This window comes from Bradyrhizobium sp., from assembly GCF_022844465.1.
Taxonomy (GTDB): Bacteria; Pseudomonadota; Alphaproteobacteria; order Rhizobiales; family Xanthobacteraceae; genus Bradyrhizobium.
Window position 1 is genome coordinate 55,235 of record NZ_JALHLP010000010.1, and the last position, 57,671, is coordinate 112,905.

The window sequence follows — 57,671 nt, forward strand, 5'->3', positions numbered from 1 at the left end:
CAAAATGCTCAAACAGCCGTCCGAACGCCTCGCGGTCACCATGTGCTGCGACGCGTCCGATCAAATTCGCCCACTCCACCGCTATCCTGACCGTTACCTTGGGCCTTTCGTTACCGTATCTGCGCAATCGGAACGATCGGAAGCCCGCCATCGATGGACGCGATTTTGGCAGCATCCGGATCGCTTGGAAACCATGGGTCATTGCGCCGCTCAAGGATATTTCCCAATAAACGACAAGGTTTGGCGTTCGGATCACCTTTTTCATCTGTGGATCGGCCTTGCCCGAGGGCGCGGACGTGGTGGACCCAAATGTCCGGCGTGATCGAAGCCATTGCATTCATGGCGTCGGCAGGTGAAGCACGGAAGGCGCGATCCACCTGATCTGGGGACGCCGGAGCGAGGTAGTTGGCAATGAAGGTCTGGCAGGTCGCACGGGAGTGGTCGATCGATGGCATGGAACTGGTAGAGCGGCCGGAACCCGTACCGGGTCCGGGCCAGGTCGCGGTCCGGATCCGTGCTGCGTCATTGAACTACCGGGACCTCCTGACCGTGCTGGGAAAGGGAGGGGCCTACAAGCTGCCGCTCACGCCGTTTTCCGATGCGGCCGGAGAGGTCGTGGCGGTTGGCGCGAACGTCACCCGCGTCGCGGTTGGCGATCACGTCTGTCCCATGTTCTTTCAATCCTGGTTTGACGGCAAACCGTCCGCGGCCGGCCGGCGCCTCGCGCTGGGCGGCACGAGTCCTGGCGTACTGCAGGAGGTATTGGTCCTCGATGCGGAGGGCGTGAGCAGGGTTCCGCGCCACCTCACATCGCTGGAAGCCGCCACCTTGCCATGCGCCGCGCTCACTGCCTGGCGCGCGCTGTTCGTCGAAGCAAACCTGCGGCCCGGCGAGACCGTGCTGGTGCAGGGCACCGGCGGCGTGTCCATTTTTGCGCTGCAGTTCGCCAAGCTTGCGGGCGCGGCCGTCATCGTGACCTCGTCAAGCGACGAAAAACTCGAGCGGGCCAAGGCCCTCGGCGCCGATCATACGATCAACTATCGCGCCGTTCGCGAGTGGGGCAGGGCTGCAGCCGGCTGGGCGGGCGGAGGCGTCGATCACATCGTCGAGGTCGGCGGCAAGGACACATTCCCGCAATCGCTTGAAGCCGCGCGGGTGGGCGGCACCATCCTTGTCATCGGGGTGCTGTCCGGCTTTGCCCAGGAGATCGCCATCCCGACCCTGTTCGGAAAGAATCTGCACGTGATCGGCCTGTCGGTCGGAAGCCGGCGAATGTTCGAGGAAATGGCCGCGGCCATCGGGCGCAATGGCATGAAGCCTGTGATCGACCGGACCGTGGCGTTCGGTGCGGTACCCGAGGCGCTGCGGCTCATGCAGCAAGGCGGCCATTTCGGCAAGATCGCGATTCAATTTCCCGGCGCCTGAGCGGCGGGCAGCTATCAGGAACAGATCCAGATGATTGCCGCCGCAATTGGCAGGCCCATGCTGAACGCCCCCAGAATCGCCGACAAAAATTCGGAAACCACGCCAGCTTCGGGTCGTGCCCGCGGTAGCGACATGATGCGGCTCCTTGGATATCTGCGAGCCCTTGCGCCCGCCCCAGGATGATCTCTCAATGGCGTCTTCGGGCCCAAGGCCTGCGACCTGTCCCCCGTGCCGAGCATGCTGATGGAGCGTGGTTAACAATCAGTTAACGAAGCGTTCGCCGCTTCAGACTTCCCAATCCTGAAATCCGTATTCGCGATAGACGACGGCGCGATCGGCGTGCGGATTGAGCCGGCACTTTGCCTGCGCCAGATGCAGGTTGAGGGTTCCGGGCTGGCAGTTGGCGGCCAACAGCTTCTTGATCTCGTCCATCTGCTGGCGCGATTGCTGGGTCGGTTCAAGCTGCTCGAGCGCGACCAGCGCGGTCGCCAGCGCTTCGGTGACGACCCAATCGTCGTGGCCGGTGATTCCCTTCTTTGGCATGACGACCGCATCCTTCTTCAGGGCGACGGAAGCAAATTAACACGAGCAATTTAGGCCCGCATGCCAGTCGAGTCGATAATGACGTCGAAATTACGAACGCGGCCTTGGAGGGCGATCATCACTTGACCTGGCGCTGCCGCCGGTCCCGCCGCGGCTTGCCTCCGGTGTAGTACGGGTTGACGACGCACTGGGCGGCGCGGCCCGCCGCCGACATGTTGCACTGTGCCAGCGAGGTGTAGCCGCATTCGAAGTAATAGTCGTTCCAGCGCTGGTAGATCTGCAGGCAGACGGGATAGCGTGGATCATAGGTCTGCGCCTGCGCAGGCGGCGCGGTCAAAGTCGCTGCAATCGTCAAGAGCGCAAAGGCGGCGATGCGCATGAGAAATCTTTCTGGGAGTTTGTTGCCAGATCGGATGCAGGGAACATTTCGCAGCGGTCCCGAACGAAATTGGCGGTCCCAGCAGGATTCGAACCTGCAACCCACGGAGTAGAAATCCGTTACTCTATCCAGTTGAGCTATGGGACCGTCTTGGGCGGTGTCTGGCCCGGTAGCCAGCCTGGCCCTTTCTAGCACTGCCAATATGAAAAATCCGCTTTCCAGCCAAGCCGGTCGAACCGATTTCTGGGGGGCGGCGACTAAATCAGACGGCGGATCTCTACCCCGTTTCCGCCCCTGATACGGAACCAGCCGCTGCCGCGGGGGGATCGTTTGGACTGCCCGAGCCATGCGTGCGAACCTTTCGCAAGACCGATTCCACCGCCATCAGCCCGTCACCTTTTCACGCATTTTCCTGAGGTTGCGCGGATGATGTCCGCGACAAGGAGCCCATCATGATTGGTTTGGTTCGCGCCACAGTGATTTGCGCCACCCTGGCGCTCGGCCTGACGGCGACGCTGGCCGCGGATAAGGCCTTCAAGCGCGATGACCTCGCCGATTCCGCGTTGAAGCTGGAGGCCCAGATCAAGAGCGAAGCGGGGCCGGTCGCCAAATCCACCGCCACGCTGCGCAGCGACGCCGATGCCGCGTTCCGGCGGTCTGATTTTCGCACCGGCTTGCTGATTCTCGGGCAGATCGCGGCCAACGCGCCGGAGGACAGCGGCAACTGGCTGAAGCTTGCCAGGACCATCTTCCAGATCCGCGCCACCGGCTCCAGCGAACAGACTTTCCTGCTCGAGCGCGCTTCGACCGCGGCCTACATCGCCTATCAGCGCGCCGGCAACGCCAATGAAGAGGCGGATGCGCTGGCGGTGCTGGGCCGGGCGATGTCCGATCGCAAGCTGTGGCGGCCGGCGCTGGACGCGTTGCGGCTGTCGCTCGAGATGCGCGAAGTCGCCGAGGTTCGCGGCCAGTATGAGAAGATGCGCGACCAGCACGGCTTCCGGCTGCTGGACTATTCCGTGGATTCCGATGGCGCCACGCCGCGGGCCTGTTTCCAGTTCTCGGAGGACCTCGCCAAGCGGGTCGATTTCGCGCCCTACGTGGCGCAGGCCGGCACCGACAAGCCGGCGCTGACCGCCGAGGGCAAGCAGCTCTGCGTCGACGGGCTGAAGCATGGCGAGCGCTATAACATCAACCTGCGCGCCGGCCTGCCGTCCACGGTGAAGGAAAGCCTGCCCAAATCAGCTGAGTTCAACATCTACGTCCGCGACCGCAAGCCGTTCGTGCGCTTCACCGGGCGTGCCTATGTGCTGCCGCGCACCGGCCAGCGCGGCATTCCGCTGGTCTCCGTCAATACGCCGTCCGTGAACGTCAACGTGTTCCGGATCGGCGACCGCAACCTGATCAACACGGTGGTCGACAGTGACTTCCAGAAGACGCTGTCCGGCTACCAGCTCTCGGAGCTGGGCGACGCGCGCGGTGTCCAGGTCTGGTCCGGCGAACTCGCCACCGCCAGCACGCTGAACCAGGACGTCGTGACGGCGTTCCCGGTCGACCAGGCGCTCGGCGATCTGCAGCCGGGCGTCTATGTCATGACCGCCGCGGCCAAGGGCGCCGGCAGCGGCGACGAAGATGGTTCGCTGGCGACGCAATGGTTCATCGTCTCCGACATGGGGCTGACCGCGTTTTCCGGCAATGACGGCATTCATGTCTTCGTCAATTCGCTGGCCTCGACGGCGGCCGTCGCCAAGGCCGAGGTGCGGCTGGTTGCGCGCAACAATGAAATCCTGGCGACCCGCAAGACCGACGATACCGGCCACGTGCTGTTCGAGGCCGGGCTGGCGCGCGGCGAGGGCGGGCTGTCTCCAGCCTTGCTGACGGTCACGAGCGAGAAGGCCGACTATGCCTTCCTCAGCCTGAAGACCAACGCCTTCGACCTGACCGACCGTGGCGTGTCGGGGCGGGCGGTGCCGGCGGGCGCCGACGCCTTTGTCTATGCCGAGCGGGGCGTCTATCGCTCCAGCGAGACGGTCTACCTGACCGCGCTGCTGCGCGACGGGCAGGGCAACGCCATGGTCGGTGCGCCGCTGACGCTGGTGGTCGAGCGGCCGGACGGCGTCGAATTCCGCCGCGCCTTGCTGGCGGATCAGGGCGCGGGCGGCCGATCCATCGCGGTGGCGCTCAATTCGGCGGTGCCGACCGGCACCTGGCGGGTGCGGGTCTTCACCGATCCCAAGGGCTCTGCGGTCGGCGAGACCACCTTCATGGTCGAGGACTACATCCCCGAGCGGATCGAATTCGATCTCTCGACCAAGGAGCAGGTGATCAAGGCCGAGGCTCCGGTTGAACTCAAGGTCGCCGGCAGGTTCCTCTACGGCGCGCCGGCCTCCGGCCTGCAGCTTGAGGGAGAAATGCTGGTGGTGCCCGCAGCCTCGGGGGGGCCGGGCTATCCCGGCTATCAGTTCGGCGTGGCGGACGAGGAGAGCGCCAGCAACGAGCGGACCCCGATCGAGAACCTGCCGGAGGCCGACGCCAACGGGATCGCGACCTTCCCGGTGTCGCTCGCCAAGCCGCCTTCGTCGACCCGCCCGCAGGAAGCGCAGATCTTCATCCGGATGGTGGAAACCGGCGGCCGGGCGGTCGAGCGCAAGCTGGTGCTGCCGGTGGCGCCGCAAGCGGCCCTGATCGGGATCAAGCCGCTGTTCGGCGACAAGAGCGTCGCCGAGGGCGACAAGGCGGAGTTCGACGTGGTGTTCGTCGGGACCGACGGCAAGCAAGTGGCGCGAAACGGCCTGCGCTTCGAGCTGCTGAAGATGGAATCCCGCTACCAATGGTATCGCCAGAATTCGTCCTGGGAATATGAGCCGGTCAAGACGACCAAACGCGTGGCCGATGGCGAGCTGACGCTTGTTGCGGACAAACCGGCGCGAGTGTCGCTCGCGCCGCAGCCCGGCCGCTATCGCCTCGAGGTCAAATCGACCGAGGCGGACGGTCCGGTCACGTCGGTGCAGTTCGATGTCGGCTGGTACTCCGACGGCAGCGCCGATACGCCTGATCTGCTGGAGACCTCGATCGACAAACCGGAATACGCCTCCGGCGATACGATGGTGGTATCGGTCAACGCCCGCTCGGCCGGCAAGCTGACGGTCCACGTGCTTGGCGATCGCCTGCTGACGACGCAGACCGTCGATGTCAAGGAAGGCACCCAGCAGGTCAGGCTTGCCGTCGGCAGGGACTGGGGCACCGGCGCCTATGTGCTGGCGACGCTGCGCCGACCGCTCGACACCGCGGCGCTGCGGATGCCGGGGCGGGCGATCGGGCTGAAGTGGTTCGGTATCGACAAGAAGACGCGCACGCTCGCGGTCAACCTGTCGCCGCCGCCGCTGGTTCGGCCCGGCACCAACCTGAAGATTCCGGTCAAGCTTGGCGGTCTCAACGCCGGCGAAGACGCCAAGATCGTCATCGCCGCGGTCGACGTCGGCATTCTCAATCTGACCAATTACAAGCCGCCCGCGCCCGATGAGTACTACCTCGGCCAGCGCCGCCTCACCTCCGAGATCCGCGACCTCTATGGGCAATTGATCGACGGCATGCAGGGTACGCGCGGCCAGATCAGGACCGGCGGCGATTCCGCCGGCGCCGAGCTGCAGGGCTCGCCGCCCACTCAAAAGCCGCTGGCGCTCTATTCGGGGATCGTCACCGTCGGCGCCAACGGCACCGCCGAGATCAGCTTCGACATTCCGGAATTCGCAGGCACCGCGCGGGTGATGGCGATCGCGTGGACCTCGACCAAGCTCGGCCGGGCGACGATTGACGTGACGGTGCGCGATCCCGTGGTGCTGACAGCGACGCTACCGCGCTTCCTGCTCAGCGGCGACAGGGGCACCATGAGTTTCGATCTCGACAATGTCGAGGGCACGCCGGGCGACTACAGCGTCAGCGTCAAGACCTCGGGCCCGATCAAGGTGACAGGCAATCCCGCAACCACGCTGAAGCTCGCGGCCAGGCAGCGGACGTCGATGGCGCTGGCGATTGATGCCGCCGGCGCCGGCACTGCCAAGATCGACGTCGACATCAAGGGTCCCAACGGGCTGACGCTGGCGCGGCACTATGCGCTCGCGGTCAAGGCGCCGACCCAGATTCTGGCGCGGCGCTCGATCCGGACGCTCGCCAAGGGCGAGAGCCTGACGCTGACGTCGGACATGTTCACCGACCTCGTGCAGGGCACCGGCAGCGCGTCGCTGTCGGTCAGCCTTTCGACTGCGCTCGATGCGGCGACCATCCTCAAGGCGCTGGATCGCTATCCGCACGGCTGCTCCGAACAGATCGCCAGCCGGGCGATGCCGCTGCTCTATGTCAACGATCTCGCGGCCGGCGCGCATCTGGCGATGGATACCGCGGTCGACCAGCGCATCCGCGACGCCATCGAACGGCTGCTTGCAAGGCAAGGTTCGAACGGTTCGTTCGGCCTGTGGTCGGCCGGCGGCGAGGACGCCTGGCTGGACGCCTATGTGGTCGATTTCCTGACCCGTGCCCGCGAAAAGGGCTTTGCGGTGCCGGACGTGCTGTTCAAGAGCGCGCTCGACCGGATCAGGAATTCGGTGGTCAACGCCAACGAGCCGGAAAAGGACGGCGGTCGCGATCTCGCCTACGGCCTCTACGTTCTGGCCCGTAATGGCGCGGCCCCGATCGGCGACCTGCGCTATCTCGCCGACACCAAGCTCGGCAACCTCGCCACCCCGATCGCCAAATCGCAGCTCGCGGCGGCGTTGGCTCTGGTCGGCGATAAAGCGAGGGCGGAGCGGGTCTACGGCGCGGCGCTCGATGCGCTGTCGCCCAAGCCTGCGATCGAGTTCGGTCGCGTCGATTACGGTTCGGCGCTGCGCGATGCGGCGGCGCTGGTCTCGCTCGCCAGCGAAGGCAATGCGCCGCGGGCGACGCTGACGCAAGCGGTGCAGCGGGTCGAGGCCGCGCGCGGCCTTTCACCCTACACCTCGACGCAGGAGAATGCGTGGCTGGTGCTGGCCGCACGGGCGCTGGCGAAGGAAACGCTGGCGCTCGATATCGACGGATCGCCGGTCAAGGCGGCGGTGTACCGGAGCTATGCGGCGGATGCGCTGACCGGCAAGCCGATCAAGATCACCAATACCGGCGATGCGCCGGTGCAGGCGGTGGTCTCGGTTTCGGGTTCGCCGATCACGCCGGAGCCCGCGGCCTCCAACGGCTTCAAGATCGAGCGCAATTACTTCACGCTCGACGGCAAGCCCGCCGACGTCAGCAAGGCCAGGCAGAACGATCGTTTCGCGGTGGTGTTGAAGATCACCGAGGCCAAGCCGGAATATGGGCACATCATGGTCGCCGATTATCTCCCGGCGGGGTTCGAGATCGACAATCCGAACCTGGTGTCGTCGGGTGACTCCGGCACGCTGGACTGGATCGAGGACGGCGAGGAGCCCGAGCATACCGAGTTCCGCGACGACCGCTTCACGGCGGCGATCGATCGCGCCGCCGACGACAAGTCGGTATTCACGGTGGCCTATGTCGTGCGCGCGGTCTCGCCCGGCAAATACGTGCTGCCGCAGGCCTATGTCGAGGACATGTACAACCCCTCGCGCTACGGCCGCACCAGCACGGGTTCGGTCGAGGTGCGTCCGGCGAAATGAGCGAGCACGGGTCCCATACTTCATCGTCATGGCCGGGCTTGTCACGGCCCTCCACGTCTCCTCCGTTCGCAGCAAAGGGCGTGGATGCCCGGGCCTTCGCCTCGCCGAAGGGGCTTCGGCCCCGCAGGCGGGACAAGCCCGGGCATGACGGTACGGGTGGGCGCAGGTGGCGTTTCAAGCGTGTGGCGGCATCCGTGGTTGTCGCATTGCTGGCGGCCGCCGCTTTCGTCGCCTGGGTCGTCTCGCTCGGACCGTTGCCGCTCGAACAGGCACGAAACGTCTCGGCGACGGTCGTCGACCGCAACGGCAAGCTGCTGCGCGCCTATGCGATGGCCGACGGCCGCTGGCGGCTGCCGGTCGATGCGAAGACGGCCGTCGATCCCGGCTACATCAAGCTGCTGCTCGCCTATGAAGATCGCCGATTCCGCAGCCATGTCGGCGTCGACCCCCTGGCGTTGGGGCGAGCGGCGCTGCAACTCGTCACGCGCGGGCATATCGTCTCCGGCGGCTCGACCATCACCATGCAGCTGGCGCGGCTGATCGAACCGCGCCGCGAGCGCTCGGTCTACGCCAAGCTGCGCCAGATCGTGCGCGCGGTGCAGATCGAGCGGCAGTTCGGCAAGGACGAGATTCTCGACCTCTATCTGACGCTGGCGCCGTTCGGCGGCAATCTCGAGGGCGTCCGCGCCGCTTCCATCGCCTATTTCGGCAAGGAGCCGAGAAGGCTTTCGCTCGGCGAATCCGCGCTGCTGGTCGCGCTGCCGCAGTCGCCGGAGCGCCGGCGGCTCGATCGTCACCCGCAGGCCGCCCAAGCCGCACGCGACCGGGTGCTCGGCCGGATGGTCGAGGACGGGGTTGTATCGCCGGAGGACGCGATTCAGGCGAGGGCGGTCGCCGTGCCGCGGCTGCGCAAGCCGATGCCGATTCTCGCGCCACATTCCTCGGACGCTGCGATGGCGACGATGAAGGATGTGCGGGTTGTCAGGCTGACGCTGGAGTCGAGCCTGCAAAAGACCCTGGAGACGCTGGCGCGCGATCGCGCGATGGCGCAGGGGCCGAACCTCTCGGTCGCCATCATGGCGGTCGACAATGAAAGCGGCGACGTGCTGGCCCGCGTCGGCTCATCGGACTATTTCGACGAGCGCTGCGCCGGGCAGGTCGACATGACCCGCGCGGTGCGCTCGCCCGGATCGACGCTGAAGCCATTCATCTACGGGCTCGCGTTCGAGGACGGTTTTGTCCATCCCGAGAGCCTGATAGACGACCGGCCGATCCGCTTCGGCTCGTATGCGCCGGAAAATTTCGACATGACGTTTCAGGGCACGGTGCCGGTGCGCAAGGCGCTGCAACTCTCCCTGAACGTGCCGGCGATTGCGCTGCTGGATCGCGTCGGCTCCAGCCGGCTGTCGTCGCGCTTGAGGCAGGCCGGCGGCCATCTGGTGTTGCCGAAGGATGAGGCGCCGGGGCTGGCGATGGGGCTGGGCGGCGTTGGCGTTACCTTGCAGGACCTGACGCAGCTCTATAGCGGACTGGCGCGGCTTGGCACCGCAAAGCCGCTGCGCGAGATCGTGCTGGCCAGCGACGACCGCGAGCCGTTGCGCCTGATGGATCAGGCGGCCGCCTGGCAGGTCGGCAATTTGCTGCTCGGGACGCCGCCGCCGGAAAACGGCGTGCATAACAAAATCGCCTTCAAGACCGGCACCAGCTACGGCTATCGCGACGCCTGGTCGATCGGCTTCGATGGCCGCATCACCATCGGCGTGTGGGTCGGGCGTCCCGACGGCGCGCCGGTGCCGGGACTGGTTGGCCGAACCGCCGCGGCCCCGATCCTGTTCGACGCCTTCGCCCGCACCGGCAAGGTCCCGGCGGCGCTGCCGAAGCCGCCGAAGGGAACGCTGCTTGCCAGCAACGCCAAGCTGCCGTTGCCGCTGCGTCGGTTCCGTCCCATCGGCGAACTGCTCAGGGTCGGCAACGATCAGTCGCCGCGCATCCAGTTTCCGCTGAACGGTGCGCGAATCGACGTCGATCGTTCGGGCGACAGAAAGGCCGCACTGATGCCGGTCAAGGTGGCCGGCGGCGTGCTGCCGCTGACCATGCTGGTCAACGGTGTTTCAGTCGGCGAGATCGACAGCCGGCGCCAGCGGCTGGTCGATCCGCCGGGGCCGGGTTTTGCCCGGTTGACGGTGATCGATGCGACCGGCGCGGCCGACACCGTCGTGATCCGGGTGCAGTGACAAAAAAGGACCGGGGGACAGCCGGATAGGCGGAATTTGTGGTGTTGTTTGCAGTGCGGTTTCATCGTATGCGAACAAGATGGTTGAAACCGTCCAACCCCCGCGCTTTGGAGCAGGCCAACAGTCTGTGAAGCCTGCGAATTCGAGCCGCAGGCTGGTCGCCGCGTTCGACCTTGCGACAGCGAACCATCTGCGCGCCATCCTGTTCCTGACGTTGTGCGCGCTGGTGCTTTTCCTGCCCGGCTTCTTCAACATCCCGGCCATCGACCGCGACGAGGCGCGGTTCGCGCAGGCGACCAAGCAGATGGTCGAAAGCGACGATTTCGTCGACATCCGCTTTCAGGACGACGTCCGCTACAAGAAGCCGGTCGGCATCTATTGGATGCAGGCCGCCGTGGTCGAGGGCGCGTCCGCGCTCGGCCTGCCGCGCGCCCAGCTTCGGATCTGGCTCTACCGCATACCCTCCCTGGTCGGCGCCATCGGCGCGGTGCTGCTGACCTATTGGGCCGCGCTCGCCTTCGTGACGCGTCGCGGGGCGGCGCTGGCCGCGCTGATGATGGCCAGTTCCGTGCTGCTCGGCGCCGAAGCGCGGCTGGCCAAGACCGACGCGATGCTGCTGTTGACCGTGGTCGCGGCAATGGGCGCGATGGCCCGGGTCTATCTGTCGTGGCAGCGCGGCGAGGATCCGGCGCGGCCACCCTGGGGTGCGCCGGCGGTGTTCTGGACGGCGCTGGCCGGCGGTATCCTGCTCAAGGGGCCGCTGATCCTGCTGTTCGTCGGATTGACCATTCTGGCGCTCGCGATCCTCGACCGTTCGGTGGCGTGGCTTTCGCGGATGCGCCCGGTCTGGGGACTGATGTGGACGCTGGTGCTGGTGCTGCCGTGGTTCGTCGCGATCTTCTGGCGCGCCGGCGATACGTTCTTTTCCAACTCGCTCGGCGGCGACATGTTGAGCAAGCTCGGCGCGCAGGAATCCCATGGCGCGCCGCCCGGCCTCTATCTGCTGCTTTTCTGGGTGACGTTCTGGCCGGGGGCGGCGCTGGCGGGAATGGCGGCGCCGGCGGTGTGGCGCGCGCGGCGGGAGCCCGGCGCGCAGTATCTGCTGGCGTGGCTGGCCCCGTCTTGGATCGTGTTCGAACTCGTCCTGACCAAGCTTCCGCACTATGTGTTGCCGCTCTATCCGGCGATTGCAATCCTCACTGCCGGGGCGCTGGAACGCCGGGTCCTGTCGCGATCATGGTTGCGGCGCGGCGCGGCTTGGTGGTTCGCCATTCCGGTGCTGGCGTCGGTAATCGCCGTGGTTGGGGCGATCAAGCTGACCCATCAGCCGGCGTTTCCGGCCTGGCCGTTTCTGGCGGGTGCGATGGTCTTCGGCCTGATCGCCTGGTGGATGTTCGAGGACAGCCGCGCCGAGCGTTCGCTCTTGAACGCCGTGGTCGCCGCGATGTTCCTGTCGGTCGGGATCTACGGCGTGGTCATGCCGTCACTGAAGACGCTGTTCCCGAGCGCCGAGGTCGCGCGCGCGCTTCGCAACGTCGTCTGCGTCGGGCCCAAGGCCGCCGCCGCGGGCTTTCACGAGCCGAGCCTGGTTTTCATGGTCGGGACCGGCACCTTGCTGACGGACGGATCGGGCGCCGCCGATTTCCTTGGGCAGGGCAGTTGCCGTTTCGCGCTGGTGGAATCGCGCTCGGAGCGCGTCTTCGTCCAGCGCGCGGAGGCCATCGGGCTGCGCTACAACGCGGCGAAGCGCATCGAAGGTTACAATATCTCGCAGGGCAGGGCGATCTCGATCGCCATTTTCCGCTCGGAAGGCACGGAGTAAGATGTCCGCGAACTCCGCCGGCGGCGAAGCCGGGAATTATGCTTCGCGGTTCGTGAAGCTGGCGTGGTTGTCGCTGGCTCAGCTGGTGCGCCGGCCGTCGCATTCGCGGCGGGCGGAGGCCGCGCGCCGCGCGGCGCGACATGTCTTGTGGCTGGCGGCCGGTCTTGGCGTCGCGATCATCGTGCTGATGTTCATGCTCGATGCGTGGGGAATCGGCCTGATGCCGACACGAGGCTCTCCTTCGCTGTGGTGGGTCCGGATTCTCACCGATCTCGCCAAGGAGAAGTACGTGCTGTGGACGCTGGCCGGATTGCTGCTCGCAATCGCCTTCGTCGCACCGGCCTTGCGAGGATCGTCGCGATCGCTGCTGCTCGGTCTGGGGACGCGGCTGCAGTTCCTCTTTCTCGCGGTAGGGATTTCCAATCTCGTGACCGACGTTCTGAAATGGGGCGTCGGTCGCGGCCGGCCGTTTGTCGGCGGTGAGGCCAACGCCTTCAACTTCTCTCACTTTGCCTGGGATAGGGCCTATTACAGTTTCCCTTCCGGGCACGCCACGACCGCCTTTGCGCTTGCTTTCGCCGTGTCCGCCCTGTGGCCGAAGGCGCGCATGGTCATGGCCGTTTATGCCTTGATCATTGCCGCGACCCGCCTGGTGCTGCTTTCCCATCATCCGAGCGACGTCGTGGCCGGCGCGCTGGTCGGGATCATCTGCGCGATGTTCGTGCGATACTGGTTTGCGGCCCGTCGCCTCGGATTTGCGATCCAGCGCGACGGCAGCATTGTGTCGCTTGCAGGGCCTTCCGCGGCGCGCTTCAAAAGGGTTGCCCGCGGCGCTTCAGCCCCATAAAAGCGGACGCCGCCAGGCGGCCGGATGCCCCGGCGCCAGGCCCGTCCAAACCAGCCAGACGAGTTCCGATTTGACTACTGCCGACAATGATGCGGTCGCCGTTTCCATCGTTGTGCCGGTGCGCAACGAAGCGGACAATGTTGCGCCGCTGATCGCGGAAATCGTCCGCGCGCTCGAGGGCCGATGGGTCTACGAGATCATCTTTGTCGATGACGGCTCAACCGATGCGACCTGCGAGCGGCTGATGGCGCTGATGAAGCAGCATCGCCAGCTTCGGCAACTGAAACACGCCAGATCCTCCGGGCAGTCGGCGGCGGTACGCAGCGGCGTGCGCGCCGCGCGTGGCGCCATTGTGGCTACGCTCGACGGCGATGGGCAGAACGATCCGGCGTTCCTGCCGGACCTGATCTCGGCGGTTGAGGGTGGAAACGGCCGGGTGGGTCTTGCGGCGGGCCAGCGGGTCAGACGCCAGGACACCGGCTTCAAGAAGTTGCAGTCGAAGATCGCCAACGGCGTGCGCAAGGCGATCTTGAGCGACGGTACCCGGGACACCGGCTGCGGACTGAAAGCGTTCCGACGCGAGGTGTTCCTCTCGATGCCTTACTTCGACGGGCTGCATCGCTTTCTGCCGGCGCTGGTGCGGCGGGAAGGCTTCGATATTGCCTATGTCGACGTGATCGACCGTCCTCGCCATTCCGGCGCCTCGAATTATGGCTTCTTCGACCGGCTCTGGATCGGCATCCTGGATCTCGCCGGCGTGTGGTGGCTGATCCGTCGCAAGAAGCCCACCCCCGCCGTCACCGAGGTTTGCTGATGTTCATCCAGTTCGGGCAGGCGTTCGGCGATTATCTCTACGACGTCTTCGTGGCCAAGTTCGATTTCTGGCTGGCGTTCGGGCTGGTCGCGCAACTGCTGTTCACGGCGCGCTTCCTGGTGCAATGGATATCGAGCGAACGCGCCGGACGCAGCGTGGTGCCGATGGCGTTCTGGTTCTTCTCGATGGCGGGCGGGGTGATGACGCTGGTCTACGGCATCGCCAAGCGCGAACCCGTGATCATCATCGGCCAGTCGCTGGCCACGATCATCTACATCAGAAACATCATGCTGATCGTCAAGAACCGCGGCACCGCCTCGAAAACGCTGGACCGCTGATTGGTAAACGGAGCTTAACCAAAGTCGTTACATTGCGAGGTGTTGCGATAGGCCAATTCCAACAATTCTTCGCTAAAGCTGATGCACCATCGGGTGAATCATATCGACCAGGGCCAGGGATCAACATGTTAGCGAATCGCCGCAGAAGCGAACGTCGTATGTGCAGCAACTTTGCCAAGATACAATTCGGCACCGGCGGCTTGCCGCGCGATTGCATGATCTCGGACATGTCGGATGGCGGGGTCAAGATCATCGCTGAGTATCCGGAGATCCCGACGGAATTTACGGTGATTTTCTCTGAAGGTCGGCCCCGGCAGTGCAAGCTGGCCTGGCGAATCGGTTGCGAACTGGGCGCGCAGTTCGTCGACTAGGCGGATCCGGCGAACGCGGTTTCGCCGGGATCGGCGCCAAATCGCGGGCTATGTGCCCACAAAGCCCGCTGATGCGGTCGCTGACCGCCGTCAAGGTCCGACGGCTTAACCTGAATTTAGGGTTAATCTGTGAGGGTCGCGGACAGTTGCCTCTGCGAGTACCCGCCGATGTTTCCCAAGCCGCCTCCGCCGTTCCGTCGCGCGCGACTTCTGGCGTGCACCGCTACCCTAATCGCAGCCTTCGGGCTCGGCGGCTGCCAGACTGCGGGGCTGGACATCACGGGCTCGCTCGGCGAGAGCGCCGAACCGGGGCGCGCCGCCGATCCGCGGCGTGAGGTCGAACTCTATCAGGAGCGCTACCGCGCCAACCCAAAGGACGCCGAGGCAGCGCTGAAATACGGTAAGGCTCTTCGCGTGGCGGGACAACGGGCGCAGGCGGTCGCGGTGCTCGAGCAGGCCACCATCGCCCATCCCAGCAACAAGGCGCTGCTCGCCGGCTATGGCCGGGCCCTGGCGGATGCAGGCAATTTCCAGCAGGCCTTCGACGTGCTTGGACGCGCCCACAGCCCCGACGATCCTGACTGGCGGTTGCTCTCGGCCCAGGGTGCGACGCTGGATCAGCTCGGACGATATGAGGAGGCGCGGCAGTACTATACGAGCGCCCTGAAGATCGCGCCGGAGGAGCCGTCGGTGCTGTCCAATCTCGGGCTCTCCTATGTGCTCTCCAAGGAACTGCCCCGTGCGGAGGAGACGCTGCGCCGCGCCCATGATCGGGCGGGGACGGATCCGCGGGTGAGAGCCAACCTGGCGCTGGCCGTCGGCCTGCAGGGGCGTTTCGCCGAAGCCGAAAAAATCGTGAGGGCAGACCTGCCGGCCGAGGAAGCCGCCGTGAAGGTCACGCAGTTGAAACGCATGCTGTCGCGCAAGGAAAATGAGAACGCGCGCGCCGAGGTCCAGAAGATGCCCATTGCGCCTACGGGTCGCGCCAACTGACGTCCGCCGACGCTTCGTGCCGGTCAGTGCACATCCTACGCCTTGCGGGCTGTTGCTCCCTGCAAACTCCGGATGAGCGGCTTCAGAAACTCAGTTCGCGACCGTTTCGTCACGGCGTGACCGGTCAGCCGCTGCGCCATTTGCAGGAACATCGTGGTCGTGCGGTGATTGGCGGCGACCTGCGCGATCATCTGACCGTTGTTGGCGGCGGTACCGAACATTTTCGAATCGAAGGGAATCGTCGCGATCGGCTGGCTCTCGATCGCCTTGGCAAACTCGCGCGTCGTGATTTCCGGGCGCTTGTGCATGCCGACCTGGTTGAGGCAGTAAAGCGGCGGCCGGTCGTTGGGCCGCGCGGCTTTGAGAACCGTCAACATGTTCTTGGCGTTGCGCATGTTCGCAAGATCCGGCTCGGCGACGATCAGGATGTCGTCGGCGCCAACCAGCGCCCGCTTGGTCCACGCCGACCATTGATGGGGAACGTCGAGCACGATGCATGGTGTCGTCATGCGCAGCGTATCGAAGATCGCGTCGAACGCATCGGCGCCGAAGTCGTACACCTGGTCGAGGGTTGCCGGCGCCGCCAGCAGGCTGAGCCGGTCGGTACATTTCGACAGCAGGCGCTCCATGAAGGCGGTGTCCGGTCGTTCCGGCTGCATGACCGCGTTGGCGATCCCCTGCACCGGATCCTGGTTGTAGTCGAGGCCAGCGGTGCCGAAGGCGAGGTCGAGATCGATCACGACGGAATCCAGCGCAAGATCACGCGCGATCGCCCAGGCTACGTTGTGCGCGACGGTCGATGAGCCGACCCCGCCCTTGGCGCCGACGACGGCGATGATGCGGCCGACGGCCACGGCCTCGGAGGCCGAGTAGAGGCCGCAAATCGCGCGCACGACGTCGATCGGCTGGACCGGGCCGATGACATAGTCACTGACGCCGCGCCGCACCAGTTCGCGATACGGCGCGACATCGCTGGCGCCGCCGATGACGACAACGCGGGTCCCGGCATCGCAGACAGTCGCGAGCTCATCCAGTCCTTCCAGGATGTCGCTGCCGACTTCGGTCTCCAGCAAGATGACGTTCGGCGTCGGCGCGGTATGGTAGGCCTCGATCGCCGCAGCGGTGCCGCCCATGTGGACCGAGAGATGAGCCTTGCCGAGGCGACGGTCTTCGCTCGCGGCGCGTACCGCCGTTGCGACCGCGACGCTCGCGCAGAAGGCCTGAACCGATACGCGCGGCGCCGGCGAGATATGGGTCTCGACCCGATCGGGCATATCGTCCGGGTGATGTTCGTCGGAATCTTGGAAGACGCGGCTGATCATTTTCCTGTATCGCTCAGTTTGGCCTTGTCGGCTTCGGGATACGCGGTCGCGGTCGACGTGCCCTTGCGGTATTTGTCAAAGGCAATGCTGCGCCGCGCCGTATAGGCCGGCGCTTCGGGGCGCGGCTGCTCGAGGTCTGCCGGATTGTCGATCATGGCGGCGAGGTTGCGTTGGGTGGCGCAACCAAAATTGTGGTAGGGCCGATTTTCATTGTAGCCCGAATTGTCGATGTTGGGACCGAGGTCCTCGGGCCACAGGCCGCAGGGACCGGCCACTGCCGAAATCTTCGGATAGCTCAGTTTGATCGTCGGCAAGGTTCGAGGGTCGTCGGGACGATAGTGTCGCACCGTGATGGCGCGGGAGGGGACACCACCGGCCATCAGCACCGACTGAATTTCCCGGAACGAGGCCGCAGCAGCCCGCGCGTTTGCAGTATCGACCGGCACGTCGGCGACGATTGCCCCGGTACCTTCGCGAACCCAGACCTGCGCCAAGCCCATGATGTCGGTGCGCTGCGGCGCGGAGAGGCCGCCGCGGGCATGACCGACGAACACGACGATGGAGCGGTTGGCTTCGGTAATGGCGATCGGATGGCGCTGGCGATAGTCGTCGGGCACACTCGCGGTGACCACTTCCGCGGTCTGCGTGCAGGCGACAAGCGCCGCCGAAAGGCCAAGCATCACGCCGAGCAACCGCAGGGCCCCAATGCAATGTTCCGGTTTCTTGCTGGTCATTTTTCTGTACCTGTCCCGGCTCGCTGGATCGCTTTCGTCTCAGTCAATGATGAAGCCATAGTTGCCCTGCGGGGTGCCGACGGCTTCGACGCGGGCGACGAGGCCATAGATCCGGTTGATGCGCGCGAGCAGCGTGGACTGCGAATCCGACGCCGGCGCGAAGCCGTCATCGGGACGGGATAGTTCCTTCTGCGCGACGGCGCGCACCACATAGGGGGTGACCAGGACCATGAGCTCGGTCTGGTTGTTGACGAAGTCCTGGCTGCGGAACAACGCGCCCAGAACCGGCAATTGGTCGAGCCCGGGCAGCCCGTTGATCGCCTGCTTGGTCTGCTCCTGGATCAGCCCGGCCATCGCCATCGAGCCGCCGGAGGGAATCTCCAGCGTGGTCTCGGCGCGGCGGGTCTTGATCGAGGGAACCGTCAGCGAACTGCCGCCCTGGTTGAGCGTGATGGAATTCTCGGTGGAGAGTTCGGAGACCTCGGTCATCACCCGCAGGCTGATGCGGCCCTCGGAGAGGACCACCGGGGTGAAGTTGAGCGAGATGCCGAACTTCTTGTACTGGATCTGGGTCGTGCAGACGCGCGTGACGGGGTCGCAGGAGTAGCCGGCGGGGATCGGAAATTCACCACCGGCGATGAAGGTCGCGGACTCCCCCGATATCGCGGTCAGGTTTGGCTCCGCCAGCGTTCGCACCACGCCCGCGCTTTCCATAGCGCGCATGGTCGCGGTGACGGTGGGCAGGCCCTTGAGGACGCTGGATGCACTTATGCCGTTGTCAGCCAGCGGCCGGCCGTAGGCGGTAAACGGGTTGCTGTTGTTGAAGTTCACGATCGCCGTGCCGTAATTCATGCTGGCGCTGAGATCGACGCCCATCTGCTTGACGATGTCGCGACGGACCTCCGAGACGTTGACCTTCAGCATCACCTGGTCGCGACCGCGAACGGCGATCGAGTTGACGACCTTCTCGGCCCCTCCGACCAGCCGGGCGGCAATGTCGCCGGCCTGCTGGGCTTCGATCGGGCTGGAGACCGAACCCGTGAGCAGCACGCCTTCGCCGACGCCTTCAATCTGAATCCCAGGCATGGTCTGCCGGAACGCGGCGCGTACTCCGTTGAGGTCGCGTTTGACGGCGATGTCGTAGGATGCGACCTGCTGGCCATCGCCGTCGAAGAACACGACATTGGTCTGGCCGACCGCGCCGCCGATAATGTAGGCGCGTTGTGCGGAGCGGACCACGGCATTGGCGATCTTGGGGTCGGCGACCAGCACATCCTTGACCTCGCGCGGCAGGTCGATGATCACCGACTTGCCGACGCCTAGCGCAAGAAAGCGCGTCTTTGCCGAGAGGGCGGGAGCACTGGTCGCGGCTTGAATATCCGATTCCGCGGCGATTGCCGGCAACCGGGCGCCGAGCATCAACGCGGCGGTTGCCGAAAACAACAGGACGCCGGCCGACACGGTTGATATCGCGGGATGTTTCTTCCCAAACTTCATCTCGGACGTCCTTTCGGTCACTTCTGTGCCGTCGTTGGGTTAGCGACACCGTAGCGAACCACGTTGACGCCTTCGCTTCGCTTCTGAGCGTGATCGTCGGACCGGTTTTCGACCTTGTTGGCATCGGTGATGCTGCGCAGCGCCAGCGACAGCGTGCCGCTCTGCCTTGAACGCGCCAGGGTCTCGGCCTGCTCGGGCTTCAGCTCGAGCGTAGCGGTCTTACCGACGAGGGTGTTCAGTCCCTCTTTTTCCTTCGGCGCCTGGTCGATCGCCAGAACGCGGATGTTGGTGAGAATGATTTCCGAACTGACGACATCGGGTCCGGCGCGATCCGGATTTTTCTCCCGCTTCGACAGGATCACATCGACCCGATCGTTGGGCAGGATGAAACCGCCGGCGCCGGTTTCCGGCGTAATCTCGGTGGAGATAGCCCGCATCCCGCTCGGCAGGATTGCGGCCATGAACCCGGAGCCGTTGGCCTTGACCAGCTTCTGCTCGCGGATCGGTTCGCCGGCGATGAACGGCGCACGCGCGATTGAGCCGGCGATTTCATTGATGGCATCGGCCTTGCTGGCGCGGCTGATCAGGTTTGCGCCGGCGGTTGTCGTTGGCCAGGCTTGCCATTGCAGATCCTCGGGCTTGACCGCCTGGCCGAGCCCGATATCGGATTTCGCGACCAGTATCTCCGATGTCGCGATTTGCGCGACCGGTTCGGCTGGGCGTGTTTTCTCTTCCGTCCCCCGGGCGAGATAGGCGGCGACGCCCCCGGCGCTCAGGGCGATGGTCAGGACGATCACACGTGCGATGTTCATACGCTTTACGATCTACTCTTGCGCCGGGACGCCCCAACGACACGGCAATGAGGGCCTTCCCCCCGCGGGATGACTAGGCACCAGCAAAGGTATAAGGGGTCTTGAGGGGCTATTTGTTTTGGTTGTTTGGACGGCGGGATTAGCCGTCATGGTGAACGGCTGGTTATCATTGGCGGGAAAGTGCACCATCATGCCCCCGCAGGCGGTTGCGCCTGCAGGGTCGGTCAGATCGGACGTTAAGAGCCTGTGAAAATTTCCCGCGACTAGCCCAGCGGCGGACTTGTCCTGGGTGGGACGGGTGGTCGCCTAGCAGGCGGCTTTTAGCGCGGCAAATCCACGATCAAGATCGGCCTTGAGGTCATCGACGTTCTCCAGACCGATGTGGAGCCGCAGCGTCGGCCCGCCGGGCGACCATTTCGTCGCCGTGCGATAGGCATTGCAGTCGAACGGGATGACGAGGCTTTCGAAGCCGCCCCACGAATAGCCCATGCCAAACAGCGTGACGGCGTCGAGCAGCGCGTCGACCGCCGCCTGCGGAACCGGCTTCAGGACAATGCTGAAAAGTCCGGACGCGCCGGTAAAGTCGCGCTTCCAGATATCGTGGCCTGGATGGGTTTCGAGTGCGGGATGCAGCACCCGCAAGACCTCGGGGCGGGCGGCCAGCCAACGTGCCATTTCCAGCGCCGAGCGGTGGTGCTGGGCGAGCCGAACCGCCAGCGTGCGTGTGCCGCGCAGCGCCAGGAACACGTCATCGGGGCCGGCGCAAACCCCGAGCAGGCGGATGCCCTCGGTAAGCAGCGGCCAGGCTTTCGCGTTTGCCGAAATCGTGCCGAACATGATGTCGGAGTGGCCGCCGATATACTTGGTGGCGGCCTGCATGCTGATATCGACGCCCTGATCGAGCGAGCGGTGAAACAGCGGTGTTGCCCAGGTGTTGTCGTCGATGACGAGCGCGCCCTTCGCATGCGCGACCGCGGCGATGGCGGGGATGTCGCTCATTTCGAACGACTGCGAGCCTGGCGCTTCGACCAGCACGGCTCTGGTGTTGGGCTTGAACAGCCTTTCGATGCCGGCGCCGATCAGCGGATCGAAATAGGTAATCTCGACGCCATAGCGAACGAGCATGCCATTGCAGAAGTTGCGCGATGGCCGATAGACGTTGTCGGTCACCAGCAAGTGATCGCCGGCCTTGAGCACCGAGAGCAGCGTGGTCGTGATCGCGGCGAGCCCCGATGGCGCCAGGCCGACGCCCGCGCATTGCGGGCCCTCCAGCGACATCAGCACGTCCTGCAGCGCCCGCGTGGTCGGAGAGCCATGACGCCCGTAGGAGAACTCGGCGCGATGGGCGTGCAGGTCCTCGGCGGTGGGGTAGAGCACGGTTGAACCGTGGAATACCGGCGGATTGACGAAGCCTCTCTGGCCCTTGGTATCGCGGCCCGCGGTGACCAGCCGGGTTTCGGGTTTCTTCGGGTTCGACGGTCCGTCGTTTGAAGAACTCATGCGCTTGCCGTTACCAAGAGGTTGTGCCACAGCCGCAACTTGATCGCAGAAGCACCGCCGGGCGGCGGGTCGGGACCGGGTGGAGCTAGTAACAGGACACATAACGCGGCAGTCAACCCCTTGACCGCGCCCGCCAGTCGTTCTGTGATACGCTTCAGCTACCAGTCGCCGCGAGTTGAGGGGCCCGCCGCGACATCAGATTCATGGACTGACCGGGGTCGCACGTTGAACCGCAAGGTCGAAGCGATGCTTTTCAGCGAAGGATCAGAGGGTTGGGCCCGAGACGTCAGGCGCTGCTCAACAATTGATCTCCGCACGACCCCTTGAAAGGCCTTGCCCATGAAGCGCGTATCTCTGGTTGTTACCCTCGCCCTCGCTGCCGGTTTCTCGGTCCAGGCCGCCTCGGCGCAAACCCTGAAGACGGTGAGGGATCGCGGCATGTTGTCCTGCGGCGTAAGCCAGGGACTTCCCGGCTTCTCGTCTCCGGACGACAAGGGCAACTGGACGGGTCTTGATGTTGACATCTGCCGGGCGATCTCGGCCGCGATCTTCAACGACCCGAGCAAGATCAAATTCGTGCCGCTGTCGGCCAAGGACCGCTTCACGGCGCTGCAGTCGGGCGAGATCGACGTATTATCGCGCAACACCACCTGGACGCTGTCGCGCGACACGACCCTCGGCGCAAGCTTTACCGGCGTGACCTACTATGACGGCCAGGGCTTCATGGTGAAGAAGGCGCTGAAGGTTAATTCGGCGCTGGAATTGAACAGCGCGTCGGTCTGCGTCCAGCAGGGCACCACCACCGAGCAGAATCTGGCCGACTACTTCAAGGGCAACAACATGAAGTACGAGGTGATCGCTTTCGGCACCAACGACGAAACGGTCAAGGCCTATGAGTCCGGGCGCTGTGACGTCTTCACCACCGACGTGTCCGGACTTTATGCCGACCGCCTGAAGCTTGCCAACGCGGCCGATCACGTTGTGCTTCCGGAGGTGATCTCAAAGGAGCCGCTGGGGCCGATGGTGCGTCATGGCGACGACCAGTGGTTCGATGTCGTGAAATGGACGCTCTACGCCATGATCACGGCGGAAGAGCTCGGCATCACCCAGAAGAACCTCGATGAGATGGCGAAATCGGACAAGCCCGAGATGAAGCGGGTCTTCGGGACCGATGGCAATCTTGGCGAGCAGCTCGGCCTCACCAAGGATTGGGTGTCGCGGATCGTGAGGGCGGTGGGCAATTACGGCGAGTCGTTCGATCGCAACGTCGGCGCCGGCTCCAAGCTCGGGATCGCCCGCGGCCTCAACAATCTCTGGAGCAAGGGCGGGATCCAGTACGCGCCGCCGATGCGCTGATCGCCGGCGCGCGAGGTCGCTGCGATGGCCATCGAACCCCGAAAACCGCCGTCGCAGCTTCTCTCCAATCTGCAACGGGCGCTTGGCGGCCGGGCGGGCTGGAGCGGCTTCGTACTCCAGCTCCTGTTCGTCGCCGCGCTTGCCTGGGTTGCTTACGAGATCGTCGCCAATGCCCGCGCCAACCTGCAGGCGCAGCAGATCACCGCGGGTTTCGGATTTCTGGCCAATACCGCCGGGTTCGACGTCAGCCAGAGCCTGGTCCCGTATTCCGGGTCCGACAGCTACACCCGCGTGTTTCTGGTCGGCCTGCTCAACACGTTGCTGGTGTCGGTGATCGGCATCTTCTTTGCCACCCTGATCGGATTTCTGGTGGCGCTCGGCCGGCTGTCGCCGAACTGGCTGCTGTCGCGAATTTGCGGCGGTTATGTCGAGCTGATCCGCAACCTGCCGCTGCTGTTCCAGATCCTGTTCTGGTATCTCGCGGTGTTGGCCGCATTGCCCAGTCCGCGGCAAAGCATCTCTGTCTTCGACAGTCTGTTTCTCAGTAACCGCGGCCTGGTTATTCCGAAGCCGATCGGCACCGCCGGTTTCGAACCCTTTGCCGTTGCGCTTCTGGTCGCGATCGTGGCTGCGATTGCGCTCTCGCGCTACGCCCGCCACCAGTTGTTCGAGAGCGGAAGGGTCATTAAGGTCTGGCCCTATGCGCTGGGCATGGTGATCGGCCTGCCGCTGCTCATTGCGCTGATCTTTGGCGCACCGCTGACGTTTGAAACCCCCGTGCTGCGGGGCTTCAACTTCGCCGGCGGCTCGCGCGTCATACCGGAGTTTGTCGCGCTGACGCTGGCGCTGTCGACCTACACCGCCGCCTTTATCGCCGAGATCGTGCGATCTGGTATTCTCGCCGTCCACAAGGGGCAGATGGAGGCGGGCTCCTCGCTCGGGCTGCAACGGGGTTCGGTGCTGCGGCTGATCGTGATCCCGCAGGCCCTGCGCGTGATCCTGCCGCCGCTGACCAACCAGTATCTGAACCTGACCAAGAACTCATCGCTGGCGGTGGCGATCGGCTATCCCGATCTGGTCTCGGTGTTTGCGGGCACGACGCTGAGCCAGACCGGGCAGGCGATCGAAATCATCGGCATCACCATGGGCGTTTACCTGCTGATCTCGCTGGTCACGAGTGCCTTGATGAGCCTCTATGGCTGGCGGATCGGGCGGAGCATGGGCTGATGAGCGACACCCCTTCATCGATTTTCGTTCGCCAGGAGCTGGTGCCCGAACGTTCCGCGCCGGTGAAAACCACCGGCTTTATCGGCTTCCTGCGCACGCGCCTGTTCAACTCGCCGACCAACATCCTGATCACCATCGTTTGCGCGTTGCTGTTGTGGTTCATCCTCGTGCCGGCGATAAAATTCACGCTGATCGACGCGGTCTGGACCGGCAAGGACCGCACCGCCTGCCTCCCCAAAAGCCCGAACGAGGTGGTCGGCGCCTGCTGGCCGTTCATCCAGGCGAAGTTTTCGCAATTCGTCTATGGCTTCTATCCGGAAGCGGAACGCTGGCGGGTCAACCTGACCTTCCTTCTTGCCGCGATCCTGCTGCTGCCGCTGTTGATTCCGCGTTTGCCGGGTAAGGCTCCCAACGCCATCCTGTTCTTCCTGGCGTTTCCGGTCGTCGCCTTTTTCCTGCTGCATGGCGGCGGACTGGGTGGTTTCGGCGTGAGCTGGACGGCCGCGCTGCTGTCGGGGTTCAACGACAGCATCGCCGACGGCGGCAGGAAACTGGGCGCCGCCGGCGGTACGACAGCCGTGATCGGGCCGCTGCTGTGGCTAGTGGGCCAGCTGCTCGTGCTTGTCAGCACGCTGGTCGGCTGGGTGCTGCTGCCATTGACCTGGCTGCGCGAGCAGATCCAGGCCTTTGACCGGCCGGTGTGGGCCGACCTGGCGGCGACCGCCGTGATCGTGTCCGGCCTGATGCTGTGGCTCGGCGGCGGACTGCGTTCGCTCGCCACCACCCTTGGGGTGTTTGTCGCCATCGGCGTCGTGATCGCCATCATGGGGCTCGATCGCGGCGGATTTCCCGTTGTCGGCACCAGGCTCTGGGGCGGCCTGCTGGTCACGCTGGTGGTGGCGGTCACCGGGATCGTCGCCTCGATGCCGGTCGGCATCGCGCTGGCCCTCGGGCGGCAGTCGACCATTCCCCTGATCCGGATTTTCTCGATCGCCTTCATCGAGTTCTGGCGCGGCGTTCCGCTGATCACGGTGCTGTTCTTCGCAACCTATATGCTGCCGCTGTTCGTCCCGACCGGCTTCACCATCGACGGGCTGGTGCGCGCCCTGATCGGGATCGCGCTGTTTACCGGGGCCTATCAGGCCGAGAACATCCGCGGCGGCCTGCAGGCTATCCCGCGCGGGCAGGGCGAGGCGGCGAGCGCGCTCGGCCTGTCCTGGGGGAAGACCACGGCGTTGATCGTGATGCCGCAGGCGCTGCGCCACGTCATCCCGAGCCTCGTCAACAGCTTCATCGGCCTGTTCAAGGACACCTCGCTGGTATCGATCGTCGCGCTGTTCGATCTGCTGGGTCAGTTGCGCGCGGCATTTGCCGATCCGAACTGGTCGACGCCGTCGACGCTGTTCACCGGCTTTGCCTTCACCGGGCTGATCTATTTCGCCTTCTGCTTTGGCATGTCGCGTTACTCGCTGTTCGTCGAGAACCGGCTGAATGCGCATCGGCGCAACTGAGGACCAACCATGGCCGGAAACTCGATCGTCGGCATCAACGGGCTCAACAAATGGTACGGCGATTTCCACGTCCTGCGCGATATCAACCTCGATGTCGCCAAGGGCGAGCGCATCGTGATCTGCGGGCCGTCGGGCTCCGGCAAGTCGACGCTGATCCGCTGCATCAACGCGCTGGAGGAATTCCAGGAAGGCAAGATCGTCGTCGACGGCATCGAGCTTGGTCCGAACCTGCGGCGCGTCGACGAGGTCCGGCGCGAAGTCGGCATGGTGTTCCAGAGCTTCAACCTGTTTCCGCACCTGACCGTGCTGGAAAACTGCACGCTGGCGCCGATCTGGGTGCGCAACATCCCGAAGAAGGACGCCGAGGCCGCCGCCATGAAATTCCTGGAGCGGGTCAAGATTCCGCATCAGGCCGCCAAGTATCCCGGCCAGATGTCGGGCGGCCAGCAGCAGCGCGTCGCGATCGCCCGCGCGCTGACCATGAACCCGAAGGTCATGCTGTTCGACGAGCCGACCTCGGCGCTGGATCCCGAAATGGTCAAGGAGGTGCTCGACACCATGGTCGATCTGGCCGGGGAGGGCATGACCATGCTGGTGGTCACCCATGAAATGGGTTTCGCCCGCGAGGTCGCCAACCGCGTCGTCTTCATGGACGCCGGCCAGGTGATCGAATCCAACACGCCGGAAAACTTCTTCGCCAATCCGCAGCACGCGCGGACCAAGCTGTTCCTGAGCCAGATCCTGCGGCATTGAGATCTGTCGTTCCGGGGCGTGTGAAATGCGAACCCGGAGCCTCGAGATTCTCGGGTGCGCAATTGCGCACCAAAGTTCGATGCTGCGCATCGCTCCGGAATGACGATGCTACCCTCACACCTTCACGAACGGCAGCTCGACCTGGCTGCGCTTTTCCAGCCATGCCGGCACCGGCAGGTTCTTCGCGCGCATGAATTCCGGGTTGAACAGCTTTGACTGATAGCGGTGTCCGGAATCGCACAGGATGGTCACGATGGTCTTGCCGGGACCGAGTTGCTTGGCCAGCCGGATGGCGCCGGCGACGTTGATGCCGCTGGAGCCGCCGAGGCACAGGCCCTCGTGCTGGAGCAGGTCGTAGATCACGGTGACGGCTTCCTCATCCGGGATCAGGAAGGCGTCGTCGACCGTGGCGGTCTCGATCACGGGCGTGACGCGGCCAAGCCCGATGCCTTCGGTGATGGAATCGCCGGGCGTCGATTTCGCCTTACCGTTCTTGAACAGTTCGTACATCGCGAACCCGCACGGATCGGCGCAGGCGTTGACGATGCCAGGGTGTTTCTCCTTCAGATAGCGGCTGGTGCCGGCCAGCGTGCCACCGGTACCGACCGCGCAGATGAAGCCGTCGATCCTGCCGCCGGTCTGCTGCCAGATCTCCGGTCCGGTGGATTCATAATGCGCCTTGGCGTTGTCGAGATTGTTCCACTGGTCGGCGAACAGCACGCCGTGCGGCTCGGTCTTGCGAAGCTGCTCGGCGAGGCGCCTGCCGACGTGCTGGTAGTTGTTCGGATTGGCGTATGGCAGCGCCGGCACTTCGATCAGTTCGGCGCCGCAGAGCCGCAGCGTGTCCTTTTTTTCCTGGCTCTGGGTTGTCGGGATCAGGATCAAGGTCCGGTAACCGCGGGCATTGGCGACGACGGCAAGACCGATTCCGGTATTGCCCGCGGTCGCCTCCACCACCAGGCCGCCGGGCTTGAGGTCGCCGCGCTTCTCGGCCTCCAGGATCATCCACTTGCCCGCGCGATCCTTGACCGACTGGCCGGGATTCATGAATTCGGCCTTGCCGAGAATGGTGCAGCCCGTGGATTCGGATGCGCGCTTCAGCTTGATCAGAGGCGTGTTGCCGATCGCCTCGATAACGTCGTTGTTGAAGGCCATGTCGTTGAAATCGCCGTCTTTGCTGTTGCCGGGTTACCCGCCCACTTCCTGGGCGAGCCTAGAGGACCGCCGCAGGGCAGACAAGCCAGCGACGGCGCACCCGCGAGGTCAGCCTGATTTGGCGAACACCACCTGGCGCACGTCGATATTGCCGGACAGGAATCCGGCCTCGCAGTAGGCGAGATAGTACTCCCACAGCCGCCGGAAGCGGTCGTCGAAACCCGATGGCACCAGGTTCGGCCAGGCGGCGCGGAAATTGCTTCGCCAGATCGCAAGCGTCTTGGCATAGTCTTGCCCGAAAATACGCTCGCGGATGACGGGAACGCCGAACCGCTCGCCGAGCGCCTTCAGGATCTGCGGCGAGGGCAGCATGCCGCCGGGGAAGACGTAGCGCTGGATGAAATCGACTTCGCGGCGATAGCTCTTGAACAGGCTGTCCTGGATGGTGATGGCCTGGATGCCGGCCAGCCCGCCCGGCAGCAGCCGGTCGCGCAGTTGTGAAAAGTAGTTCGGCCAGAATTGCTCGCCGACCGCCTCGATCATCTCGATCGAGGCGATCCGGTCGTAGCGGTCTCGCTCGTCGCGATAGTCCTGCAGCCGGATCTCGACCTTGTCGCTGAGCCCGGCGTTGAAGATCCGCGCCTGGGCGAAGTCGCGCTGTTCCCTGCTGATGGTGAGCCCGACCACCCTGGTGCCGAATGTCTTGGCGGCATACTCGGCAAATCCGCCCCAGCCGCAGCCGATCTCCAGCAGCTTCTGGCCCGGCCGCAGGTCGATGGCCTCCGCGAGCCGCCGGTACTTGTTGTGCTGGGCGGCGGTCAGGTCGGGCGTGTGTTCCTCGAACAGCGCGGAGGAATAGGTCATGCTGGGATCGAGCCAGGCGGAATAGAAGGCGTTGCCGATGTCGTAATGCGCGTAGATGTTGCGGCGCGCCTGCCGCTTCGTATTGCGGTTGAGCCAGTGCCGCATGCTCTGGAAGGCGCGCGTGAAGGGGCTACCGGTCAGCATCGTCTGCATCCAGTCCTGGTTGACGCAGAACAGATAGAGGAACTGCGTCAGGTCAGGCGTGTCCCATTCGCCGCGCAGATAAGCTTCTGCGATACCGATATCGCCGCCGCGCAAGAGGCGGGAGGCGAAGCCGTAATCGTAGATCGTCATGGCGGCGGCCGGGCCGGGTCCGTTGCCGCCCAACCGGACCAGGCGGCCGTCGGCCAGGGTGACGTCGAGCGTGCCATGCTGCAGCTTCGAACCGAATCCCAGCGCCATCCGGACCAGCCGCGGCAGTTCCGGAAACGTCGCGTCTACGGTTTCTGAGGTGACCGAAATAGGCTCGGACATGGGCGATCCATCGAACGGCGCTCCACCCCGGCTGTGAACGGCCAATGGACCCTGCTTCACTTCTTGCCGTGGGTGGACAACGCCGGCGAAGTATAGTCGCTGCCTTTCCCGGCCGCCAAGCCGGTTTTCAGCGATGCCCCCTGCCGCGGCACCAGCCGCGCGCCCTTGAGCCAGAGCCGCAGCGCTTCCCAGTGGATGGCCGCCATGATCTTCATGGTGACCAGCGGGAAAGCGACGAAGGCGCGGAGCAACTCTCTGGTGGTGAGAGCCCGGCGGCGGCCATGGAAGGTTGCGGCAAGCAGCGGCCCGTCGGGATCGGTCTCCAGGATCCGCAGCTTGACCCGCTGGTCCGGGGGCGACACGCGAAAATGGTAGCGCATCGCCATCTCGATGAAGGGCGAGACGTGGAACAGCTTGTCCTGCTGCTGGCGCACCCCGGCGTCGCTGATCTGGCCGGGCTTCACGGGCAGTACGTAGGGGTGAATCTCGCCAAAGGTGTTGCGCACCTCGTAGATCAGCAGCGCCAGTTCGCCGCCGGCGCGATAGCAGAAATACACCGACAGCGGATTGAAGGTGTAGCCGAGCAGGCGAGGATAGCACAGCAGCAGCACCCGGCCGCCGGTCAGGTCGACGCCGTGCTCGGCTGCGCAACGCTGCGCATAGGTGCGTAGCGGCTGGCTGCCGCGCTCGCCATGATCGGCCTCGTGGAAACTGTAGAGCGCCGCCCGGTTGACGCCAAACAGCGGCGATTGCCGGTCCGCATCCTCCAGCCGGTCCAGATCAATCAGCAGGCTCATGACGCGATAGCTGAAGCGATGGCCCACCGGCTTCAACCGGGCATGCATCACCTCGCCGACGTAAAGCGCCGCCGCCGCCGCGCGCTCCGGCGGTTCGGTTTCCCCTGACGTGGCAACGGGCGCGCGCATGGTCACTCCGCGGCTTCCGCCAGCCCGGGAGGCGGCTCCCGCCACGGCACCCTCGCGCCCAGCGCTTCGGCGACCGCCAGGCCGGACCGCAATCCGTCTTCGTGAAAGCCGTATCCGGTCCACGCGCCGCAGAACCAGATATGCCGCCGGCCCTGTATTTCGGCCAACCGCTTCTGGGCGGCGAAAGCGTTGGCATTGTACTGCGGATGCTCGCACATGAACTTGCCGAAGGTCAACGCGGGGTCGGGCTCGAGCGGCGGGTTGAGGCTGACGAACAGCGGCTTGTCGTCATCGATGCCTTGCAACGGGTTCATCCAGTAGGTCACCGAGACGTCGTTGATGACGCTTCCTTCGCGCGGCCAGCGCAGGAAATTCCACGACGCCCAGGCGCGCCGGCGCTTTGGCATCAGCCTCGGATCGCGATGAAGGTAGATCGTGTTCGGAGAATAGCCGATCGCTCCCAGGATCGAGCGCTCGCGATCGTCGGCATCCGACAGCATCGCCAGCGCCTGGTCGCTGTGCGAGGCGACGACGACGTGATCGTAGGTGTTGATGTTCCCCTGGCTGTCACGGATGACGACGCCCTGCGGCGTGCGTTTGATCGAGGTGACGGCGCAGCCGAGCTTGATGCGGTCGCGGAACGGGGCCGTCAGCTTCTGGACGTAGCGCTGGCTGCCGCCCTTGACGGTGCGCCAGACCGGGCGGTCGTATTGCAGGAGCCGATGATTGGCGAAGAAGGCGACGAAGTTCTCGGCAGGGAAATCCAGCATCTCATTCGACGGCGCCGACCAGATTGCGGCACCCATCGGCGCGAGATAGTCGCTCAGCAGTCGCGGGGCGAAATGCCGGGCGCGGAAGTACTCACCGAGCGTCAGGCCTGCGAGCTTGCCGGCGGCGTAGTCCTCGACGCTCTGCTGATTGAAAGTGAGGATGTCGCGCAGCATCCAAAGGTAGGAAGGCGACAGCAGGTTGCGCGGTTGCGCAAACAGCCCCTTTGCGGTTTCCAACCAGTTGTGGCCGCCGCCCTTCCACTCGAAGCGACCGGTGTCGGCCGTGACCGCAAAGCTCATGCTGCTTTCAACAGTCTCCACCTCGAGATCGGCAAACAGCGCCGTCAGGTCAGGGTAGTTGAGTTCGTTGTAGACGATGAAGCCGATATCGACCGCGATCCCGGTGCCGTCATAATCAACAGTCACCGTATGGCTGTGCCCGCCGGGCCTCGATTCCCGTTCGTAGACGGTGACCGGATAGTGCTTCGACAAGGCCCAGGCCGCGGCATTGCCGCTGATTCCCGTTCCGACCACCGCGACTCGCATTTCTGCCCCTTTGTTCCAATTGCAGTTACGGAAGCGCGATCGCGGAGTTTCAAACCGGCCCTGTGCGCGCCACCGCTGCCCAAGGGCGCTGATTCGGGTCGTCAGAACAGGGGAAAAGCCCCATGAAACATTGGTAAGATTTCAGCGTTCGCGCCGAGGCCGATATCGATCCAAGGCCTGTGAAATAAGGGGAAGTCAGCTTTTCGACCGCCGTCGCGGCGGCTGGAACGCATGCCGGTTGGCGGCGGCGCTGGACTGTCCGCGTCCCGATCTCAAGGCTAGTATTCGTCGTTCTGCCTCCAACGGAAGCATCGCCTGAGTGAACGTGCCGAGGGTTACCAAGGGAAGCGTTGGTCGCGCGCCGGGCCACGATCGGTCCGGCGGAGCGCGCGGGTGACCGGTCGCATAGCAGTCGCGGTGGTCGATAGCTGGCTGGCCAGGATTCCCGCCGGCCAGTCGCTGGCGCGATGGCTTGCGGTGTTTGGTCTCGTGGCCAGTTCCGCGGGCTGCATCCTGACCAAGGATTTGCCGGATCCTGCGCTGGACGTGCCCGCAGGTTATAAGTCGGCGCGCTTGACGGCCGCCACCGATGCGCCCCCCACGCTCGACTGGTGGCGCGGCTTTCGCTCCCGGGAGCTGACGGGGCTGATGGAGGAGGCGCAGACCGTCAATCTCGACATCGCCGCCGCCACCGCGCGATTCAAACAGGCGGATGCACAGGCGCGGATCGCGGGCGCGGCGCTGTTGCCTGCTCTGAGCGGCGCCGGTCAGGAAACCTATTCCCGCACCTCCGGCTCCAGCGCCAGCGGCCTGACCATCGGCGGCCGCGAGGTCGTCAATTTTTCTGCCTCGCTCAGCGCCAGCTACGAGCTGGATTTCTGGGGCAAGAACCGCAACGCCGCCCAGGCGGCGGAAGAGACCGCCGCCGCCACCCGCTTTGACCGCGACGTCGTTGCGCTGACCACGCTGACGACGGTCGCCAACGCCTATTTTCAGGTGCTGGCCGCGCAGGACCGGATTCGCACCGCGCAGCGAAACATCGCGAGCGCCGAACGCATCCTCAACGCCATCAAGGAGCGCCTCAGGGCCGGCACCGGCAACGATCTCGATGTCGCGCAGCAGGAAAGCGTGCTGGCCAACCAGCGCGCGCTGGTGCCGCCGCTGCGCCAGACGCTCGACCAGAACATCAATGCGCTGGCAACGCTGGTATCGCGACCGCCGGAAGCGGTGCGCGTCGCCGGTGGATCGCTCAACAACATCGCCGCGCCGCGGGTCACGCCCGGTCTGCCCTCGGAACTGCTGACCCAGCGTCCCGATATCCGCCGCCAGGAAGCGCAGCTCGCCGCGGCGACCGCGAATGTGGGCAGCGCCCGCGCGCAGTTTTTCCCGAGCATTCAGTTGACGGGGCAGGGCGGCTATCAAAGCTCGGCGCTGGCTTCGCTGTTCCAGCCGCAAGCCGCTTTTTTCAACATGGTCGGCAGTCTGACCCAGCCGATCTTCGACGGTGGCAGGATCCTCGGAAACTTCGAACTGACCAGGGCGCGCCAGGACGAGTTGCTGCAAACCTACCGAAAGACCGTCGTGCAGGCCTTTGCCGATGTCGACAATGCGCTGATGTCGATCCGACAGACCACCGAGCGGCTGCGGCTACAGCGCCAGGTGGTGGCGGCGTCACGGCGGGCATTTCAGCTCTCCGAGCAGCAGTTGCGGGCCGGCACTGCCGACATCGTGACTGTGCTAAATACCCAGCTGACGCTATTCCAGGCGGAAGATTCGCTGCTGCAGGCCCAATTGGCCCGGCTGCTTGCGATCGTCAGCCTTTATCAGGCGCTGGGCGGCGGCTGGGAGCCCAGGATGGAGAGGCCGGTTGATGCTCTTTAGGCCGGAGGCGAACGACGAAACCACGGCGGCCCGAAAGCGCGTTGGCCGCGGCATCGGCCGACGGTTGGTATCTCTGACGATCGCGTTCCTGATTCTGGGCGGGCTCGGCTATCTCGGCTGGAATGCCTTTCAGCAGAAGCCCGCCGCCACTGGCCGCGGCGGGCCCGGCGCGCGTCCCGATCTTCCGGTGCCCGTGCTGGCCGCGACGCCCCGTAGGCAGGATGTCCCGGTCTATCTTGACGGGGTCGGCTCGGTCCGTGCGCTGAATACGGTGACGGTGCGCTCGCAGGTCGACGGCAAGCTGATTGCGGTGAACTTCGTCGAGGGCCAGGACGTCCGGAAGGGCGACGTGCTCGCCGAGATCGATCCGGTGATCTATCAGGCGCAGTACGACCAGGCCGTGGCGAAGAAGGCGCAGGACGAGGCGTTGCTCGCCAACCAGAAGCTCGACCTCGCGCGCTATCAGCAGCTTGCGGCGTCCAACGCCGGCTCCAAGCAGCAGGCCGACACCCAGCGCGCGGTGGTGGCCCAGCAGGAGGCGTTGGTGAATGCCGATCAGGCGGCGATCGACAACGCCAAGGCGATGCTTGGCTATACCCGGATCGTCGCCCCGATCTCGGGACGCGCCGGCCTGCGCCTGGTCGACCAGGGCAACATCATCCGCGCCGCCGACGCGACCGGCCTCGTCATCATCACCCAGCTACAGCCGATCGTCGTCCAATTCAGTCTGCCGCAGCAGCAGATCGTGCGCGTGAACGCTGCGGCGGGCAAAGGCACGTTGGCGGTCGATGTGTTCGGCAATGACGGCGTCACCGTCGTCGATACCGGCACGCTCAAGGGCATCGACAACCAGGTCGATCCGACGACGGGAACGTTGAAGCTCAGGGCCGAATTTCCCAACGCCTCGTTCCAGCTTTGGCCCGGACAATTCGTCAACGTGCGGCTGAAGGTCGAGACACTTGAGCAGGCGATCGTGGTGCCGACATCGGCGGTGCAGCGCGGCCCGGCCGGGACGTTCAGCTACGTGATCGGCCCCGACAACACAGCGACGGCCCGGCCGGTGGCGGTGACGCAGCAGAACGAGAACGACGCCGTGATCGCAAGCGGGCTCACGACCAGCGACCGTGTCGTCACCACCGGCTTTGCCAACCTGTCCGACGGCGCCAAGGTTCTGATCGGCGCCGATGACCGGCCGCCGACGGCGGATTTGGCGCCCCGCAAGCGCAACCGCGCTCCCGATGCCAAGGGTGGACAGTCCGGCGGGCAATCGGGCGGGCAGCCTGGTGGCGCAGCGAAGTCGCAGCCTTGACCCCCGACGCCGCGCTCGAAACGACGTCGCGAGCGGTAGCGCGACCATGAGCGTCTCCGAACCGTTCATCCACCGGCCGATCGCGACCTCGCTGTTGGGCGTCGCGCTCATGATCGGCGGCGCGCTTGGCTATTGGGCGCTGCCGGTTTCGGCGCTGCCGCAGGTCGATTTCCCCACCGTGCAGGTGACGACGCAATTGCCCGGCGCCAGCCCCGACGTGATCGCGTCGCTGATCACAGCGCCGCTGGAGCGCCAGCTCGGGCAAATTCCTTCGCTGTCGTCGATGCAATCGACGAGTTCGTTTGGCGTCAGCCAGATCGCGCTGCAATTTGATCTCAACCGCGACATCGACGGCGCGACCCAGGACGTGCAGGCCGCGATCAACGCAGCGGCGGGAATCCTGCCGAGGAACCTGCCGTATCCCCCAGTTTACGCCAAGGTGAATCCGGCCGACGCGCCGGTCCTGACGCTGGCGTTGACCTCGGAGACGGTTTCGCTGCGGGCCATGAGCGATATTGCCGACACCGTTCTGGCGCAGCGGCTCAGCCAGATTTCCGGCGTCGGGCGGGTCGCGGTGCTGGGCGGGTTGAAGCCTGCGGTGCGGGTACAGGCCGATCTGGCGAGGCTGGCTGCCTACGGTCTCTCGATGGAAGATCTGCGCCTGGCCATCGCCGGCGCCAACGTGTCCGGGCCAAAAGGTTCACTCGACGGCGCGCGGCAGGCCTACACCATTGCCGCCAATGACCAGATCGCGGCGGCGGACGCCTACAAGCCGATCATCATCGCCTATCGCAACGGATCGCCCGTCACCATTGGCGACGTTGCCGTCATCGTCGACGGGCTGGAAAACAACCGCACCGGCGGCTGGTACCAGGGCACGCCGGCCGTGATCATCGACATCCAGCGCCAACCGGGCGCCAATGTGATCGAGGTGGTCCGGCAGATCCGCGCCGAAATCCCCAAAGTGCAGCGCGCGATCCCCGCCGGCGTCAATCTGACCATCGTCTCCGACCGCACCGTCACCATCCGCGCCTCGGTGCGCGACGTGCAATTCACGCTGATCCTGAGCGTGGTTCTGGTCACGCTGGTGGTGCTGTTGTTCCTGCGGTCGCTGCGCGCGACGCTGATTGCGGGCGTGGCGCTGCCGCTGTCTTTGATCACCAGCTTCGGCATCATGTACTTCGCGGGCTTCAGCCTCGACAATCTGTCGCTGATGGCCTTGACGATAGGTACCGGCTTCGTCGTCGACGACGCCATCGTCATGATCGAGAACATCGTCCGCCATATGGAGGACGGCGAATCCGTCATGGAGGCGTCGCTGAAGGGCGCCAGCGAAATCGGCTTCACCGTGATCTCGCTGACGGTATCCTTGGTAGCGGTCTTCATTCCCCTCCTGTTCATGTCGGGGTTGGTCGGGCGCATGTTCCGCGAATTCGCGCTCACCCTGACGATCGCGGTGGTGACCTCGGCGATCGTCTCGCTGACCCTGACGCCGATGATGTGCTCGCGACTGTTGAAGCACGCCGGCGAGGAGATGACGGTTCCGGGGCTCGCCGCCGTCAGCCGCGGTATCGAACGCATGGTCGCGTTCTACCATCGCACGCTGCTGATGGTGCTGCAGCGCCAGCGCGCCACGCTGCTGGTGACGTTCGCCACCATCGGCGCCACCATCGGTCTGTACGTGATTGTGCCCAAGGGCTTTTTGCCGGTGCAGGACACGGCCTCGATCACGGCTGTGACCGAGGCCGGGCCCGACGTTTCGTTCGCGGAGATGCAGAACCGGCAGGCGATCGCGGCGGCAGCCATTCAGGCCGATCCTGATGTCGTCGGGGTGGTTTCCGTGATCGGCGCAGGAACAGTCAATCCGACCGCCAATGTCGGACGTCTGGTGATGGCGCTAAGGCCGCGCGGCGAACGCCGCGACGACGTTACGATCGTGATCGACAGGTTGAAACGGCGCACGGCGTCGATCCCCGGCATGACCATCTATTTCCAGCCGGTGCAGGATGTTCAGATATCGACCAGGTCGAGCCGCTCGCAGTACCAGTACACGCTGACCGGTACCGACGCCGCGGAGGTGACGTCGTGGTCGAAACGGCTCGTCGCCGAAATGCGTCGTGATCCCTTGTTCCGCGACGTCTCGTCGGAAGCGCAGGAGGAGGGGTTGCGCGCCGCGCTCGACATCGACCGCCAGCGCGCGGGGCAGCTCGGCGTCAGCATTCAGGCGGTGAACGACGCGCTCAACGACGCTTTTGCGCAACGGCAGATTTCGACGATCTACGGTCAGGCCAATCAGTATCGCGTGGTGCTGGAGGCGATGCCAATCTACCAGCGCGATCCGTCGGTCCTTTCAAAGATCTATCTGCCCGGCGCTGCCGGGGCCGCCGGCGCGCCGGGCGCCCAGGTGCCCTTGTCGGCGGTGGCGACGCTGACCCGCACCACCGCGCCGCTGGCGATTTCGCATTACGCGCAATTTCCGGCCGTCTCGCTCAGCTTCAACCTCGCGCCCGGCGCAGCGCTGGGCGATGCGGTTGAGGCGGTTAAGGCGATCGAAGGTCGAATCGCCATGCCCGGCAGTATCGTCGGCGTGTTCGCGGGCGATGCGGCCGAATTCTCCAGGTCGCTCGCAGGGCAACCATGGCTCATCCTGGCGGCGATCGTCACTGTCTACATCGTGCTCGGCGTACTCTATGAGAGCTATATTCATCCGATCACCATTCTCTCGACGCTGCCTTCGGCGGGCGTCGGCGCGATCCTGGCCCTGATGCTGTTCGGCCAGGACCTTTCCGTCATCGGCCTGATCGGCATCATTCTCTTGATGGGCATCGTCAAGAAGAACGCGATCATGATGATCGACTTTGCGCTGGACGCGGAGCGCCATCAGGGGATGTCACCCCATGACGCCATCGTGCAAGCCTGCCTGCTCCGGTTCCGCCCCATTATGATGACGACGCTGGCCGCGCTGTTCGGAGCGCTGCCGCTGGCGATCGAAGGCGGCACCGGCGCCGAATTGCGTTTTCCGCTCGGCATTTCCATCATCGGCGGGTTGCTGCTGAGCCAGTTGCTGACGCTGTACACGACGCCCGTCATCTATCTCGCACTCGACCGCTTCAACCGCAAGATCCAGAACAACGCGCCGGAAGCTGGACCGCGCCTGCCGCCGAACGCCGGCGCCACCGAGGGGATGCAGTAGATGGCATCGATCTCGGGGCCGTTCATCCGCAGGCCGGTCGGCACCACGCTGCTGGCGATCGGGCTGTTTCTGGTCGGCATGGTCGCCTACGTATTCCTGCCGGTGTCGGCGGTTCCCAATATCGATTTTCCGATGATCCGTGTTTCTGCCAGCCGCCCCGGCGCGGACCCGTCGGTGATGGCGGCGACGGTCGCCGCTCCGCTGGAGCGGCGGCTCGGCCAGATCGCCGGCGTCGACCAGATCACCTCGACCAGTTCGCTCGGCGTCACCAGCATCCAGCTTCAGTTCGCGATCGGGCGCAATATAGATCGCGCCGCGCGCGACGTGCAGGCTGCCATCAACGCCTCGCTGGCCGATCTGCCGACCGATCTGCCGTCGTTGCCGAGGTTCCGCAAGGCCAATCCCGCGGCCGCGCCGGTGCTGGTGCTGGCGCTGACCTCGAAGACACTCACGACCAGCGCCATGTATGATGTGGCCGATACCGTGGTCGCGCAGCGCATCTCGCAGGTGCCGGGCGTCGGCGACGTCATCGTCAGCGGCGCGGACCAGCCGGCGGTGCGCATCGCGCTCAACCCGGTCGCGCTTTCGAACGCGGGGATCTCGACCGACGACGTGCGGCTCGCGATCATCAACGCCAATCCGCTGGGGCCGGTCGGGATTTTCAACGGCGATCGCCAGAGCGAGACGATCTCGACCAACCTGCAAATGCGCGCCGCGGCCGAGTTCCGCGACATCATCGTCAAGAGCTCGGGTGGCAATTTCGTCCGTCTTTCCGACGTCGCCGAGGTCGAGGATTCCGTCCGCAACAGCCGCTCGATCGCCTGGTTCAACAAGCAACCGGCGGTGCTGATCCAGATCACCAAGCAGGGCGACGCCAATGTGATCGACACCGTCGACCGGGTGAAGGCGTTGCTGCCGGAGCTGAAGCAATGGTTGCCCGGCGGCGTCGAGATTTCGACGCTGGTCGACCGCACCGGGACCATTCGCGCCAGTGTGCTCGACATGCAGTTTACGCTGCTGGCGACCGCCTTCCTGGTGATGGTAGTGGTGTTCGCATTCCTGCGGCGGATGACGCCGACGATCGCGGCCGGCGTCTCGGTGCCGCTGGCGCTGGCGGGCACCTGCGCCGGCATGTGGCTGGCCGGATTCTCGATCGACAATCTGTCGCTGATGGCGCTCGCGATCTCGGTCGGCTTCGTGGTCGACGACGCCATCGTCATGATCGAGAACATGTACCGCAACCTCGAACGGGGCATGGCGCCCTATCCGGCGGCGGTGGAGGGCGCCAAGCAGATCGGCTTTACGGTGCTCTCGATCAGCCTGTCGCTGGTCGCGGCCTTCACGCCGCTGATCTTCATGGACGGGATCGTCGGCCGGCTGCTGCGCGAGTTCTCGCTGACCTTGACGTTTGCCATCGTGGTTTCGACCGTGGTGTCGCTCACGGTCACCCCGATGATCTGCGCGCACTACATCAAGCAGGCGACCTCCGACCGGGCGACCTGGTTCGACCGCCTGGTCGAGGGCACGCTGTCGCGCATCGTGGCCTTCTACACCTGGACGCTGCGGGCTGTGATGAATTTCCCGTTCCTGACGCTGCTGGTGTTCTTTGCAACCATCGCGCTGACGGTGGTGCTCTATATCAAGATACCCAAGGGTTATTTTCCGACCGACGACAGCGGCTTCGTCATTGGCGCGACGCGCGCTTCCCCCGATACGTCGTTCCAGGCGATGTTGGCGCTGCAGCAGCAACTGGCCGACATCGTGATGGCCGATCCGGCCGTGGCCGGCGTCGGTTCTTCCCTCGGCGGCGTCGGTGGTCCCGGCGGCGGCGGCGCCAACCGCGGCACGATGTTCATCAGCCTGAAGCCGCCGGAGCAGCGGGCGGGCCTGTCGACCGCGCAGGTGATCGACCGGCTGCGCCGGAGCCTCTACCGGGTGCCTGGTATCCGCCTGTTCATGTTCGCCGCGCAGGATATCCGCACCGGCGGGCGACAAAGCGATTCCGACTATCAATATACGCTGTCGAGCACCGACCTTGATCTGCTGCAGAAGTGGGCGCCGCTGGTCGCCAAGCGTCTGGAAACCGTGGCGGGCATTACCGACATCTCCAGCGACCGCGATTCCGGCGGGCTGCAATTGTCGCTGGTGATCGATCGCAAGATCGCGTCGAGCCTAGGCGTTCGGGTCCAGGACATCGACAACGCCCTGAACAACGCCTTCGCGCAGCGCCAGATTTCGATCGTCTATACCCAGCGCAACCAGTACATGGTGGTGCTGGAAATCGACCCCAGGTTCCAGGGCGACCCTTCCAGCCTGGAGCGCATCTTCGTCGCCGGCGCCAACAACACCGAGATTCCGTTATCGACCATGGTGCGCTACCAGCGCGGCCTGGCTCCGTTGGCCGTATTTCACTCGCAATCGTTCCCCTCGACGACGCTCTCGTTCAATCTTCTGCCCGAGGTGCCGCTGGAGGTCGCGACCTCGAACATCCAGCGCGCGGTCGACGAACTGCATATGCCGGAAGGCATCCGCGGCAGTTTCGACGGCAGTGCGGGCGATTTCAACCGAACCAGCGGACGCCAACCGCTGCTGATCCTGGGCGCGCTGGTGGCGATGTACATCGTGCTCGGCGTGCTCTACGAGAGCCTCGCCCACCCGATCACGATCATTTCCACCTTGCCGTCGGCGGGGCTGGGCGCGCTGCTGGCGCTGCAGCTGACCGATACGCCGCTGACGATGATCGCCTTCGTCGGCATCATTCTCCTGATCGGCATCGTCAAGAAGAACGGCATCATGATGGTCGATTTCGCGCTGGATGCCGAGCGCAACCGCGGCCTGGCGCCCCGCGATGCGATCTTCGAGGCCTGCCGCGTCCGTTTCCGGCCGATCTTGATGACGACGATGGCGGCGGTGTTCGCCGGCATTCCCCTGGTCGTCGCCACCGGCCCCGGCACCGAACTGCGCCGGCCGCTTGGCATCACCATCATCGGCGGATTGCTGGTCTCGCAGGTCCTGACCCTGTACACGACGCCGGTGATCTATCTCCTGATCGACCGGCTGCGGCGGCGGTTCCGATCATCCCCGGTCGCGGCGCCGGCCGAGTAGTTGAATTACCGGCCACGAAGCGTATAGCGGGCGGATGTCAGAACAAGCCAGCCCGAAGACCGAGGCTGCCGCGGAGGTGGTCGCCGACTGCGCCCGCTGCGGCAAGCCGCTCCCGCTATGCGTTTGCGACAGCGTGACGCCCATCCAAAGCCGGATATCGCTGCTGATCCTGCAGCATCCGCAGGAACAGGACCGGACGCTCGGCACCGCGCGGCTGACCGCGCTCCACTTCGGGGCTAACGCCGTGCTCAAGATCGGCCTGTCCTGGCCCAGCCTGGCGAAGGCGCTGGGGCGGCCGGTCAACGATCCCTCGCGCTGGGCCGTGCTCTATCTCGGCTCCGCCAGGGTTGCCGATCTCGACACCGACGCCGAGATCGTCGCCATCAACCGCAAGGGCGAGGTCGAGCCAGGCCAGCGCGCCATCCTCAGCGGTATCGAAGGTATCGTGCTGCTCGACGGAACCTGGAGCCAGGCCAAGGCGCTGTGGTGGCGCAATGCCTGGATGCTGAAATGCCAGCGGGTCATCCTCGGGCCCAAGCTTCCCTCGCGCTACGGCAAGCTGCGCAAGGAGCCGCGCGGCGACGGCCTGTCCACCATCGAGGCCGCAGCGCTGCTGCTTGCGGGGATCGACAAACGGCCCGATATCGCCGAGACGCTGATCGGGAGTTTTGAGCGGATGCTGGCGCGATACCGGGAAGTGCAGGCGGAAATGCCCGAACTCGCGCCCAAGCCGAAGAAGAAGGATTACCGCCGCCGCAAGCGCGCCTGACCCTCGGTTGCCTATCCCTGGCCGGGCGTATATGAGTTCGGCCGATGGGGCCACGTGGCGGAGTGGTTACGCAACGGTCTGCAAAACCGTGTACACCAGTTCAATTCTGGTCGTGGCCTCCATCCACATAATCAATCAGTTGGACCAATCATATCAGGGGCCGCCGCAAGTTCGTCCGCGGTCAGGAAGTGGCATACCAGCCCTCCGGAAACGGAACCAGCGGCCAGCGGGTCAGATTGTCGTTGGCGGCGCGCGGAACCAGGCGATGAGGCGGGGAGCGAACCATCACGTCATCCTCCGGCGCTGGCGCAATGGCCGTCTGCACGGCTTCCAGCAACAGGTCGAATTCCACTTCGCTCATCGCACTCTCCGGGTTGGAGAGGCAATTTTCGCAAAAGGGTTTTGTTTCCAGATTGAACGGACCGCTCGATTCTTAGAGATTCGAGCAATCATCGCCAACTTGGTTACTGAAGTGTTGAGTTCAAACTCACCCAAGGTAGCTTTGCGTACCGGGCAAGTGTGAGCGGAATCACATTCTTCAGGAGACAGATCGCGTATCCGGCTAGGTGTCGCTCGCCTTTTCAGGCGAGCCTGTCAGGGAGATGCGGTCATGAAGGCAAGATTTGCACGAAGTGCGGCGCCACTCAGCCGCGCCGGTCGGGCTCGACGGTCGGTTTCCTGCTCACGCTGATGGCGACTGCATCGGCGACCGCGCAGGGCACCCCGGAGCAACGCCGGGCCTGCACGCCTGACGTCTACCGGCTTTGTGCCGGCGAGATTCCCAACGCCCGGGCGATCACATCCTGCCTGCGGCGCCAAAAGGGGAACCTGAGCCAGGCCTGCGCGGCGGTGTTCGAACAGTGAGGACAGCCTGCGCTTTGGCGGCCGGTCTCGTCCTTACCTGTTTGAAACGGACATGTTTGAAAGCTGAATTTGCTGGCTCCCCGGGCTGGATTCGAACCAGCGACCATTCGATTAACAGTCGAATGCTCTACCGCTGAGCTACCGAGGAACAGGCGAACCGATGTTCGCGAGCGGGCAGCGTATAACAAAGCCTTCCGGGCTTGCAAAGGACCAAATGGCCGGCTCGATGCCGCCAGCGTTGCCGTCTTCGGCTGTGTTGCGTTTTGCCGGAGCTTGGACCAAAGATGGCCCGGTTTCAGCGCTCCCGGCGGCAACGCCGCTTGCTTTCAGGGTTTGGCCAATGTCCGCTTTTGCGATCGCGCGCCAGAAGATGGTGGATGGGCAGGTGCGTCCCAGCGACGTCACCGATATCAGGATTATCGATGCGATGCTGGCGGTGCCGCGCGAGGCCTTTGTCCCCGAAAAATCCAGGGCCCTGGCCTATCTGGACCTCGACCTCGAGGTCAGCGAAAGCGCGTCGGCCAGGCGTTTCCTGATCAAGCCGGTGGTGCTGGCGAAAATGCTGCAGGCCGCCGAAATCAGGCCATCCGACCGTGTGCTGGTGGTGGGCTGCGCCAGTGGCTATGCGGCCGCCGTGATCGCCCGATTCGCCGCAGAGGTGACGGCCACCGAGAGCGATCCGGCGATGGCGGCGAAGGCAAGGGACATCCTGGCCCGAATCGGGGCTGAAAACGTCACGGTGCGGATCGCCTCGGCGGCGGATGGCGATCCCGCGAACCCGCCCTATGACGTCATCGTGCTGAACGGGGCGACCGAGATCGTGCCGGAGCGGCTCAACCGGCAGCTGCGTGACGGAGGCCGGCTGGTCGGGGTCTTCGCCATGTCGCAGCCTCCGCGGGCGACCATCGTGACCCGTTCGCACGGGGATTTCGGGCACCGGACGCTGTTCGACGCGACGGCTCCGGTGTTGCCGGGCATGGTGCGCGCGCCCGCCTTCGTCTTCTAGCCGGTCGGCCGTTCCCACGCCCCGGCCCGGTTCCCCGCGCCCCAAAAATACTATTCGAAATCATAGGTGTGGCCGGATTGCCCCACGTGAGGAGTTTCGGCGATGTTTGCCTGCGCAGGTAGTTTCGCCGGGCGCGCGGGCAGACTAAGGTCAGGCGCGACTAAGGTAGATCAGGGCTTGGTTAGGTCATCTCTGTGATGATGTACCGACGAATAAGAATGAACGGATTGCCAGGAATGCTCGGAGTGAAGGCATTAGCCGTGGCCGCCGCTTCGGTGTTCCTGCCGCTGGCGCTGGGCTCGGTGTCGGCGCTCGCCGATACGATCGAGGCCGCGCTGGTGCGCGCCTACCAGAACAATCCGCAGCTCAATGCTCAGCGCGCCCAGGTGCGCTTCACCGACGAGAACGTGCCGCAGGCGCTGTCGGGTTATCGCCCGAGGGTTGCGGTCACCGCGAGCGCGGGCTTTCAATACACGGACACGCTGAGCACCGCTGGCGGCAACGCCAACACGCTGGTGCGCACCATCACCAACGGGACCAATGCGCCGCGCAGCGTCGGCACCACCGTCACGCAGACGCTCTTCAACGGACAGCAGACCGCGAACCGGACGCGGGTGGCGGAGAGCCAGGTGTCGGGCGCGCGCGAGGCGCTGCGGGCGCTCGAACAGACCGTGCTGCTGCAGGCCGCCACTATCTACATGGACTATTTGCGGGACTCCGCCATCGTCGAGGTCCAGAAGAGCAACGTGCGCGTGCTGGAGCAGACGCTGAAGCAGACGCGCGACCGCTTCAATGTTGGCGAAGTGACGCGTACCGACGTGGCGCAGTCGGAGGCGCAACTGGCTGCGGGCAAGACGCAACTGCTGACTGCGGAAGCCAACCTGACCACGACGCGATCCAACTTTCGCCGCATCATCGGCAACGAGCCTCAGGCGCTCGCGCCGGGGTCGCCGGTCGATCGTTACCTGCCTTCGACCCTGCCAAGCGCCGTCGAACTTGGTCTGACGCAAAATCCCAACGTCACTGCGGCGATGTTCGGCATCGACGTCAGCTACCTCCAGGTCAAGGTGGCCGAAGGCGCGCTGTTGCCGACCGTGACGCTGCAGGGCTCGGTGCAGCAGACCTATGAAAACACCCTGACAATATATCGCTCGTTCGGCGCCTCCGCGACCGCGCAGCTTTCGGTGCCGATCTATCAGGGTGGTGCGGAATACGCGCTGATTCGCCAGTCCAAGGAATCGGTGGCGCAGCAACGGCTCGTGCTCGAACAGACCCGGGATCAAACCCGCGCCAACGTGGTCACGGCATGGGGACAGCTGGTTGCCGGCAAGGCGCAGGTGCAATCGGCGCAGGCGCAGGTGGCGGCGTCCGAAATCGCGTTGAACGGCGTGCGCGAGGAAGCAAAGGCCGGGCAGCGCACCACGCTCGACGTCCTGAATGCGCAGCAGGCACTGGTGAATGCGCGCGTTGCGCTGGTCACCGCGCAGCACGGCCGCGTGGTTGCTTCCTATTCTGTGCTGGACAGGGTCGGGCGGTTGTCCCCGACCGTGCTTGGCTTGCCGACGGCGGTCTATGATCCGAGTGTGCACTACCATCAGGTGCGCGACAGCTGGGCCGGCGTTCGCACGCCCGACGGCCGCTGAGGTCTGAACGAATTGCCGCTTGCGGGGGCGAGCGGCGACGCCAGCGGTGATTCGGGCGCTTTGCTTGCAATCAATTATGGCGATGACGTACCCTTGACGGGGTGGGCTGAGCGATTCGCGTGGCGTGCTTGCATCTGGCGGGCGTGCGCGGGATTGCGTCGAGGGGAACAGGACCCCCGCGCTGATTGCGCCGGGCGGGCTTGATCTGGGGACAAGTCAGGCTTGTGCGATGAAAATCCCGGCCTGCATATCCGGAACCAGCGATTCCCCCGTGGCTTTGTGTAAAGTGCTTTCGATGTGGAGTCGGAGATGACGCAACCTGCAAAGGTCGAAGAGCCCTCGATGGAGGAGATTCTGGCGTCGATCCGTCGTATCATCGCCGACGACGAAGCCAAGCCTGCTGGCGCCGAGAAGCCCGCCGGTGCCGCTGCCGTCGCCAAGCCGGAGGCTCCGGCCAGGCCGGCGGTGATGAAGGATATTCCGCCTTCGGCCATCGCTCCCGCCGCAAAGCCGGCGGCCGCGCCGAAGGCTGCGCCGCCCCCGAAGCCCGCTCCGCCGCCTCCACCGCCGCCCGAACCGGCCGCCGTCAGCAACAACCAGGACGATATCGACGCGATGCTGGCCAACCTCGACGCTGTTGCGCCCGAGGTGGCCATCAGGCCGGCAGTAGAGCCCGACGCCGACGTGTTCGAGCTCACCGACGACATGGCGTTGCCGGATCCGCCCCCCGCCGCGCCGACCTTCAGCAAGCCGGAGCCGCGCGCCACCGTCGAATTTCCTGAAGTGAAGGCCTCGCGTCGCGAGCCGGGCTATGAGCCGCCACCGTTCGAAAGCGCGCAGCCGGCGCGGCAAATCCTGTCGCACTCGACCATTTCGGCCGTCGAATCCGCTTTCAATTCACTGGCCAACACCGTGCTGAGCAACAATGCGCGGACGCTGGAGGATCTGGTCAAGGAGATGCTGCGCCCGATGCTGAAGTCCTGGCTCGACGACAATCTGCCAGGGCTGGTGGAGCGGATCGTCAAGGCCGAGATCGAGCGGGTTTCGCGCGGGCGCTAGCCCGGTTGCAAGCGCAGGTTCGCTCCGAGCAGCAGGGTGCAACCTTGCTTGCCTCTCAGGAAGAGGCGCTCCACAAACCAACCATGGAGCGCACGTGGTCAGGCGTCATCAAACCCAGGCTATCTCGCGCCCAAATGCGCGCCAGCGGCCGCTGTCAGGTTGACTTGAGGCGCTGCGGCGGCTTTCTAGGGACCGTCCGGTGCCGATCACATCCGAACCGGGCGCTAGCTCGTTGTTTTGACGCGTTTTCTTTGGGAGAACCGGCGACGGATTGGCCCGAAAACGCCCCTAACAGCCCGATTGCATGGCCATGATCGAGAAAAACTACCAGCCCGCCGATATCGAAAGCCGCGTGTCCCGACTCTGGGAGGAGAGCGGCGCGTTCAAGGCCGGCCGCGCCGAACGGCGGGACGCGGCGCCCTTCACCATCGTGATCCCGCCGCCGAACGTGACCGGCTCGCTGCACATGGGCCACGCGCTCAACAACACGCTGCAGGATATTCTCTGCCGCTTCGAGCGGATGCGTGGCCGCGACGTGCTGTGGCAGCCCGGCACCGATCACGCCGGGATCGCGACCCAGATGGTGGTCGAGCGGCAGTTGATGGAGCGTCAGGAACCCGGCCGGCGCGACATGGGCCGCGCAAAATTCCTCGAACGCGTCTGGCAGTGGAAGGCCGAGAGCGGCGGCGTCATTGTCAACCAGTTGAAGCGCCTTGGCGCCTCCTGCGACTGGTCGCGCGAGCGCTTCACCATGGACGAGGGGCTGTCGCGCGCCGTCGTCAAGGTGTTCGTCGAGTTGCATCGCGCCGGGTTGATCTACAAGGACAAGCGGCTGGTCAACTGGGATCCCAAGCTGCTCACCGCGATCTCCGATCTCGAGGTGCAGCAGGTCGAGGTCAAGGGCAGTCTCTGGCACCTGCGCTATCCGATCGAGGGCGCGGCCTTCAACCCCGACGATCCCGCGACCTTCATCGTGGTCGCGACGACGCGGCCAGAAACCATGCTGGGCGATACCGCAGTCGCCGTACATCCGGACAACGAGCGTCTCGGGCATCTGATCGGTCGCCACGTAATCCTGCCGCTGGTCGGCCGCCGCATCCCTGTTATTGGCGACGACTACGCCGACCCCGAAAAAGGTTCGGGCGCGGTCAAGATCACGCCGGCGCACGACTTCAACGATTTCGAGGTCGGCAAGCGTCATGGCTTGCCGCAGATCAACGTCTTCGACCGCGAGGGCTGTCTGGCGCTCAACGAGAACGAGGACTATCTGCGCGGATTGCCCGAAGGCGCGCTGATGCTCGCGGAAGAGCTGCACGGCGTCGACCGCTTCGTGGCACGCAAGCAGATCGTGGCGCGGTTGGAAGATTTTGGCTTCCTCGAGAAGATCGAGCCCAACACCCATGTGGTGCCGCATGGCGACCGCTCCAACGTCGTCATCGAGCCCTATCTGACCGACCAGTGGTACGTCGACGCCGCGACCATGGCGCAGCCGGCGATCGCCGCGGTGCGCTCAGGCGCGACCGCCTTCGTTCCGAAGAACTGGGAAAAGACCTATTTCGAATGGATGGAGAACATCCAGCCCTGGTGCATCTCGCGCCAGCTCTGGTGGGGCCACCAGATTCCGGCCTGGTACGGGCCTGACGGCAAGGTCTTCGTCGCCGAGACCGAGGAGGAGGCCGTCGGCAACGCGCTCGGCTATTACGTCGAGCAGGAAGTCATCACGGAAGAACAGGGCCGCGAGATGGCGCTCGACCCGGCCAGGCGCGAGGGCTTCATTGTCAGGGACGAGGACGTGCTCGACACCTGGTTTTCCTCCGCCCTGTGGCCCTTCTCGACGCTCGGCTGGCCCGAGAACGAAATTGACGTCCAACGCTATTACCCGACCAACGTTCTGGTCACGGGATGGGACATTATCTTCTTCTGGGTCGCCCGGATGATGATGATGGGTCTTCATTTCATGAAGGAGGCGCCGTTCTCGACCGTCTACATCCATCGCCTGGTTCGCGACGAGAAGGGCGCGAAGATGTCGAAGTCGAAGGGCAACGTCATCGACCCGCTCGGCGTCATCGACGATTTCGGCGCGGACGCGTTGCGCTTTGCGCTGGCGCGCGGCGCGGCCCACAGCCACGACATCAAGCTGTCGCCGCAACTGGTCGAAACCAACCGCAATTTTGCGACCAAGCTCTGGAATGCCTGCCGCTTCGCCGAGATGAACGGTTGCGAAAAGCCCGGTGGATTTGATCCAGCGGCGGCAACGGAAACCCTGAACCGCTGGATCGCGCACGAAACCTCGCGCGCGGCGCGCGAGGTCTCCGAGGCGATCGAGAGCTATCGCTTCAACGACGCCGCCAACGCCATCTACCGCTTCGTCTGGAACGTTTATTGCGACTGGTATCTCGAACTCGCCAAGCCGGTGCTGCTGGGCGGGGAAGGCGCGGCCAAGACCGAGACCCGCGCCATGGTGGCCTGGGCGCGCGACGAGATCCTGAAACTGCTGCATCCGTTCATGCCTTTCATCACCGAGGAACTGTGGGCGGTGACGGCCAGGCGCGAGGGTCTGCTGGTGCTGGCCGAATGGCCGCGCAAGCCCGGTGCGGTCAGCGCCGAGCAGGTCGCGGCGATGGCGCTGGCCGGATCGGGCGATGCAATGGTGGCGCTGGCCGCATTCGACGTCGGTGATTTCAGCGACCCTGCGGCCGAAGCTGAAATCGGCTGGGTGGTCGATCTCGTCACCGCCATTCGTTCGCTGCGCTCGGAAATGAACATTCCGCCGGCGACCCTGATCCCGCTAGCGCTGTCGGGGGCGTCAGCCGAAACCAGGGCGCGCGCGCAGCGCTCGAGCGATACCGTCAAGCGCCTGGCGCGGCTCTCCGATGTCACCTTTGTCGACCGCCCGCCGGAGGGCGCGGTGCAACTGCTGGTGCGCGGCGACGTCGTAGCGCTGCCGTTGAAAGGCGTGATCGACTTTTCCGCGGAAGAAGCCCGGCTCGAGAAGGAAATCGCCAGGGCCGACGCCGACATCAAGCGGGTGGACGCCAAACTATCCAACGAAAAGTTCGTCGCCAACGCCCCGGACGAGATCGTCGAGGAGGAGAAGGAAAAGCGCGCAGCGGCTGTGGAGCGAAAGGCCAGGGTTCTGGAAGCGCTGGAGCGGCTGAGGAGCGCGGCGTAACCACCAATCCGTCATTGCGACCCGTTGGCTGTCCGCGGTGACGCTCGCCGCGATGCATGCCGGTTTTGTGGTCCGCCGTCAGCGGTCGATCTGGAGTATGTCTCAACTCAAATAGGATACTCCGAAAATGTCGACGCTCACCCCGCATGGCGCGAGCTTGCTGTGGAAGCCGGAACTGATCTGGCTGTATGCCGTCTCCGACGCCATGCTGGCCATCGCCTTCTTCGCTACCGCGTTCGTCGTCGGGACCTTCGTGTGGCGGCGCCGCGATCTGATGTTCCGCGGCGTGTTCGGAACATTCGCCATCTTCGCCGCATTCTGCGGGATCAGCCGCCTGCTGGCGATCCTCACTTTGTGGGTACCGGCCTACGAGGTGGAAGGCCTTGCCAAGGGAGTCCTGGCGCTGATGTCAGTCGGGATCACGGCGGCACTGTTGCTGTCGCTGCCGCGGATCCTGGTGCAGCCGTCACGCACGCAACTTCAGCAGGCCAATGCGGCGCTCGAGGAGGAAATCCGGCAGCGGCGCAAGGCCGAGGCTCTTGTCAGGCGCTTCCAGGAGAACGAGGCCAACGAGGCCCAGGTCCGGCAAGCGCAGAAGATGGAGGCCGTCGGCCAACTCACCGGCGGCGTAGCCCACGACTTCAACAACATCCTGACCGTGATCACCGGGACCATCGAAATCCTCGGCGAAGCGGTCAAGGATCGTCCGCATCTGGTTCAGATCACCGAGATGATTGGTGCCGCCGCGGCGAGGGGGGCCGACCTGACGCGGCGCCTGCTGGCCTTCGCCCGTCGACAGCCGCTGCAGCCGCGCGACACTGACATCAACACCCTGATCATCGATGCGGTGCAGCTGCTGCGCCCGACCCTTGGCGCGCAGATCGAAATCGAGTCGATCCTGGCGCACGACTCTGCGCTGGCCCTGGTTGATCCCAGTCAACTCACGACGGCAATCCTCAACCTCGCCCTGAATGCACGTGACGCCATGCCTGAAGGCGGCAGGCTGACGTTCGAAACCGGGAATGTCGTGCTCGACGAAAACTGTCCCGGCCTGATCGGCGAGCTCAAGCCGGGCAACTACGTCATGATCGCGGTGAGCGACACCGGGGAGGGTATCCCCGGCAACCTCCTCGACAAGGTGTTTGAACCGTTCTTCACCACCAAGGAGGTCGGAAAGGGATCGGGGCTGGGTCTCAGCATGGTCTACGGCTTCGTCAAGCAGTCGAACGGACATGTCAGGATCTACAGCGAGCAGAACCACGGCACCACCGTGAGGCTTTACCTGCCGGTGGCGGCGGGTGTCGCGGACGCGCTGGCCGCCGATTCTGGCATCCCGGGAAGCGGACATGGCGGCGAATCCATCCTGATTGTCGAGGACGACCCGCTGGTTCGCGAGTATGTCGTGACCCAGATCAGGCGTTTCGGGTACCACGCCATGGCCGCTGGCAACGCCGCCGAGGCGCTGGCCATCATGGATGGTCCCGAACGCTTCGATCTGCTGTTCACGGATGTCATAATTCCCGGCGGGCTAAACGGCCGCCAACTCGCGACCGAGGCGCTGAAACGGCGCCCGCAACTTAAGGTGCTCTATACGTCGGGTTATAACGAGAACGCCATCGTCCATCATGGCCGGCTCGATGCTGGCGTGCTGCTGTTGCCGAAGCCCTACCTCAATTCCGATCTCGCGCGGATGATCCGGACCGCGCTGGCATCGTGAATTCGTCCGGGTCGTCAAGACCGCGTTCTGAGGAGCGATTTCGTGCAAGTGATTTGCTCGACGAGGCAAGGAATTTGTTGCGCGCTCGCTGTGGCATTCTGACCCGACGGGCAAATCACCAAAAGTCTGTCGAGCCCTCGCGCGAAAAATATTTGGCTTTTCTGATAATCCGAACTGCCCTATAAGCCGCAGGTCTCTTCCCGGCAAGAGGGGCGATCGCGCGTCGTCACGAACGTGGGAAGGGATGCGGTGGACGCGGGCAGCGCCGGCGCGCAAGGGATCGCAGGGCGGATTTTCCGTGAGCGGCCCTCAAGCGCGCGATACGAACGGCGGTGCCCTGCGTACGGCAAAAGCGTGTGGTCCTGGCAACCCGTGGCTGGTGTCAAGCCGGCGGAGATTGCGAGAGCCCAACCGGGCTTTTCGCAATCGTCAATTCGCCGGCGATGGAGGCAAGACGAATTCGTCTCCAGGGAGAGCGCGCCATAAGCCGTCAACCCATTGCGCAGGGAATGCCGGCGTGCCCCGGCTGTACCTGTATGCTCGTGTGCGCCTCTTCTACCACCATTGCACACGAGACCGCGGGTGCAGCAAGCACCCGGCATTCCCTGCTCCCTCTGTTTCGAGGGAGACAAGGTTCAACCACAGCAAACCTCGGGCGCAACACGCCGCGGGAACGCTACGTCGTGTTTGTCATGAACGTTTCGGCCTGGCTGTCAGAACGGCTTGCTGAGAAATCGCGATCCCTTCAACCCGTAGCGCCACGGCAGATCGACCGCTTTGGTGATTCCGATCCGCACGCCGGTGACGATGTCGGGTTTGGCGAACCGCGCATGCAACGTGAACGGTGGAATGTCGAGCGGCACTTCATTGTGGCTGATGGTGATGCCAAGCGCCTGGCACAGCTTCCCCGGTCCCGAACACAGCGCGCGCTCGTCTTGCAGACCGCGGCGGCGGCGCATCGCGGCAAGGCCGTGGGTCGGCTGCAGCGCCCGGATCAGCACGGCGCTGGCCGAACCCTTGGCTTCGCAGACGAAGTTCACGCACCAATGGATGCCATAGGAGCGATAGACATAGGCAAAGCCAGGCGGGCCGAACATCACGCGGTTGCGCGGCGTCGGCCCGTTGTAGGAATGCGCGGCCGGGTCGGTATGGTGATAGGCTTCGACCTCGACAATGATGCCACCGACGTCGCCGACCAGCAGCGTCGCCCCGATCAGGTCGGGCGCGACCTCATGCACGCTGCGGCTGAAAAAGCCGCGTCTCAGCGGCTTGCCGAGGCGTGGGGCGGGGACTTCGGCCGGCTTGGGATTCTGAACCATTTTCAGGTGGGAATCGCGGTAGAAGGGGTGAAAGCCCTCGAGACGTTGCACATTTCTGCTAGGGTTTGCGAGCGGGATGGCCGAAGGCCGCAATCGGGTTGCGGCCGAGGGCGGCACGGACTAGCTAAGGCATTCTCGCCAACATTCGGACTTAACATGGTCGTCCTCGTCGATACCGTATCCCAGGACCCGGTGCGCCCGCGTCACCCCGAAAAGGTGAACCGGCCGGATGCGGTCTCGCCGCCCAAACCCGACTGGATCAGGGTGCGGGCGCCGAACACCCGTGGCTATGCCGACACCCGGAGGATCGTCAAGGAAAACGGTCTTGTTACCGTGTGCGAGGAGGCGGGCTGCCCCAACATCGGCGAGTGCTGGGACAAGAAGCACGCCACCTTCATGATCATGGGGGATACCTGCACGCGGGCCTGCGCGTTCTGCAACGTCAAGACCGGCATGCCCGGCGCGCTTGATGCCGCCGAACCCGCGCATGTCGCGGAAGCGACCTTCAAGCTCGGGCTCGCCCACGTCGTGGTGACCTCGGTTGACCGCGACGATCTCGCCGATGGCGGCGCCGAGCATTTTGCGCAGACGATCCGCGCCATCCGCGCGCGCTGCCCGACCACCACTATCGAGATCCTCACCCCGGATTTCCTGCGCAAGCCAGGCGCGCTCGAACGGGTCGTGGCCGCCAAGCCCGACGTGTTCAACCATAACCTGGAGACTGTGCCGGCGCGTTATCTCACCGTGCGGCCGGGCGCGCGCTATTTCCATTCGATCCGGCTGCTGCAGCGGGTCAAGGAAATCGATCCGACGATCTTCACCAAGTCCGGCATCATGGTCGGTCTCGGCGAGGAGCGGCATGAGGTGCAGCAGGTGATGGACGATCTGCGCTCGGCGGAAGTCGATTTTCTCACCATCGGGCAATATTTGCAGCCGACCCGCAAGCATCACGCTGTCATGCGTTACGTCACGCCCGACGAGTTCGCGGGCTACGAGACCGTGGCCTACGCCAAGGGCTTCCTGATGGTGTCGGCGAGTCCGCTGACCCGCTCGTCGCACCATGCCGGCGACGATTTTGCGAAACTGAGAGCGGCGCGGGATGCGTTACACCGCTGAGCGGATCTGATGCCGAAGTTTTCCAGCACGCGCAGGGTTCGTCATACCGCGCCGCAGATGTTCGATCTGGTCGCCGATGTCGAGCGCTATCCGGAATTCGTGCCCCTGTGCCAATCGCTGAAGATCCGCCAGCGCACCTCCAATTCCGACGGCACCGAAATCATCGTCGCCGACATGACAGTGTCGTTCAAGCTGCTGCGGGAATCCTTCACCAGCCGGGTGACGCTGGACCGGCCCAACCTCAAGATCATGGTCGAGTATTTGAAGGGCCCGTTCAGCAACCTAGAGAACCGGTGGGCTTTCGAGCCGAAATCCGAAACCGACTGCGATGTCGGGTTTTTCCTGTCCTACGAGTTCAGGAGCCGGATGCTGGCGATGCTGATGGGGACGGTGTTCGACACCGCGTTCCAGCGCTTCGCCGCCGCGTTCGAGAAGCGCGCGGACGCGGTTTATGGAAAGGCAATCTGATGTCGGTTACGGGCGCGGCGGCCGGCGCCGCTTGACCGCGGTACGGCGGGGCGTTCGCGCCACCCTTGGGCGCAAGCGGACCATGGTTTCGCGCCGTGATTTGACCGGAGGCTGCGGCCCGCGCGCCAGTTCCATCAGCATGCGCAACGCCTCCACCACCGAGCGCTGGCGGACGGTGGTGCGGCCGATGGCCCCGAAGCGGAATTCGCGGTGCAGTATCTTTCCGTCGCGCGATGCGACGGCGAAATGCACGAGGCCGACCGGCTTGCCCGGCGTCGCGCCGCCGGGACCCGCGATGCCCGTGATCGACACCGCCAGATCGACGCCCGCTCGCTCCAGCGCGCCGACCGCCATCGCGGTGGCGGTTTCCTTGCTGACCGCGCCGAAGGTCGCAAGCGTGGTCGCCTTGACGCCGAGCATGGCGCGCTTGGCGTCGTTTGAATAGGTAACGAAGCCGCGATCGATGACGTCGGAAGAGCCGGGAATGTCCGTCAGCGCGCCGGCGACCAGGCCGCCGGTGCAGGACTCCGCCGTCGCAATCGTCAGCTTGCGCATCCGGCACAGGTCGAGCAGCGAGCGGGAGAGGGCGCGGGCGTCGCTGCCGCTCATTCTATTCGCTCCAGGGCAGGCGGATGGTGGCGCTCGCGGTCGCGGCGATGCCTTCCTCGCGGCCGGTAAAGCCGAGCCGTTCGCTGGTCGTGGCCTTGACCGCCACGCGCGAGATGTGAATCCCGGCGATCTCGGCAATGCGGGCGCGCATGGTGTCGCGCAGCGGTCCGATCTTCGGACGCTCGCAGATCAGGGTGACTTCGAGATTGGCGATGCGGCCGCCGCGCGCGCCGACGCGATCCACCGCATATTTCAGAAAACGGTCTGAGGCAGCGCCCTTCCACTTGGGATCGCTGGGCGGAAAGTGCGAGCCGATATCGCCGTCCGCCAGCGCGCCGAGAATGGCGTCCACCAGCGCATGCAGGCCGACGTCGCCATCGGAGTGGGCAAGGAATCCACGGGTGTGCGGTACCCGCATGCCGCAGATCATCAGGTGGTCGCCGTCGCCGAAGGCATGCACGTCGTACCCGGTGCCGGTCCTGATATCGCCGAGCTGGGCGGCGAGGCGGGCTTCCTCGCGGACGAAATCCTCAGGCGTCGTCAGTTTCATGTTGGCAGGATCGCCTTCAAAGGTCGCTACCGTCAATCCCGCCCATTCCGCGAGCGCCGCATCGTCGGTGAAATCGCTGCGGCCCTCGCGCGCGGCGCGGCGGTGCGCATCGAGGATCAGATCGAAGCGAAACGCCTGCGGCGTTTGCGCGATCCGCAGCCGTGCGCGTTCGGGCGTCGCCTCGACATCGCCGGCAGTGCCGACCTGTTTGATCGTGTCGGTGACTGGGATCGCTGGGATCGCGGCCCCGGTGCGGCCGGCGGCCTCGATCGCGCGGGAAATTACCGCAGCCGTCACGAACGGCCGCGCGGCGTCGTGGATCAGAACGATGTCGGGCTTGTCGGCCGCCAGCGCTTCGAGGCCGGCGTGCACCGACGCCTGCCGGGTCGCGCCGCCAGGGGCGGGAGGCTGATGGCGCAGCCCTGCGACGGCTGCGTTGAAGATGAGGGCGTCATCGGGGTTCACAACCGGCTGCACCGCAAAGATATCCGGGTGGCGGCAGAACGCCGCCATGGCCCGGAAGATCACGGCCTGCCCGCCGATCTCGCGGTACTGCTTGGGGCCGCCGGCGCCGGCACGAAGCCCGCGCCCGGCGGCGACGAGGATGGCTGCTGTTCGCTCGGATCTGGGCATGCGGGGTCGGGCTGGAGCAGGTTGTGGTTCAGGACGGGCTTTCGGCCCGCTGGCGCACAGCCCATACCATGCCGTCAGCAGAAAAAACCGGCGATTCCTCCCGCTGTGGGAAAGCAGCACGTGTGCACTTGCAGGCGTGGTAACTTTGTCTAAACTGTAGGCAAGAGACTTGACTGCACAACATTTGTGCTCAAAATGCCCATCGAGGGTTGCAATCGCGCAGCCGCGCCAACAATGAGAACTCCGTGCCAGGCTTGGAAAGTTCACGCTCTAAACCACTGAAAATAGGCGATATTGCTGTCGCGAACCGGGTTTTTCTGGCGCCGATGTCGGGCGTCACCGATGCTCCCTTTCGGCGCCAGGCCGCCGAGCTAGGCGCTGGGCTTGTTGTCTCTGAGATGACCGCCAGCGACGAACTCGTGCACGGCCGGCCGATGTCACGGCTGCGCTGCGAGGCCACCGGAGTGGGCCCACATGTGGTTCAGCTCGCGGGCTGTGAGACGCATTGGATGGCAGAGGGTGCAAAGGTTGCGGAAGCAGCCGGCGCCGACATCATCGACATCAACATGGGTTGCCCGGCGCGTCATGTCACCGGCGGTCAGTCCGGCTCGGCGTTGATGCGCGATCTCGATCACGCGCTGGCGCTCATTGAGGCAACGATAGCAGCGGTCTCCGTGCCGGTGACGCTTAAGATGCGGCTCGGCTGGGACGATCAATCGCGCAACGCGCCGGAACTCGCGCGGCGGGCGGAAGCCGCCGGCATTCAGATGATCACCGTTCATGGGCGGACGCGCTGCCAGTTCTACAAGGGCGAGGCCGACTGGACCGCGGTGCGTGCAGTCAGGGACGCGATCTCGGTCCCGCTCGTCGTCAACGGCGATGTGACGTCGTTTGAGAAGGCGGTGCGCGCGCTCGAAGTCTCGGGTGCCGACGCCGTGATGATCGGGCGCGGCGCGCAGGGACAGCCGTGGTTGCCCGGACAGATCGGACGGCGGCTCGAAACCGGGAAGGCCGAAAGCACCCCTGATCTCGTTGAGCAGTTCATCCATATCCGTACGCTCTATGATGAAATCTGTCGCCATTACGGGCTGCGCATCGGGCTCAAGCATGCGCGCAAGCACCTTGGCTGGGCGCTGGAAATCGCTGCCCGGTGCAGCCGCGCACCCACGACAAAGCTCAAGACATGGCGGCAAGACATTCTGACGTCGGAAGATCCGCGCCGGGTACACCGATCGCTGCGGGATGCATTCGACGATTTCGCATGGAGTGCCGCCGCATGACGTCAGCTGCAGAAAACCGCCGGCCGCAGCCCACAGACGGTGAAGCCATACTCAATGCGCTGCCCAACCCGGTGCTGCTGATCGCGCCCGATGGCCGTATCATCGACGCCAACATCGCTGCCGAATCCTTCTTTGAGATTTCGACGCAATTCCTGCGACGGCAATCACTGAAGGAACTGGTGCCGTTTGGCAGTCCGCTGCTGGCGCTGATCGACCAGGTGCGATCGGGCGGCTCGCCGGTGAACGAATACAAGGTCGATCTGGGCACGCCCCGGATCGGCGGCGACCGCCAGGTCGATCTGCACGTCGCCCCTCTCACCGAGCGACCGGGCCATATCGTGGTGATGCTGCAGGAACGCACCATCGCCGACAAGATGGACCGGCAATTGACGCATCGGAGCGCGGCGCGTTCGGTCATCGCGCTGGCGGCGATGCTGGCACATGAGATCAAGAACCCGCTGTCCGGCATCCGCGGCGCGGCGCAATTGCTCGAGCAGGGGGCATCGTCCGACGACCGCATGCTGACGCGGCTGATCTGCGACGAGGCCGATCGTATCGTCACCCTGGTCGACCGGATGGAAGTGTTCGGCGACGATCGCCCGGTGGCGCGCGGCCCGGTCAATATCCATTCCGTGCTCGACCACGTCAAGCGGCTGGCGCAGTCCGGCTTCGCCCGCAACGTCCGGTTCATTGAGGACTATGATCCGTCGCTGCCGCCGGTGCTGGCCAACCAGGACCAGCTGATTCAGGTGTTTCTCAATCTCGTGAAGAACGCCGCCGAAGCAGTTGCCGACCTTGGCAGCGATGCGGAAATCCATCTCACAACGGCTTTCCGCCCAGGCGTCCGCCTGTCGGTGCCGGGGAAGAAGTCGCGGGTATCGCTGCCCCTTGAATTTTGCGTCAAGGACAACGGCTCCGGTGTGCCAGACGACCTGTTGCCGAACCTGTTCGATCCCTTCGTGACGACAAAGCCGACCGGCAGCGGTTTGGGGCTGGCGCTGGTTGCCAAGATCGTCGGCGATCACGGCGGCATCATCGAATGCGAATCACAGCCGCGCAAGACGACCTTTCGCGTGCTGTTGCCGATGTTCAGCCCAGCAAA

The 57,671-nt window shown here is 64.8% G+C and carries 43 protein-coding genes, 3 tRNA genes and 1 pseudogene (2 of these 47 running past the window's edge); 29 read left to right on the forward strand and 18 right to left on the reverse strand.

Annotated features, from left to right (window positions below; translation table 11 throughout):
• Window positions 1-79 carry the 5' portion of a sigma-70 family RNA polymerase sigma factor gene (locus Q0D31_RS16210; protein WP_291853209.1) on the reverse strand. The gene continues 467 nt to the left of window position 1, outside the view, so only the first 79 of its 546 coding nucleotides appear in the window; the start codon lies at window positions 77-79; its stop codon lies off the left edge, out of view.
• A 332-nt stretch (window positions 80-411) separates the two neighbouring features.
• Here Q0D31_RS16210 and Q0D31_RS16215 point away from each other — a divergent pair, with 332 nt between their 5' ends.
• On the forward strand, window positions 412-1,425 hold the full coding sequence (locus tag Q0D31_RS16215; protein ID WP_291853023.1) for an NAD(P)-dependent alcohol dehydrogenase: 1,014 nt from the start codon (window positions 412-414) through the stop codon (window positions 1,423-1,425).
• Window positions 1,426-1,710: 285 nt separating this feature from the next.
• Here the strand turns inward: Q0D31_RS16215 and Q0D31_RS16220 are convergent, their stop codons facing one another.
• From Q0D31_RS16220 to Q0D31_RS16230, 3 genes are all read right to left on the reverse strand, one after another.
• Complete coding sequence (locus tag Q0D31_RS16220; RefSeq protein ID WP_291853026.1) at window positions 1,711-1,968, reverse strand: hypothetical protein; 258 nt, start codon at window positions 1,966-1,968, stop codon at window positions 1,711-1,713.
• Between the two features lie 118 nt (window positions 1,969-2,086).
• Entirely contained in the window at window positions 2,087-2,347 is a 261-nt protein-coding gene (locus tag Q0D31_RS16225) for a DUF3551 domain-containing protein (RefSeq protein ID WP_291853029.1), read from the reverse strand.
• Window positions 2,348-2,417: 70 nt separating this feature from the next.
• A tRNA-Arg gene (locus Q0D31_RS16230) sits at window positions 2,418-2,494 on the reverse strand.
• Between the two features lie 305 nt (window positions 2,495-2,799).
• Between Q0D31_RS16230 and Q0D31_RS16235 the strand changes: the two genes are divergently transcribed.
• The 8 genes from Q0D31_RS16235 (at window position 2,800) to Q0D31_RS16270 (ending at window position 15,429) form a co-directional block, all read left to right on the forward strand.
• The gene (locus tag Q0D31_RS16235) at window positions 2,800-8,010 is read left to right on the forward strand and encodes an alpha-2-macroglobulin (protein ID WP_291853032.1); all 5,211 of its coding nucleotides are present in this window, start codon (window positions 2,800-2,802) and stop codon (window positions 8,008-8,010) included.
• Complete coding sequence (pbpC, locus tag Q0D31_RS16240) at window positions 8,007-10,244, forward strand: penicillin-binding protein 1C (protein WP_291853035.1); 2,238 nt, start codon at window positions 8,007-8,009, stop codon at window positions 10,242-10,244. The genes Q0D31_RS16235 and pbpC overlap by 4 nt, the downstream gene beginning before the upstream one ends.
• A 79-nt stretch (window positions 10,245-10,323) precedes the next feature.
• Entirely contained in the window at window positions 10,324-12,066 is a 1,743-nt protein-coding gene (locus tag Q0D31_RS16245; RefSeq protein ID WP_291853038.1) for a glycosyltransferase family 39 protein, read from the forward strand.
• A 1-nt stretch (window position 12,067) separates the two neighbouring features.
• A complete protein-coding gene (locus Q0D31_RS16250) occupies window positions 12,068-12,913 on the forward strand; it encodes a phosphatase PAP2 family protein (protein WP_291853041.1) in 846 nt (281 codons plus the stop codon).
• A 70-nt stretch (window positions 12,914-12,983) separates the two neighbouring features.
• Window positions 12,984-13,727, forward strand: coding sequence for a glycosyltransferase family 2 protein (locus Q0D31_RS16255; protein ID WP_291853044.1), 744 nt, complete (start codon window positions 12,984-12,986; stop codon window positions 13,725-13,727).
• Complete coding sequence (locus tag Q0D31_RS16260) at window positions 13,727-14,065, forward strand: lipid-A-disaccharide synthase N-terminal domain-containing protein (protein WP_291853047.1); 339 nt, start codon at window positions 13,727-13,729, stop codon at window positions 14,063-14,065. Before Q0D31_RS16255 ends, Q0D31_RS16260 begins: the two co-directional genes overlap by 1 nt.
• Window positions 14,066-14,190: 125 nt before the next feature.
• Window positions 14,191-14,436, forward strand: coding sequence for a PilZ domain-containing protein (locus Q0D31_RS16265; protein WP_291853050.1), 246 nt, complete (start codon window positions 14,191-14,193; stop codon window positions 14,434-14,436).
• A gap of 168 nt (window positions 14,437-14,604) precedes the next feature.
• Complete coding sequence (locus Q0D31_RS16270; protein WP_291853053.1) at window positions 14,605-15,429, forward strand: tetratricopeptide repeat protein; 825 nt, start codon at window positions 14,605-14,607, stop codon at window positions 15,427-15,429.
• A 35-nt stretch (window positions 15,430-15,464) separates the two neighbouring features.
• Here Q0D31_RS16270 and Q0D31_RS16275 read toward each other — a convergent pair whose 3' ends face one another.
• From Q0D31_RS16275 to metC, 5 genes are all read right to left on the reverse strand, one after another.
• Window positions 15,465-16,751: an AAA family ATPase gene (locus Q0D31_RS16275; protein ID WP_291853056.1), complete on the reverse strand. Its 1,287-nt coding sequence runs from the start codon at window positions 16,749-16,751 to the stop codon at window positions 15,465-15,467.
• On the reverse strand, window positions 16,748-17,485 hold the full coding sequence (locus tag Q0D31_RS16280) for a CpaD family pilus assembly protein (protein WP_291853060.1): 738 nt from the start codon (window positions 17,483-17,485) through the stop codon (window positions 16,748-16,750). The genes Q0D31_RS16275 and Q0D31_RS16280 overlap by 4 nt, the downstream gene beginning before the upstream one ends.
• Before the next feature lie 39 nt (window positions 17,486-17,524).
• Window positions 17,525-18,982 carry a type II and III secretion system protein family protein gene (locus tag Q0D31_RS16285; protein ID WP_291853062.1) on the reverse strand — a complete coding sequence of 486 codons (1,458 nt, stop codon included), beginning with the start codon at window positions 18,980-18,982 and terminating at the stop codon, window positions 17,525-17,527.
• A 17-nt stretch (window positions 18,983-18,999) separates the two neighbouring features.
• Window positions 19,000-19,794 (reverse strand): Flp pilus assembly protein CpaB, encoded by a 795-nt coding sequence (gene cpaB / locus Q0D31_RS16290; RefSeq protein ID WP_291853065.1) that lies wholly within the window; start codon window positions 19,792-19,794, stop codon window positions 19,000-19,002.
• 306 nt (window positions 19,795-20,100) lie between these two features.
• Window positions 20,101-21,294 (reverse strand): cystathionine beta-lyase, encoded by a 1,194-nt coding sequence (metC, locus tag Q0D31_RS16295; RefSeq protein ID WP_291853067.1) that lies wholly within the window; start codon window positions 21,292-21,294, stop codon window positions 20,101-20,103.
• Between the two features lie 339 nt (window positions 21,295-21,633).
• Between metC and Q0D31_RS16300 the strand changes: the two genes are divergently transcribed.
• The 4 genes from Q0D31_RS16300 to Q0D31_RS16315 are packed head-to-tail and all read left to right on the forward strand — an operon-like array spanning window position 21,634 to window position 26,141.
• Window positions 21,634-22,650, forward strand: a complete 1,017-nt coding sequence (locus Q0D31_RS16300; RefSeq protein WP_291853070.1) for an amino acid ABC transporter substrate-binding protein — start codon at window positions 21,634-21,636, stop codon at window positions 22,648-22,650.
• 24 nt (window positions 22,651-22,674) lie between these two features.
• Window positions 22,675-23,877, forward strand: coding sequence for an amino acid ABC transporter permease (locus Q0D31_RS16305; protein WP_291853073.1), 1,203 nt, complete (start codon window positions 22,675-22,677; stop codon window positions 23,875-23,877).
• The gene (locus tag Q0D31_RS16310) at window positions 23,877-25,388 is read left to right on the forward strand and encodes an amino acid ABC transporter permease (RefSeq protein WP_291853076.1); all 1,512 of its coding nucleotides are present in this window, start codon (window positions 23,877-23,879) and stop codon (window positions 25,386-25,388) included. The genes Q0D31_RS16305 and Q0D31_RS16310 overlap by 1 nt, the downstream gene beginning before the upstream one ends.
• Window positions 25,389-25,397: 9 nt before the next feature.
• Complete coding sequence (locus Q0D31_RS16315) at window positions 25,398-26,141, forward strand: amino acid ABC transporter ATP-binding protein (protein WP_291853078.1); 744 nt, start codon at window positions 25,398-25,400, stop codon at window positions 26,139-26,141.
• A gap of 114 nt (window positions 26,142-26,255) precedes the next feature.
• On the opposite strand, the gene Q0D31_RS16320 is transcribed toward Q0D31_RS16315, so the two are convergent.
• The 4 genes from Q0D31_RS16320 to Q0D31_RS16335 all read right to left on the reverse strand — a co-directional run bounded on the left by Q0D31_RS16320 (window position 26,256) and on the right by Q0D31_RS16335 (window position 30,876).
• Window positions 26,256-27,296, reverse strand: coding sequence for a cysteine synthase A (locus tag Q0D31_RS16320; RefSeq protein WP_291853080.1), 1,041 nt, complete (start codon window positions 27,294-27,296; stop codon window positions 26,256-26,258).
• A 108-nt stretch (window positions 27,297-27,404) separates the two neighbouring features.
• A complete protein-coding gene (locus Q0D31_RS16325; protein WP_291853082.1) occupies window positions 27,405-28,634 on the reverse strand; it encodes a cyclopropane-fatty-acyl-phospholipid synthase family protein in 1,230 nt (409 codons plus the stop codon).
• 56 nt (window positions 28,635-28,690) lie between these two features.
• Window positions 28,691-29,560: a DUF1365 domain-containing protein gene (locus tag Q0D31_RS16330; RefSeq protein WP_291853085.1), complete on the reverse strand. Its 870-nt coding sequence runs from the start codon at window positions 29,558-29,560 to the stop codon at window positions 28,691-28,693.
• 2 nt (window positions 29,561-29,562) lie between these two features.
• On the reverse strand, window positions 29,563-30,876 hold the full coding sequence (locus Q0D31_RS16335; RefSeq protein ID WP_291853089.1) for an FAD-dependent oxidoreductase: 1,314 nt from the start codon (window positions 30,874-30,876) through the stop codon (window positions 29,563-29,565).
• A 441-nt stretch (window positions 30,877-31,317) separates the two neighbouring features.
• Between Q0D31_RS16335 and Q0D31_RS16340 the strand changes: the two genes are divergently transcribed.
• The 6 genes from Q0D31_RS16340 to Q0D31_RS16365 all read left to right on the forward strand — a co-directional run bounded on the left by Q0D31_RS16340 (window position 31,318) and on the right by Q0D31_RS16365 (window position 41,255).
• Window positions 31,318-32,757: an efflux transporter outer membrane subunit gene (locus Q0D31_RS16340; RefSeq protein ID WP_291853212.1), complete on the forward strand. Its 1,440-nt coding sequence runs from the start codon at window positions 31,318-31,320 to the stop codon at window positions 32,755-32,757.
• A complete protein-coding gene (locus Q0D31_RS16345; protein WP_291853092.1) occupies window positions 32,747-34,066 on the forward strand; it encodes an efflux RND transporter periplasmic adaptor subunit in 1,320 nt (439 codons plus the stop codon). Before Q0D31_RS16340 ends, Q0D31_RS16345 begins: the two co-directional genes overlap by 11 nt.
• A 46-nt stretch (window positions 34,067-34,112) precedes the next feature.
• The gene (locus tag Q0D31_RS16350) at window positions 34,113-37,259 is read left to right on the forward strand and encodes an efflux RND transporter permease subunit (RefSeq protein WP_291853094.1); all 3,147 of its coding nucleotides are present in this window, start codon (window positions 34,113-34,115) and stop codon (window positions 37,257-37,259) included.
• Complete coding sequence (locus Q0D31_RS16355) at window positions 37,260-40,364, forward strand: efflux RND transporter permease subunit (protein ID WP_291853097.1); 3,105 nt, start codon at window positions 37,260-37,262, stop codon at window positions 40,362-40,364.
• 34 nt (window positions 40,365-40,398) lie between these two features.
• Complete coding sequence (locus Q0D31_RS16360; protein ID WP_291853102.1) at window positions 40,399-41,133, forward strand: tRNA-uridine aminocarboxypropyltransferase; 735 nt, start codon at window positions 40,399-40,401, stop codon at window positions 41,131-41,133.
• Window positions 41,134-41,181: 48 nt separating this feature from the next.
• A tRNA-Cys gene (locus Q0D31_RS16365) sits at window positions 41,182-41,255 on the forward strand.
• Between the two features lie 59 nt (window positions 41,256-41,314).
• On the opposite strand, the gene Q0D31_RS16370 is transcribed toward Q0D31_RS16365, so the two are convergent.
• Entirely contained in the window at window positions 41,315-41,494 is a 180-nt protein-coding gene (locus tag Q0D31_RS16370) for a hypothetical protein (RefSeq protein ID WP_291853106.1), read from the reverse strand.
• Window positions 41,495-41,743: 249 nt separating this feature from the next.
• Here Q0D31_RS16370 and Q0D31_RS16375 point away from each other — a divergent pair.
• Window positions 41,744-41,997: pseudogene (locus tag Q0D31_RS16375) on the forward strand (hypothetical protein).
• A 73-nt stretch (window positions 41,998-42,070) separates the two neighbouring features.
• On the opposite strand, the gene Q0D31_RS16380 reads toward Q0D31_RS16375, so the two are convergent.
• Window positions 42,071-42,145 (reverse strand) — tRNA-Asn (locus Q0D31_RS16380).
• Window positions 42,146-42,337: 192 nt separating this feature from the next.
• On the opposite strand from Q0D31_RS16380, the gene Q0D31_RS16385 reads away from it, so the two are divergent.
• The 5 genes from Q0D31_RS16385 to Q0D31_RS16405 all read left to right on the forward strand — a co-directional run bounded on the left by Q0D31_RS16385 (window position 42,338) and on the right by Q0D31_RS16405 (window position 50,594).
• A complete protein-coding gene (locus tag Q0D31_RS16385; protein WP_291853109.1) occupies window positions 42,338-43,003 on the forward strand; it encodes a protein-L-isoaspartate O-methyltransferase in 666 nt (221 codons plus the stop codon).
• A gap of 236 nt (window positions 43,004-43,239) precedes the next feature.
• The gene (locus Q0D31_RS16390; protein WP_291853112.1) at window positions 43,240-44,646 is read left to right on the forward strand and encodes a TolC family outer membrane protein; all 1,407 of its coding nucleotides are present in this window, start codon (window positions 43,240-43,242) and stop codon (window positions 44,644-44,646) included.
• Between the two features lie 309 nt (window positions 44,647-44,955).
• The gene (locus Q0D31_RS16395) at window positions 44,956-45,705 is read left to right on the forward strand and encodes a DUF2497 domain-containing protein (protein WP_291853115.1); all 750 of its coding nucleotides are present in this window, start codon (window positions 44,956-44,958) and stop codon (window positions 45,703-45,705) included.
• A gap of 310 nt (window positions 45,706-46,015) precedes the next feature.
• On the forward strand, window positions 46,016-48,877 hold the full coding sequence (locus tag Q0D31_RS16400) for a valine--tRNA ligase (protein ID WP_291853119.1): 2,862 nt from the start codon (window positions 46,016-46,018) through the stop codon (window positions 48,875-48,877).
• A 127-nt stretch (window positions 48,878-49,004) separates the two neighbouring features.
• A complete protein-coding gene (locus Q0D31_RS16405) occupies window positions 49,005-50,594 on the forward strand; it encodes an ATP-binding protein (protein ID WP_291853123.1) in 1,590 nt (529 codons plus the stop codon).
• Window positions 50,595-51,307: 713 nt separating this feature from the next.
• Here the strand turns inward: Q0D31_RS16405 and Q0D31_RS16410 are convergent.
• The gene (locus tag Q0D31_RS16410) at window positions 51,308-51,913 is read right to left on the reverse strand and encodes a DNA-3-methyladenine glycosylase (protein WP_291853126.1); all 606 of its coding nucleotides are present in this window, start codon (window positions 51,911-51,913) and stop codon (window positions 51,308-51,310) included.
• A 156-nt stretch (window positions 51,914-52,069) separates the two neighbouring features.
• Here Q0D31_RS16410 and lipA point away from each other — a divergent pair, with 156 nt between their 5' ends.
• Both lipA and Q0D31_RS16420 read left to right on the forward strand, forming a co-directional pair.
• Window positions 52,070-53,029: a lipoyl synthase gene (gene lipA, locus Q0D31_RS16415; RefSeq protein WP_291853129.1), complete on the forward strand. Its 960-nt coding sequence runs from the start codon at window positions 52,070-52,072 to the stop codon at window positions 53,027-53,029.
• 9 nt (window positions 53,030-53,038) lie between these two features.
• The gene (locus tag Q0D31_RS16420) at window positions 53,039-53,497 is read left to right on the forward strand and encodes a type II toxin-antitoxin system RatA family toxin (protein ID WP_291853132.1); all 459 of its coding nucleotides are present in this window, start codon (window positions 53,039-53,041) and stop codon (window positions 53,495-53,497) included.
• Between the two features lie 6 nt (window positions 53,498-53,503).
• Here the strand turns inward: Q0D31_RS16420 and Q0D31_RS16425 are convergent, their stop codons facing one another.
• Together Q0D31_RS16425 and Q0D31_RS16430 are read right to left on the reverse strand one after the other, a co-directional pair.
• On the reverse strand, window positions 53,504-54,106 hold the full coding sequence (locus tag Q0D31_RS16425) for a CinA family protein (RefSeq protein WP_291853136.1): 603 nt from the start codon (window positions 54,104-54,106) through the stop codon (window positions 53,504-53,506).
• Window position 54,107: 1 nt separating this feature from the next.
• Complete coding sequence (locus tag Q0D31_RS16430) at window positions 54,108-55,289, reverse strand: bifunctional 2-C-methyl-D-erythritol 4-phosphate cytidylyltransferase/2-C-methyl-D-erythritol 2,4-cyclodiphosphate synthase (RefSeq protein ID WP_291853139.1); 1,182 nt, start codon at window positions 55,287-55,289, stop codon at window positions 54,108-54,110.
• A 278-nt stretch (window positions 55,290-55,567) separates the two neighbouring features.
• Here Q0D31_RS16430 and dusB point away from each other — a divergent pair, with 278 nt between their 5' ends.
• Complete coding sequence (gene dusB / locus Q0D31_RS16435; RefSeq protein ID WP_291853216.1) at window positions 55,568-56,569, forward strand: tRNA dihydrouridine synthase DusB; 1,002 nt, start codon at window positions 55,568-55,570, stop codon at window positions 56,567-56,569.
• A protein-coding gene (locus Q0D31_RS16440; RefSeq protein WP_291853142.1) for a nitrogen regulation protein NR(II) crosses the window boundary here: on the forward strand, window positions 56,566-57,671 show its 5' portion. The gene runs 70 nt beyond the window's last position; the window shows 1,106 of its 1,176 coding nt (coding positions 1-1,106); its start codon is at window positions 56,566-56,568; the stop codon falls past the right edge of the window. The genes dusB and Q0D31_RS16440 overlap by 4 nt, the downstream gene beginning before the upstream one ends.

Coding starts and splice junctions, on each gene's coding strand:
- Q0D31_RS16225 (WP_291853029.1), bottom strand. CDS start 2,347: ATGCGCATCGCCGCCTTTGCGCTCTTGACGATTGCAGCGACTTTGACC.
- Q0D31_RS16260 (WP_291853047.1), top strand. CDS start 13,727: ATGTTCATCCAGTTCGGGCAGGCGTTCGGCGATTATCTCTACGACGTC.
- Q0D31_RS16425 (WP_291853136.1), bottom strand. CDS start 54,106: ATGAGCGGCAGCGACGCCCGCGCCCTCTCCCGCTCGCTGCTCGACCTG.
- Q0D31_RS16335 (WP_291853089.1), bottom strand. CDS start 30,876: ATGCGAGTCGCGGTGGTCGGAACGGGAATCAGCGGCAATGCCGCGGCC.
- Q0D31_RS16315 (WP_291853078.1), top strand. CDS start 25,398: ATGGCCGGAAACTCGATCGTCGGCATCAACGGGCTCAACAAATGGTAC.
- Q0D31_RS16330 (WP_291853085.1), bottom strand. CDS start 29,560: ATGCGCGCGCCCGTTGCCACGTCAGGGGAAACCGAACCGCCGGAGCGC.
- Q0D31_RS16390 (WP_291853112.1), top strand. CDS start 43,240: ATGCTCGGAGTGAAGGCATTAGCCGTGGCCGCCGCTTCGGTGTTCCTG.
- Q0D31_RS16345 (WP_291853092.1), top strand. CDS start 32,747: ATGCTCTTTAGGCCGGAGGCGAACGACGAAACCACGGCGGCCCGAAAG.
- Q0D31_RS16405 (WP_291853123.1), top strand. CDS start 49,005: ATGTCGACGCTCACCCCGCATGGCGCGAGCTTGCTGTGGAAGCCGGAA.
- Q0D31_RS16350 (WP_291853094.1), top strand. CDS start 34,113: ATGAGCGTCTCCGAACCGTTCATCCACCGGCCGATCGCGACCTCGCTG.
- Q0D31_RS16305 (WP_291853073.1), top strand. CDS start 22,675: ATGGCCATCGAACCCCGAAAACCGCCGTCGCAGCTTCTCTCCAATCTG.
- metC (WP_291853067.1), bottom strand. CDS start 21,294: ATGAGTTCTTCAAACGACGGACCGTCGAACCCGAAGAAACCCGAAACC.
- Q0D31_RS16355 (WP_291853097.1), top strand. CDS start 37,260: ATGGCATCGATCTCGGGGCCGTTCATCCGCAGGCCGGTCGGCACCACG.
- Q0D31_RS16320 (WP_291853080.1), bottom strand. CDS start 27,296: ATGGCCTTCAACAACGACGTTATCGAGGCGATCGGCAACACGCCTCTG.
- Q0D31_RS16265 (WP_291853050.1), top strand. CDS start 14,191: ATGTTAGCGAATCGCCGCAGAAGCGAACGTCGTATGTGCAGCAACTTT.
- Q0D31_RS16385 (WP_291853109.1), top strand. CDS start 42,338: ATGTCCGCTTTTGCGATCGCGCGCCAGAAGATGGTGGATGGGCAGGTG.
- Q0D31_RS16430 (WP_291853139.1), bottom strand. CDS start 55,289: ATGCCCAGATCCGAGCGAACAGCAGCCATCCTCGTCGCCGCCGGGCGC.
- Q0D31_RS16325 (WP_291853082.1), bottom strand. CDS start 28,634: ATGTCCGAGCCTATTTCGGTCACCTCAGAAACCGTAGACGCGACGTTT.
- Q0D31_RS16270 (WP_291853053.1), top strand. CDS start 14,605: ATGTTTCCCAAGCCGCCTCCGCCGTTCCGTCGCGCGCGACTTCTGGCG.
- Q0D31_RS16235 (WP_291853032.1), top strand. CDS start 2,800: ATGATTGGTTTGGTTCGCGCCACAGTGATTTGCGCCACCCTGGCGCTC.
- Q0D31_RS16245 (WP_291853038.1), top strand. CDS start 10,324: ATGGTTGAAACCGTCCAACCCCCGCGCTTTGGAGCAGGCCAACAGTCT.
- Q0D31_RS16395 (WP_291853115.1), top strand. CDS start 44,956: ATGACGCAACCTGCAAAGGTCGAAGAGCCCTCGATGGAGGAGATTCTG.
- Q0D31_RS16250 (WP_291853041.1), top strand. CDS start 12,068: ATGTCCGCGAACTCCGCCGGCGGCGAAGCCGGGAATTATGCTTCGCGG.
- Q0D31_RS16275 (WP_291853056.1), bottom strand. CDS start 16,751: ATGATCAGCCGCGTCTTCCAAGATTCCGACGAACATCACCCGGACGAT.
- Q0D31_RS16400 (WP_291853119.1), top strand. CDS start 46,016: ATGATCGAGAAAAACTACCAGCCCGCCGATATCGAAAGCCGCGTGTCC.
- Q0D31_RS16215 (WP_291853023.1), top strand. CDS start 412: ATGAAGGTCTGGCAGGTCGCACGGGAGTGGTCGATCGATGGCATGGAA.
- cpaB (WP_291853065.1), bottom strand. CDS start 19,794: ATGAACATCGCACGTGTGATCGTCCTGACCATCGCCCTGAGCGCCGGG.
- Q0D31_RS16370 (WP_291853106.1), bottom strand. CDS start 41,494: ATGAGCGAAGTGGAATTCGACCTGTTGCTGGAAGCCGTGCAGACGGCC.
- pbpC (WP_291853035.1), top strand. CDS start 8,007: ATGAGCGAGCACGGGTCCCATACTTCATCGTCATGGCCGGGCTTGTCA.
- Q0D31_RS16220 (WP_291853026.1), bottom strand. CDS start 1,968: ATGCCAAAGAAGGGAATCACCGGCCACGACGATTGGGTCGTCACCGAA.
- Q0D31_RS16280 (WP_291853060.1), bottom strand. CDS start 17,485: ATGACCAGCAAGAAACCGGAACATTGCATTGGGGCCCTGCGGTTGCTC.
- Q0D31_RS16300 (WP_291853070.1), top strand. CDS start 21,634: ATGAAGCGCGTATCTCTGGTTGTTACCCTCGCCCTCGCTGCCGGTTTC.
- Q0D31_RS16360 (WP_291853102.1), top strand. CDS start 40,399: ATGTCAGAACAAGCCAGCCCGAAGACCGAGGCTGCCGCGGAGGTGGTC.
- Q0D31_RS16310 (WP_291853076.1), top strand. CDS start 23,877: ATGAGCGACACCCCTTCATCGATTTTCGTTCGCCAGGAGCTGGTGCCC.
- lipA (WP_291853129.1), top strand. CDS start 52,070: ATGGTCGTCCTCGTCGATACCGTATCCCAGGACCCGGTGCGCCCGCGT.
- Q0D31_RS16420 (WP_291853132.1), top strand. CDS start 53,039: ATGCCGAAGTTTTCCAGCACGCGCAGGGTTCGTCATACCGCGCCGCAG.
- Q0D31_RS16410 (WP_291853126.1), bottom strand. CDS start 51,913: ATGGTTCAGAATCCCAAGCCGGCCGAAGTCCCCGCCCCACGCCTCGGC.
- Q0D31_RS16285 (WP_291853062.1), bottom strand. CDS start 18,982: ATGAAGTTTGGGAAGAAACATCCCGCGATATCAACCGTGTCGGCCGGC.